Genomic DNA, 56,973 nt, shown 5'->3' on the forward strand with positions numbered 1-56,973 from the left:
GTCTCGACAGCTTTGACCTGCCACTGGGAGCAGGACAGTTCGACCTGTCAGTGGCATGGCATCCGCGCAGTAATAATGATCCTGGACACCGGTGGTTACTGGAGCAGTTGGGAGCGGAGATTGGTACTGGGGTGGATTAGGGATGATTGCTGAACACCCTGACAGAACAGATGAACAAAGAAAAATACAAGTTTGTTCAGTTATCTAGACCATCCGTAGATGCAAAGGTCAACGATATTGCGAGTTTTCAAGTCGCTGATTTTTACATGCTCTATTGCAGCCTTCCATGGTAAATTGGCATTTTTAGACTTATCACATTAATCTATTGCTACTGTATAGATATTATGCATAGCTTCTACTTTCCGTCTTGTAAAATTGAGGGAGACATCGAACCGCCAGTTCCATTTAATCATATGGGAAGAGTGGGTGCTGTTCCAAACAAGTGCGGCTCGTGCAATCATCTGTTTGAAGGCGGCTGTACGCGATACATTGATTTGGTAAATAAATATCTCCATTTAGACTATGGGCCTTGCAAAATTGATGGCCCAACTGATCCGGTTGTATATGAAGATGAATTTATTGAGGGTAAGGTCGAAGTCCCTAGAAAATGCAGCAAGTGCTACTTTTTAAAATTCGACAGAATTTACGGCTTCATTTGCACCCATGAGGAAGGAAAATGGGGCAAATATTACAGAGGGCTTGATTGGGGAGCCTGGGAGCCAGAATCAATCTATCTGCAATTACCTCTACCTAAAGTAACAACGAAAATCTTATCAAAGTATGTAATGCAAAATGACCTGATTGGCTTCATTAAAGAGTACAGAAAATGTAATCCTAGTCTATCCATCGCCGAGGCAAAAAAAGATTTTACATATTTAAAAAATATACTTCTTAAAAACTAAAACGACTTTAATGCGCCGGTTACGCTTCGCTACACGTATAGTTTCAGTTGTAGTTTTTCCTCACGTAGCACTTATTGTAATCACGCAGCAACAGTCGAGGTACCAATCAAAGAGTCCATTCTCTTGGCATAGCATATGCATTGCGTACGGACTCAAGGTCATTTGCATTTTTCTCAATGCCGAATTCATACTTCTTTCAGAACGATGAAAAAACCCACTCCTCATAGAGGCAGTGGGTTCTCGTTGAAGTTCTAAAAACCCAGTTCTTAAAACGGTTATACCTACCAAAAAATGTAAACAACAAAATTTCCTCTATGAAAAAAAATGGCTTTTGATATTTACACCTAATTTTTGTAAACAAAAATACTCAAGTAAGCATACTTGTTTACATTTTCAGAGTGGATTTACGAATTGAAAGAGCAAAGAATGAAAACTTCTTTTGCTTAGAACTATCCGAGAGACAACGTCAATTGTCAAATTGACTGCTTGCTTGACAGAACTGAAATTTTTGGGGGATGTGTTACTGGATACATCGTGCCGATGGTCGGCAATGAAATATTATCACAGGCCACAAGAAATTCAATCACATCTTTGTTACAACATGGAATTAGGTCCTCAAAAACAAAAAGCGAGCACACTTTCCTACACCGGACGCTCGCTCACAATCAACTCACCAAGCGGTGGAACAGTCAGAAAAAAAACGACCTCCGAAGAGGCCGTCGTGCAAAACGGGCTGCGACCCGTCAGTTTGGCGGCAGGAACGCGGGCTCGCCCTTGCCATAAGCGAGCAGATCAAGCACCTGCAGCCCGGCCAAGTCCTGCTCGATGTTGCCGACCGACGCCGCGCGGCTCGGCATCTCGTCCTTGAGCCAACGCTTCACCGCGGCCTTGACGTCTCCGATCGTGCATCCGAGTACGCCCGAACGGAATTGCCGGCGCACCGTCAGGTCGATGTCGCACAGGTGCAGCGCCCAGGCAGTGAGCACCGCGTCGAAAGGCGACGCCGGATGGTCGAGCTTCTTGAGCACCGTAATGATCGCCTCTTCCAGTTGCTCTTCCGTGAAAGCCATATCGGCCGTCAGGTCGAGCGCTGTCGCAAAGTCGGCATAGGTGCCGGCCAGGCGCGGATCGCTAAAGGAGCTCATCGTGAACGTGCCTGCTCCTTCCATGTAAGTGGCAAAGCCGCCGTAGGCACCGCCGCGTTCGCGCACGGCCGGGTGCAGCATTTGCGCAGTCAGCAGTTGGGCCGCCACCGCCAACGCCGGCGCGTCGAAATGGCGCTGGCCGGGTGCCGCCCACGCGATATAGCAGTGGTTGACCTGGTTCGGGGCGTACAGGGCCAGGCCGGCCGGCGCAGCCACGGGTGCCGGGAGCGCTCGCGTGGCAGTGCGATGCGCTGCGAACCCGTCAAACAGGCTGGAAAGCGCCCGCGCGTCGTCGCCGGAACCGGCGCACAGCAGCGTTTTTGGGCATTCCATCATTCGCGCATGCAGGTCGGCCAGGCTATCCCTGACCTGGCGCAGGCCATCCGGCGTAGCGACCAGCGCCTGTAGGCCGGTGAGGAACGGGACGAAGGGTGAGCCTTCCGTTGCGTATTCGAACGCACGCAGCGGCGATACGGGGGCGGTCGCGGCCAGGCGTGCGTAGCGGTCACCACCCTGGGCAAGTCCGTCGAAATGCTGGCGCGCCATCTGGTCAACGAGGAAGCGGATGCGTTCGTCTTCATCGAAGCGAGGTCGGTTGACGTAGGCGTCGAGCATCTCCGCGATCTGCGCGTGCTCCTCGCGCAGCGCGCTGGCGAAGAAGTTCATGGAAACGCGCAGCCCGGTAGCAGTATTCTGCACCGCGTTGACCCCAATGGCGTGGTGGGCAACGCGGGAGCGGCGCCACGCGGCAGCCTCTTCGAAGTCCATGTCCGCAACACCGAGGTCTTCGCGCAGACTCGCATATAACGGCAGCCAAGCCCAGTCGGCCTCTGGCAACGCGCTTACGTCGACCTGGACTCGGGCATAAGAAATGCCGTTTGAGGGGATCGAAAATACATACTTTCCATCTGCTGTAGCGCCGGTATCTGGTAGTGCGAGGGGCTCGACACTCACGTCACCCGGGCGGATGCGTGGTAGCACGGATGAATCGCTCGATTGGCGCTGAAGAGCATCGAGCGCGGCGTTGTCGGTGGCGATCCGTTCCAGGTCGACTGACGCCAGCGTGGCCTGGGCGGAATCGAGTCTCGCGCGTTCAGTTGCGGCGCGTTGCTTGAAATAGTCCGGGTCCGGCAGAACGTCTGCGTCCAGCCGCGCCGGGTTGTCCAGCAGGTTACGCACGAGGCCCCGGAAGAAGCCGGGGTCGGCGACGTCGCGGCGCAGCTGTTCCAGGATCGCCGTGCTGTCGAACGCATCGACGACGTCGCCACCGCGCATTGCGACGGGCAGGGCAGCGAGCATCCGCGACAGGATATTGGGCATCTGGCCGCCCGATGTATCGCGCTGACCGTACGTGATGTCTCGTAAGGCGGCCCGCAGCGTTTCCTCCGGCACACCGGTATCGGCGATACGTTCCAGCGCGGCCCAGAGCAGGGTACGGGCCTGAGCCATTTGCGACTTCTTGAGGCCTTCCATGCCGACGTGGAACAGCATCTGGCGCGCGTCCGGGCTCATGCCGTTGATGCGGGCCGGTCGGCCATAGCCGGCCGATTCCATGGCCTTACGCAGCGGTGCCGAGGCGTCGCCCATCAGCCCGGCCTGGAGCAGGTCCGCATGGTAGTACACGGTCGGATCGGCAGACTCGCCAAGGATCCACGCAATCTGTACCCCGTGGTCGTTCTCTCCGGCCTGCGACGGGATGGTGATGTGAGCCTTGCGCGGCGCGTCGACCGTGGCCAGTTGCGGCATTCGGCGCGGCGCGCTGCCGGTACGTTCCGCCAGCACGCGCTGGGCGATGCGGCGCTGCACGTCGGCCGCAGCGATCGGCCCGGACGACATGAAGACGGCCTGCGACGGGTGGTAGTGCGTCGAGTGGAAGTCCTTCAGCATGTCGTGCGTCAGCGCCGGGATGGCGAGCGGATCGCCGCCGTACTCGACTTCGTACGTCGTGCCCTCGAGCAAATGCCCGGTCAGGCCGCGGTACAGTGCACGCATCGGGTCAGCGAACGCTCCCTTCATTTCGTTGAAGACGACGCCCTGGTAAGCCAGCTTGCCGTCCTCCAGCGTGTAACGCCAGCCTTCCTGCAGGAAGTTAAGGTAATCGAGCTGGGGGAAGAAGGTGGCGTCCAGATACACATCGAGCAGGTTGAAGAAGTCGTTGCAGTCCGTGGTCGCGAACGGATACGCGGTGCGGTCCGCGTACGTCATCGCGTTCATGAAGCTGGCCGTCGAGCGACGCATCATCGAGAAGAACGGATCGCGCACAGGATAGTGGCGCGAGCCGCACAACGCGAGATGTTCGAGGATGTGCGCGCGGCCGTCGTTCGTCTGCGGGACAGTCGGAAAGCCGACGAGGAACGTCAGGTCCCCGCGCTCCGTGACCAGGTGGATGTGGCGCGCACCGGATGAGGGCTCGACGTATTCCTCAACCGTCGCGCGCAGTGCCGGAATCTCGTGGGTTCGGAGTTTTTCAAATGTGGTCATAGGATGGTGAAGTAGGTGCTCAGGTGCGTTTCAGTTGTGCGATCAGGACATCGGCGGCACGGCGGTTTGCGTAGGCGTAGGCGTCACGGTCAAGTTGCATTTTCCATTTGACCTTGGTCGCGACGTCCGGATGGTGCTCTTCGAGTAGCGAGAACACGGTAATACCCTGTTCCTGCAACTCGGGCGTGGCGGCCAGGTGCGTGTCCCACATCAGTTTGAGATGGGCGCGGATATCTTTGTCGTGCTCGGCCGTGAAGCCGGATTCCGCATCGGCCTTGTGTCCGGCGGCCTTGCTGTAGACGCGCAGGGTGTCGAACACGACCGCCTTTGACGTCGTCGGATCCCAAACCGCAGTCTCGACGCATGTCGCCAGGCTTTTCAGCAATTCCGACTCTAACGTATCGGTCAACGCCGTCGCGGCGCGGCGCAAGGGACGCCACTCGGCCGGCGCCGGGCGCTCGCCTTCAAGCACCCTACGTTGCAGGCCCTGTACCTGTTCGGACAGGTGTTTCAGTTCGGCCGGAATTTCCGTCAGCTTGCCGATGAATTCATGGGCATCGGCCAGGACACTCATGACCACGGCGCTGCCCACCCGCGACACGTCCGACCCGGGACGGACGGCGCTCAGGAGGTCGATACCGAACGCCAGCGCGGCGTCGACAGATTCCTGCGCGGCGGCGACGCCATCGGCGGTCGTTGCCAGCCATTGCGGCAGACCGAGCGTTTGCTCCCATTGAGTCAGGTCGTCGCTTTCAAGGATGCAGCCGACCAAGCTGCCCTTGTCGCCGTTCCACTTGAGTGGTCCCGGGTCCAAGCGCTGGTCCGCGGCATTGCGGCGCAGACGCTCGATGGCCGCGTCACGTAGGGCCGGGTTGGATTGATAGGCGTTCAGACTCATTCAGGCCTCCAGTTTGTCGTTGAGCAGGGCCGCAAGCCGTGTTTTGGATTGGGTGCCGAGCAGGCGGGCGCATTCGACGCCGTTCAAGAACAGCAGTAGGGACGGCAGACCGCGCACGGCGAGCCGTTCGCTGAGCTCGCGGTTCTCGTCCGCATTGACCTTGACGATGCGCACTTCGGGATATTCGTCGGCGAGGTCGGCGAGGATGGGGGCGAGCGCCTTGCATGGGCCGCACCAGTCGGCCCAGAAGTCGACCAGCACGAGTCCGGGGACCGCGAGAACGTCGGTGTCGAAAGACGCATCGGTGGTGTTGAGGATGGACGAAGTCATATTTGTTTCCTATTTAGATTGCGAGAAGCCAGCACACCCAGATTAACAGTCATGTCACGGAGTACACCCAGGAGCAACAGCAAATTTTTGTCAGACGGTACCGCAGGTAATTTCAGTACAGTTATGCGAGCCGTCAGGAGGTGGGTGCGGCATCGCTCACAGTGCCAACGTCGAGCACATGGTCGTGGAAACGAGCCAGATCCTGCCGGTGCGCGACGCTGACGATCGCCGCATGCGGCAGCGACTCGACGAGGGCCGTGTAGAGGCGGGTCTCCAACTCGGGATCGAGCGCGCTGGTCGCCTCGTCGAGGAAGACGAAGTCCGGCACATGCAGCAGGATACGCGCGAACGCAACCCGTTGCTGTTCGCCGCCCGACAACTGATGCTGCCAGTTGTCGTAGGCGGCAAGGTCCTTGATCCGTTGGTCGAGCCCACATTGCGCGAGCACCCGGCGGCAGCTATCGTCGTCGAAATCCTCGGCCGCGCACGGGTAGCACAGCGCCTGCTTGAACGGCCCCGTCGGCAGGTAGCTGCGCTGCGGAACGAACATCACCGCCGCGCCTTCGGGGAGCTTCACGTCGCCGGCGCCGTATGGCCACAGGCCTGCTAGCACGCGCAGCAGGGTACTCTTGCCGACGCCGGACGGGCCGCGCACGATCCAGCGCTCGCCCGGCGCGATGCGCAGTGGGCCAAGGCGCGTCAGCGTGCGCCGCATCGGATCGAGCAGCGTCAGCGGGCCGGTAGCCAGCACCGGCACCGGCTGGTGCGTCAAGGCAAAGCCGCTCTGGCGCAGGCGCGCCTTGTGAATAGCCCACTCCAGGTCGCGCAGGCGGTTGGCGAGGGCGATCCATTCGGCGGCCGCCTGGTACGACTGGCTGAAAAAGCTCAGCGTATTGCTGAGCATGCTGAACGCGCCGGCAATGCTGACCACGCCGCCCAGCGTGATCTGGCCGGTCAGGTACAGCGGCAGCGCGGCAATGGTTGGCAGGCCGGTGAACAGATGAATGTACACGGACGAGGTCAGCATAACCTTGGTGCGCCGGACGATCAGCGAGGCCGTATTGTGTTGGACCCGGGCGAACAGACCGGTCAGGCGGCGCCGCTCCGTCTCGGCGCCGCCGTAGAAGGCGATCTGTTCCGCGTTTTCCCGGATCTGCATGGCACCGTATCGGAAGTCCGCTTCCACGGTCTGCTTTTCCATGTTCAGGCCGACGAGCCGCTTGCCAACCCAATGCGTCAGCGTCAGGCTGCCGATGTTGTAGGCGTAGGCGATGAAGACCAGCATGCCAGGAATGGCGAACGTCGTGCCGGCGATCTCGAACCGCACCACGCGCGACATGCCCCACAGCAGTGCGGTATAGCTGACCATGCTGACGACCATGCTCAGGAAATTGAAGAACAGGGCGAGCGATTGCATCGTAAACAAGCGGACATCTTCCGCGATCCGCTGGTCGGCGTTTGACAGCATGCCTTCCCGTTCGATGTCGTAGAAGGCATGCGCCGCCAGCCATTCTCGCTGGAGCTTCTCTGTCATCCACGTGCGCCAGCGGAGCTCGAGGAAGTTCTGTACCGCCAAGCTGGCGACCGACACCGTGCCGATGCACAGTCCGGCGACGATAGAGGCCGCCAGCACCGGCCAGATATTGTCCCATTTCATGGTCAGCAGGGCATCCGTCACCTCGCCCAACAACTGGTTGGCCCAGATGGAGAGCGACGCGCCACCAAAGATACTGGCCAGCATGAAGGCGAGCATGGCGTAGACTTTCCAGCTTCCCGTCTGTCGCCAGTAGCTGAACGCCAGGGTGGAAAGACTGGGTCTGAGTGGTGTGTGCAGCGTTTTATGCATCGTTCGTGCCCTGTTATTACTGGAAGCTGCGCTTGACCGTCAGTGCGTACACGCGGCTGGTCACGACCGGGATGTACGAATTGCCGGTCGTTGTGCTGTACAGCAGGCGGTTGAACACGTTCTTCACACCCACCGTCGCGCTCCAGGGCCCCGTCGTATAGTAAACGCTGGCGTCTACTTGGGCGCCGCCTGGCACGGTGAACGGCTGGTACACCGATCCGAGGCTGCTGCTGTTCCCCGAGATGCCCGCGCCGACCCCGAGGCCCTTCAGTTCGGCCCGCTGGAATTTGTACACGACCCACAGGTTTGCCTTATGCTTCGGCTGCGCGGCGAACTGCACCGTGGCGTCGCCCACGTCCTTGACCTGCGTGTAGGTGTAGTTGAAGATCGCTTCCAGCCCGGGCAGTAGCCGGCCTTGCGCATCGATTTCCGCGCCCTGGGTACGCTGCCCCTTGCGCGGGTTGTAGCAATCATTGACGCGGTCGTAGAGCAGCGAGTTCGATTGCTGCAGTGAGAATGCACTCGTCGTGAGGGTGAATTTGCTGTCAAACAGGTCAAACTTTGCGCCGATTTCGCGGTTGCGGGTCTGCACGGGCGGCACGAAACCGCCGCCGCACGCCAGGGTCGTACCCGGCTGAAAGCCCTCTGCGTAACTGGCGTACAGCGACGTCTCGTCATTGAGCTGGTACACCAAGCCTGCACCCGGGGATGTGTGATAGGTCGTCCTAGCCGGATCCTCGGACGTGAAATTTTCCGGCGTGGCGTAGAAGGTGGTCGTGATCCCGGGCGTGCTGTAGCGGGTACGCCGCAAGTTGACCAGCAGGTTCCACTTCTCGTAAGTCATCAAGTCCTGCACGTAGATGCCGCGCTGGCGCTGGCTCAGGGGGCTAGTAAAGGTCAGCGTGGTTGCACGGTCGCGCAGATCCTGGAAGTTGTATGGCGTCGACGAATACACCGGGACACTCACGGCATCGCCGGAATACTGCGTTAGGCCCTGCTCGTCGTTCGTATGGTTGAAACCGACCGAGAGCTTGTGGCGCACCTCGCCCGTCGGGAAGGTGAGCCGCATGTAGTGGTCGCCGCTGAGCGTGTCCTCCGGCCGCAGCGTCCGCGACGCGTAGAACAGCATGTCGGGTTTCGGCGAGTCCGACAGAGCGCCCTTCTCGTACGCAAGGCCGTCCGCCGACGAGATGTGCAGGTCGAAATCCTGGTGGGTGCTTTGCAGGCGGCTGACCAGCACGAGTTCGTCGCTGAACTTGTGTTCCAACTGGTAGCCGAAGCGCCGCACTTTGACGTCGACGCCGTCGGCGGGATTGCCCAGCAGCCGGTTCGGCACGGGCAGGATCACGCCATCGCGGCGCGCAAACGTGTAGCGTTCCAGCGGGCTCTTGTCGTTCGAGTAATCGGCACTGACGATGAAGTCGGTCTTGCCATCCTTCCAGCGCAGCGCTTGCAAGATCGACCTGCTCTTCTTGCCGTCCATGCCAACCTGGGTGTGACTCACGTCCTGTATGCTGCCGACCGTCCGGTACGTGAACCGCTCGTCGTCGCCGATTTTGCCCGACAGGTCAGCCCCGACTGTCTTGTCGCCGAACGACCCGTATTGCACGGTCAGGTCGCGGATCATGTTCGCCTGTGGCTTTTTGACAACGATGCTCACCGCGCCGCCCAGCGAATCGCCGCCCGACAAGATCGCCTGCGGTCCCTTCAGCACCTCGACGCGCTCCACGGCGAACACACTTCGATAAACGGCGCTGTTGTCGGTAATGCCGTTCGAGTATGAGCTCGCGGTGAAACCGCGCACGCCAAACGTCGTGTTGCTCTGCGGCGACTTGGCGATGTTCATGCCGCTGACGTTGCGCAGTGCCTCGGTCAGGTCCGTCGCCTGCTGCGATTCCAGCACCTTGCTCGTGATGAGGGTGACCGAGCCCGGCACCATGTGCAGGCTCGTGCCGCTGCGCGTGGAGGTATCCGAGCGGTCCGCCTTGAACTCCGTCTCTGCCTGGTCACGCCGCGCCACCACCTCGACCGTCGCACCCGGCGTGACGCCGAGGGTGCCGACGCCGTCGTCTTGCAGAACGTAGCGCGTGCCGGCCAGTGCCTGGACGACGGCCGCAGCGGCGCTCAAGTTGCCGTTCACCGCTTTGGCGCGCCCCTTGGCCAGGTCGGCGCGATCGAAGTCGATGCGGCGGCCACTGATTTTTTCGATCGCTTCGAGCGTCTGCACGAGCGGGCCCGCTTTCAGGTCGTAATCATGCAACGAAGTTACGTTGTCGGCGGCCGGAGCCTGCTGGGCCTGGACGCCGGACGGCGCGCTCAAGGCGAAGATGCCGGCGAGCGCGCCGGGAAGAATCACCTGGCGTAGGGCTAAACGTGAATTCTTGCGATGCATGATGGACACCCTTTATAATGGAAGTTAGTATCATCAATATATTCCGTCATACTCCTGTAACAACAGTACAGTATTAGCGCATATCCTTCTTTTCGTACTGACGAATTCATCATGTAGGAATTCGCGCCGCTTGCCAGGAGACCTCATGTCCCGCGGACGTCCCGTTCATCGCCCCGCAGTCACGTTCAACAAGGAAGCGATCACCTCGGCGGCCGGAGGCTGCAAACGTACGTCGCTGGTGGACCGCATCTTCGACCGCATCGTTGCCGAGATACAGTCGGGCCGGTTGGCTCCGGCCAAGCGCATACACTCGGTACGCCAGCTGGCCGACGAGTGCGAAGTGAGCAGGGACACTGTCGCGCGCGCGTACGACAAGTTGGTCGCGCACGGGCACCTGGAGTCGCGCGCCGGGTCGGGATTCTTCGTTCGGGCGCAGCGCAGGCCAGTGCAGGCGCCCATCGAGACCGGAGCGCTGCCGACGCTGCCTGCCTGGTGGCGTTTCCAACTAGTGCAGCCTGCAGGAAATCTCTCCAGCATGCCGGGTCTCGGCTTGTTGCCCTCCGACTGGCTGGACGAGAACGGCCTTGCCAAGGCCATGCGCTCCGTGGCGCGGGGCAGCATGCGCAGCCTCACGGGCTACGGCGACACGTTGGGCTATCTGCCGTTGCGCCAGCAGTTGCAGGCTAAGCTGCGCGACCTGCACATCGATGCGCCAGTGGCGCGCATCATGGTCACGACCGGTGCCACGCATGCGCTGCACCTGATCGTCCTGGCTTGGCTGAGGACACCCGGTGAGCATGTGCTGGTCGAAGACCCTTGTTCCTTCCTGCTGCGCGACCGCCTGTTGGCCTCCGGCCTGGAAATGTTACGGGTCCCGCGCGAAGCCGACGGTCCGAACCTCGATGCCCTGCGTGACTACTGCACGCGGCATCGCCCGAGGTTCTTCTTCTGCAATTCGGTACTGCACAACCCGACGTCCAGCCACATCTCGCCGCATAAGGCGTTCCAGATCCTGCGCCTGGCGGAAGAATTCGACCTGATCATCGTCGAGGACGACACGTACTGCGACCTGATGCCGCCCGGCGCCACGGTCCCCGCGACCCGGCTCGCGAGCTTGGATCAGCTGCAGCGCGTCATCTACATCGGCAGTTTTTCGAAAACGATCGCACCCGGTCTGCGAGTCGGTTACATGTGCGCGAACGCGAAGATCCTGGATTGGCTGCAGGTGTACCGGACCGTCAGCGAGATCGCGGCGCAGTCGATCGGCGAGCGCGTGATCTACCAGTTGCTGTCGCAGGGCGGCTACCGCCATCATTGCGCGCAGCTGCGCAGCCGGCTCGACGAGTGCCGGCAGCCGGTCATCGATGCACTGGGTGCGCTCGGCTGCACCGTGGACCTCGATACCAGCGCGGGCATGTACGTGTGGGCGACGCTGCCGCACGATCTCGACGCCATGCCGTTGGCCGACGAGCTGTTGAAACAGGGCCACCTGCTGGCGCCTGGCGTCCTGTTTTCGCTTGAAAGACATGCCGCGTCGAAGATGCGCTTCAACGTCAGTCGTACGCTAGCCAGTCCGGCGTTACCGGCGCTGGAACGTCTGATCAAAGCAAGGGCCAGTGCAGCATAAGAATCGATAGATCCACCCGTTGGAGCATAGCCCAACGGATGAACGGAACTACCGACAACAACACACTAACGGATCAACACTCTGGACCGTTTTTACTACCTTTTTCTGGACATGATAAGTAGGGGTGTTGGTGCCTACGCCAAATTGATCCACGGCGTCGATTGTGCCTGGCAGAGAATTCGCCTGTAAAAGCCGCGTCGAGCCTACGGTTGCAGGAATCTTGCCAGGTCAACTAAATTCGACCGCTTGGTCCGATCTTAGGTCGGCGCCAACACCACCCTGCGCCAGCTAGATTATGTCGCCTGTCTCGGGGACACCAGGTTAGTTTTGCAGGTCAGCACCAGCCGGGTATATCTGCGGTCAAACTACTTTTGATATATCGAAGGCCGCCTGAGGCAAAAACTCCTCCTGCCAGGCGCGCAAGTGCAACTCCCAGGGCGTAGCGCCCCCCTCTCGCGCTGTCACCAACTTGTCCGGATCGATATCGATGCCCAGCGGCTTGCGTGCAAATGCGGAGGATGTCTGCATGTGATCCTGTGCAGCCCATCGATCAGTGTAGTTGTTGACGTTGATCTCGACGCTGTTGCGATCGGGGTCCTCATAGTAGAGCGCTGTCTGCGGCCCTTCATCCACAGAGAACACCGGCACTACGCCGATCAGCTTTAGGCGGAGATACGTGCCTAGCAGGTCGTCAAGCGAACCGAGTTCAAACGCCAGATTCTGAACTCGCTGGTGCCGAGAGCGCTCAGGATCTTCGATGAGGCCGGGAACTTCGATGACCGCAAGCCGATGGCTCACATCGTCATTGCTCATGAAGGCGGCCTTGATGGCTGCTGCCGGAGCATCGACAGCGGCGGCGGTTGGATTGCTGGACGCGCTGACTAGACGCATACCGAGGACGGGCGTGTACCAGTCCAGAAGCCGTTGCAGGTTACCCGTCAACAAGCCAACGTGCTGAAGTTTCGGATAGAGAATCGCTTCCGCGTTGAGAATCATGCTAGGTCGCTCCCTTTGCTTAAATGGCCTGTGGTGAGTGGAATCCTCCCTACTGAAGGCAGTGTTAGTCCATGACGATGGACGAGTTCGCCGTTTTTTTTCGAAGATGCTCATAGGGCCAAGAGAAACCATCAATAAGTCGCTCAAGTTCCCCTGCCTCAAGCAGCCTTCCTTTATAAATTCTCTCCTGAAGATCAACTCTCATTTGCGCCAGTAATTGAAGTACGAACATAATTGCTCTGCTGGCTACAGTGATTGTAGAGGTTGATAGATTTCGAGAACGGAGTTGCGTTAACACATAAAATGTAATTTCAAAATTAGGAACGCCTGTATCATTTGCAATAATAAGAGGAAATCTCTCACCGGAAGCAAATACGAGATTGCGGATACCAAGGTCTTCAAAATATTCCACTTGTTTACATTATTGATGGTTATTAGATAAGCATGCATCTTAACTAATTTTCATTTCAAGTATAAACAAACAAAAAATCCCATTTCTCATAGGAGAAATGGGATTTTATTTGCAATGCTTAAAACCTATTCGTTAAAACGGAATATCATCATCCATATCCGAGAAATTCGGTGCTGGGCGTGATGCTGGTGCCTGGCGTTGTTGTGGTGCTGCCTGTGGGCGTGGGGCTGGTGCTCCGCCGCCACCGCCGCCGTAGCCGCTGTCATCCATAGGTGCGCCGCCGCCCATGCCCTGGCGGCTGCCCAGCATTTGCATGCTGTCGGCTTTGATGTCGGTTGCGTATTTTTCTACGCCGTCTTTATCGGTGTATTTACGGGTGCGCAGGCTGCCTTCTACGTACACTTGTGAGCCTTTTTTCAGATACTGGCCAGCGATTTCTGCCAGCTTGCCGAAGAAGGTGATGCGGTGCCATTCGGTCTGTTCTTTCTTTTCACCGCTGGATTTGTCTTTCCAGCTATCGGTGGTTGCCACGGTGATGCTGGTCATTGCATCGCCTGATGGCATATAACGGGTTTCCGGGTCTCTCCCAAGGTTGCCGACGATAATGACCTTGTTCACTGATGCCATATGTTTCTCCTGAAGTTTCCTGATACAAATTAATTTAAGCCTCTGCCCCAACGGCAGCTTTGCTGCGTTTGGGTATATTTGGCATATTGACAGCGATAAGCAGCCATATCGCTGTCAGGACCGCGCTTACAACAAAAACGGATGAAGCTGCCATATGCTGCTTTATCCAGCCTCCCAGCGCACCACCACAGAACAGGCCTATGGCCTGCAAGGTGTTGTACACACCGAGAGCAGCCCCTTTGGCTGCGGGCGGGGCAATACGTGATACCAGCGAAGGCTGACATGCCTCCAGAATATTGAAGGCAATGAAAAAAACAAACAACAAAATCACCAGCATGACCGGGGACTGCAAGTATTGCCACAAACCCAGTTCAACTAATAATAATAAAGCAATTGCAACCACAAATACCTGTTTCATTTTGCCAAATTTTTCACCGATGAAGATTGCTGGCAACATGGCAATAAATGAAGCAAACATGACGGGCAAATACACTTTCCAGTGGGCTGCCACCGGCAAGTCGGCATATTGCACCAAGGCAGATGGCACGACGACAAACATGGCCATCTGTGTCATATGCAGGGCAAACACGCCGTAATTCAGGCGCATCAGCTCACGGTTTTTAAGAATGACGGAAAACGGTACCGGCGCATGGCGAACGGCAGGGGCATCTGGTGTCACAAACACTACGACGGCAATGCCGACCAGGGCCAGCACGCCGGTCATGGCAAAAATGCCACCCATGCCTATGCTTTGATACAACAGTGGTGCAGCCACCAACGAAAACGCAAACGTGAGGCCGATAGAGCCGCCGACCATGGCCATTGCCTTGGTACGGTGTTCTTCACGGGTAGAGTCGGCGATCAGAGCGGTAATGGCGGCAGAAATCGCCCCTGCACCCTGGATGGCCCGGCCAATGATGACGCCAACCACCGTGCTTGCCGATGCGGCAACAAAAGCACCAATGGCAAACAGCAGCAGGCCAATCACGATGATACGCTTGCGTCCGAACTTGTCTGAGGCGATGCCAAAAGGTATCTGCCCGAATGCCTGGCTCAGTCCATATATACCCATGGCCAGGCCGATCAGGCTGGCGTTATCGCCATCCGGCAAGGTTTTGGCATGGATGGCAAAAACCGGCAGGATCAGGAACAGGCCCAGCATACGCAGGGCAAAGATGGATGCCAGCGAGGTACTGGCGCTGATCTCTTGCCGGCTCATGCCGGCAGGTTCCATTTCATTCAGCGCAGAAGCATCTGAAGGTGTTGCAATAGTCATATTCAAAACCCGCCTGATCAATTTAACTTACATAAAGCAAAGACGAGCCCACGGTAATTTTCAAAACCCGTTATAGTATCAGGTTGCACGCCTACTTCCCCCAATTCGGCCCAAATTCAGCTCCAATACCATGACCACACGTACAAAAGCAGCAAAAGCGGCTAAACCCGCAGAAATCGATTTTGATGCCAACGACATCCAGTTGGCACAAAAGCGGGACTTGATACGCGTACGCGGCGCCCGCACGCACAATCTGAAAAACATCAGCCTGGACCTGCCGCGCAACAAGCTGGTGGTCATCACCGGTCTGTCGGGTTCGGGCAAGTCTTCACTGGCGTTTGATACGCTGTATGCCGAAGGCCAGCGCCGTTATGTGGAATCGCTGTCGGCCTATGCGCGTCAATTTTTGCAGTTGATGGAAAAACCGGATGTGGACTTGATTGAAGGTCTGTCACCAGCCATTTCCATCGAACAAAAAGCCACGTCGCATAATCCGCGTTCGACAGTCGGTACGGTCACCGAGATTCATGATTACCTGCGTCTGCTGTATGCACGCGTCGGTACGCCATATTGCCCTGACCACCCTGAAAACCCGCTGGCGGCACAATCAGTATCGCAAATGGTGGATGCCGTGCTGGCCATGCCGGAAGATACCAAGCTGATGATACTGGCCCCGGTGGTTGCCAACCGCAAGGGCGAGCACATGGATTTGTTTGAGCAGATGCAGGCACAGGGTTTTGTGCGCTTTCGCGTGCAGAGCGGCACGCATGACGCCAAAATATATGAAGTCGATAACCTGCCCAAGCTGAAGAAAACCGAGAAGCACACCATTGACGTCGTGGTAGACCGTGTCAAGGTCAAGGCAGACATCAAGCAGCGTCTGGCAGAGTCTTTCGAGACTTGCTTGCGACTGGCAAATGGCCGCGCCCTGATTGTGGATATGGACAGCAATCATGAGCAATTATTCTCGAACAAATTTGCCTGCCCTATCTGTGGTTATTCATTGCAAGAACTGGAACCACGCCTGTTCTCTTTCAATAACCCCATGGGTGCCTGCCCGGAATGTGATGGCCTGGGACATATAGAATTTTTTGATCCGAAACGGATTGTCGCCTTCCCTAATCTGTCGCTGGCCAGTGGTGCAGTCAAGGGCTGGGACAGGCGTAATCAGTTCTATTTCCAGATGCTGTCGAATCTGGCCGCCTACTATGAATTTGATATCGACACGCCTTTCGAGCAGTTGCCCGAATCAGCGCAACAAATCATTTTGTATGGCTCGGGCAAGCAACAGATACCGTTCACCTATATCAATGAAAAAGGCCGCACCGTCATCAAGGAGCATAGTTTTGAAGGCGTGGTCACCAACCTGCAACGCCGTTATCGCGAAACTGATTCGATGGCCGTCAAGGAAGAGCTGGCCAAGTTCATCAATGAAAAACAATGCCCGTCCTGTAATGGGGCACGCCTGCGCATCGAAGCACGTTTCGTCAAGGTCGGTACCGGCAAGCAAGAGAAAGCCATTTACGACATCAGCGCCATGCCGCTGCGCGAAACCCTGCATTTCTTTGAACACCTGAAACTGACCGGTGCCAAGCGCGACATCGCCGACCGCATCATCAAGGAAATCACGGCCCGCCTTACCTTCCTCAATAATGTCGGTCTGGATTACCTGTCACTGGAACGCAGTGCTGATACCCTGTCTGGTGGCGAAGCCCAGCGCATACGCCTGGCATCACAGATCGGCTCTGGCCTGACTGGCGTCATGTATGTGCTGGATGAACCGTCGATCGGCTTGCATCAGCGCGACAATGACAGGCTGATCGACACACTCAAGCATTTGCGCGATATCGGCAATAGCGTGCTAGTGGTGGAACATGATGAAGACGCCATACGCTGCGCCGACTTTGTGGTCGACATGGGCATTGGTGCAGGTGTACATGGTGGCGAAATTATCGCCCAGGGTACGCTGGAAGACATCATGAGCAACAAGCGTTCGCTGACAGCTCAATACCTGAGCGGCGCGCTGGAAATTGCTGTCCCTAAAAAGCGTACGAAAGCGGACCCGGCCAAGCAATTGCTGATTGCCGGTGCGCGTGGCAACAATCTGAAAAAAGTCTCGATGAAATTGCCGGTGGGCTTGCTGACTTGCGTCACCGGTGTATCCGGCTCTGGCAAATCGACGCTGGTGAATGACACGCTGTACCACGTCGCTGCACGTCACTTGTATGGTTCACAAACCGAACCAGCCGTGTTTGACCATGTCAGCGGTCTGGAACATTTTGATAAAGTTATTTCTGTCGATCAGGCACCTATCGGCCGCACCCCACGTTCCAACCCGGCGACCTACACCGGTTTGTTCACACCGATACGCGACCTGTTTGCCACCGTGCCGACAGCAAAAGAACGCGGCTACAGCGCTGGCCGTTTCTCATTCAATGTCAAGGGTGGCCGTTGTGAAGCCTGCCAGGGCGATGGTGTCATCAAGGTTGAGATGCACTTTTTGCCTGACGTCTATGTGCCTTGCGATGTCTGCCACGGCAAGCGCTATAACCGCGAAACCCTGGAAGTGCATTACAAGGGCAAGAACATCAATGAAGTGCTGGGCATGACAGTGGAAGATGCGTTTGAGTTCTTCAAGGTGGTCCCCATCATCGCACGCAAATTGCAAACCCTGCTGGATGTGGGTCTGGGTTATATACGCCTGGGGCAAAGTGCTACAACACTGTCGGGCGGTGAAGCGCAGCGCGTCAAGCTGTCGCTGGAATTGTCGAAACGTGACACTGGCCGCACCCTGTACATTCTGGATGAACCAACCACGGGCCTGCATTTCCACGACATTGCCCTGCTGCTGAAGGTAATACACAAGCTGCGTGACCAGGGCAATACACTGGTCATTATTGAACATAATCTGGATGTGATCAAAACAGCTGATTGGCTGATTGATCTGGGACCGGAAGGCGGCGCTGGTGGCGGAAAAATTATTGCTACTGGCACGCCGGAAGAAGTGGCAGCCAATCCGGATAGCGTCACTGGCAAATATCTGCTGCCATTGCTGAAAAAATCAAAATAATCGTTTTCCCTTTGTGGGTAAAAAGCCGTATTTCCTTTGCGGGAAATACGGCTTTTTACTGGCTGTGGCCGCTTGATAAGTGCGGTCTCATGGCCATATTTACAGGTGCGCCACAGCGCTTAGTTATAATAGGATTTAATCCGTCGCGGCGCGCCGCAGCAAAACATAATAAAGAATCTGCCGCAACCATGAGCATACGTCTGATAGTTGGCCTGGGAAACCCCGGCCCCGAATATGAACAAACCCGCCACAATGCGGGCTTTTGGCTGGTCGACCAGTTGCCGGCCAGCCTGCAAAGGGACAAGAATTTTAATGCCCTGGTTGGCAAGACCCGTATTGCCGGTCACGAAGTCTGGTTGCTGGAACCACAAACCTTCATGAACCGTTCTGGCCAATCGGTAGGTGCCATCTGCCGCTTTTACAAGATCACGCCTGACCAGGTACTGGTGGTGCATGATGAACTGGATATGCTGCCTGGTGTGGCCAAACTCAAACAGGGTGGTTCATCCGGCGGACACAATGGTCTCAAGGATATTACCGCTGCACTGGGCACACAGGATTATTGGCGCTTGCGCATAGGCATAGGCCATCCGCGCAGCCTGAACCTGCAACAGGGTGTGGCTGACTTTGTCTTGCACCGCCCGCGCAAGGAAGAACAAAGCCTGATCGATGAAGCGATAGCAAAAAGTCTGGATGTATTACCCATGCTGGTTGAAGGAAAGTTCCCGGAAGCGATGATGCAACTACACACCACCAAATGAAATCGGCGATCCAAATTCATGCCGGTCGTAAAGCCTTTGACCATCTGCGTCAGCATGGCTTGCGGGCGCAGGATGTGGCCATCATTCCCGCTGCGGCAGGTGGACCCAAGGGGCTGATACTGCAAGCGCTGGATCAATGGATTTTTGGTGAATGGTTGCCGACCGCCCCACGTGAACGTACGCTGATTGGTGCATCCATCGGTGCATGGCGCATGGCAGCGGCCAGTCAGGCTGACCCGGTGGCGGCATTTGCACGTCTGGGGGATCTGTATTGTGAACAGCGCTATCCGGAAAAACCGACAGCCCAATACGTCACACGCGAAATACAGCAACTACTGCATGCCTTTATCGGCGGCCATGAATCAGATATCGTGCATCAACCACTGCACAGGCTGCATTTGCTGGCCGGACGTGGGCGCGGTTTGCTGAATGCGCCCAAATCCCAGCACAAGGCCAAGGCAGGTTTTGTAGCGGCCAGCTTTGCCAATCTGGCGTCACGCTCGCGTCTTGCCAGGCATATGGACAGGGTGGTGGTTGGCGACGTGCGCGACCCGCTGTTCTGGCTGAAGGCGCGCTTTGACAGTTTTGACACACATTTCTGCCAACTGACAGAAGACAATCTGGCCCCGGCCCTGTTGGCCTCTGGCACGCTGCCACTGATCATGGAGCCGGTGGCAGATATACCGCACGCACCAACTGGTAGCTACTGGGATGGCGGCATTATCGATTACCACCTGGCGCTGCCATATTCACGCGTGGCCGGTGACAAGGATGGTGGCCTGGTACTGTATCCACATTTCACTGACCATATCGTACCCGGCTGGCTGGACAAACCCCTGCCATGGCGCCGCGCCGGTCTGGGCAGAAATCGCGAATGGCTGGACAATGTGCTGATGATCGCACCGTCGCCGGCTTTTTTGAGAACCCTGTCACGTAGCAAACTGCCAGACCGCAAAGACTTTTTTTACTATGGCACTGACCACGATTTCCGCATACTGAACTGGAAACTGGCGATCAGCGAAAGCGGACGTATGCGTGATGATTTTGCGGCATTTGTTGAGAAACCAAATCTTGACATGGTGCAGGCTTTGAATTTCTAATTTTTCATTGCTAAGCTGGAAAAGCTGTTTTTTGTTGGCGCTGCTCAGCCACGTACTGAATAAGTTCAGGAAAAAATTCCTGGAAACCTTCGCTCAATGCATCGTAATTGCTGAGCAAATCACCCAGACCCGCACGCAGTAAATCACCATTCTTTGACAACCTTTGCGAAGTACGCTCGACGGCAATTCTGACGCCATCAAATTCGTTATATGAACCCAGCCAATCCTGGTGGACCATACTCGGCAGCGCTGCCTGTAAACTATCAGGTAAAACTATTTTTGATTGCTCTTGCAGGGCGCGATAAAAACGCTGTATCAATTCCTCACGAGGAGCCGGGCTGCCTTGCGGCCAATGCTGGCTCAGCACATGGTCATAAAAGATATCCAGCAAGATACCGGCATAGCGGCGATGCTGATCCTGGAACATGCCTTTGGCCTGCAAGACGATAGGATGGCTGTCGGTATAACTATCGACTTGCCGGTGTATCTGGATATCGGTCTGGATTTCAGTATGATAAAGCGCGGTGTCTTTCAGTTTAACAAAGTCACCGAGCAAGGCCCCCAGCATGGCTTTATCGCTGTGCTGTGCAAGGTAGATGTGGGCAAGATAATTCATGTCGCTGCAAGTATAGCTGGCTTTGTATTTGCCCGCTTCTGCGTCCATATTACCTTATCCTTAATCCTCTATTTGCTCGCCATCTTTATTGACACCTTCAGACGCTGTCTTGGCGGTGGGCACATGCCGCCCCTGCTGTTTCAATGCCTGCCTGAGCAGATATTCTACCTGCGCATTGGCGCTGCGGAGCTCCTGAGCCGCCATACGTTCGATCTCGTTCCACAGCACGGGATCGATACGCAGGGGGAAGGATTTTTTTCCGGGGCTGGCCATTATCTGCCGTTCAGACGTGGGGTCAGATAGCTGAGCAGACGTTGCGGGTCTTGCGTACCGAGGAGTATGGTCTTGCCATTACGCATGATCAAACGTATCGCTTGCTTGCCATGTGCGTTATACAGCATACCTTGCCTGGTTCTGCGTATGCCCCAGCCATCCAGAAGACTGGTATTGGTAGGCCCTGCCGCCTGGATGTCAGCCAGTGCGACCTTCCACACCGGCCAACCCAGCCAGCCAAACCGCCAGGACAGATGAGTGGCATCTACCCGTATAGTCAGGCTACCCAATATCAGTAACACCAGCAGATTAACCAGCAGCACGATGAATGGTGCCCATACAGGACGAGAACCATCAGCGTGCATATGCATCCACATGTTAACCAGGCCCATTAAAGGCATGAATATCCATAAAAACTTGAATAACTGTCTTTCCACATAAATAGGGTGTTGCATATGCTTGGTCCATTAACTTTTAGTTGTACAAGGTGCCGGTATTGATGACAGGCTGGGTCTCCTTGTCGGAACACAGCACCACCAGCAAATTGCTGACCATGGCCGCTTTTCTTTCATCATCGAGTTCACATATCTTGCGTTCTGACAGACCCTGCAATGCAGCTTCCACCATACTGACTGCGCCATGTACAATTTTTTTGCGGGCGCTGATAATGGCTTCTGCCTGCTGACGGCGCAACATGACCTGGGCAATTTCTGCGGCATAGGCCAGATGGGTCAGCTTGGCATCTTCTACATCGACACCGGCAGCGGTAAAGCGCTTATGCAATTCGTCACGCATGGCACCGGCAACCACATCCATGCCTGCCCGCAGGGTCGTTTCGCCTTCGGCAAGATCTTCACCATCATCATAGGCATACTGCGTTGCCAGATGGCGTATTGCAGCTTCTGCCTGTATGTTGACGAAGCGTTCAAAATCATCGACATTGTAAATTGCCAGCGCCGTATCCTGCACACGCCAGATGATGGCAGCACCAATTTCAACCGGGTTACCGCGTTTGTCATTCACCTTCAAAGGCGCCGTGTTCAGGGTGCGGGCGCGCAAACTGAGCTTGCGCTTGGAATAAAAAGGATTCACCCAGCGTAAGCCTTCACTACGATCTGTCCCCTTGTACTGGCCAAACAGCGACAGTAAAGCCGCTTCATTCGGTTGCAGCATATACAAGCCAGTCAAGATGAAAATACCCACCACGACGACAGCCAGACGCAGCAATACCCCCGGCACACTGGGGTCGCCACCCACACCAACCAGACCGATAAAACTATAGGCACCGCCTGCCACAAGAAGCAGGCCAACAATAATCATGAAATAACCGTCTAGCGATGGGCGGGAGCGCTCTTGTATTAATTTTTTATCACTCGCAGACACTGAGGTAGTACTCATACTTTCTCCTGATAGATGGCACTTTGAAATCAAAGTGATATCACTTTAGGCCGCAAATACGAGCCTGTCAAGAAAATATGAAAACAATAGTAGAAAGGCCATGACTGGCACAGTCAGCATTTTCCGCGCCTTGTATTCCTGTAGCGAAGGCAAGTTGCAAGGCATTGTATGAGCAACACCCATTCAGCTAGGGCGTGTTGACCTAGTCAAATGCCGGAACTCAGGAAAAGGGGAACAACTTCCTGATACGGTTGGATGCCATCATGCTTGATGCCGCCTTCAAGCATGACACACAGGGCGTTTCTTTCTCAGCGGCTTCAGCAAGCCCAGCAGCGACCGCGGGCAGAGATGCCCTGGCACGGGTGCCGGCGTAATACAGCACGACACCCATCAGGGCAGCCGTAATCAGGGTCCAGAACATGACGGCACTCCTGAAATGCGCCAGCAAGAAACCGCACACCACGGGGCTGAAAGCTGCCCCAAAAGTCGCCAGGCTTTGCGCTCCATAATAACTGCCACGCTTGTCGGCGGGTGCGATCATGTCGATAAACAGGTATTCGCAGGGAATCACGATCACTTCACCCAAAGTGAAAGCCAGTGTCGCCATCACCCAGGATATGACACTGTCGGCCTGCATAAAGCCCAGCAAACCCAGCGCATACAGCGAAACCCCCAACGTCACCCAGCGAAACAGGTATTTTTGCTGCATGAGCTTGCCAACCGGATATTGCAAGACCACGACCGTGACCGCATTGGTGATCAGGATGTAAGGAATCAGTTTTGCCGTGGCTTGCGTGCCCCTGCTCAGTATCAGGTATTGTGACAAGTAGCCGGATACAAAACGACCAAACACAAACGATGTCAGGACACTGCCCAGTGTTAAGAAAATCAGACGTCTGTCATTCTTCAGACTGGCCAGGGTGCTGCCAAAGCCGGGCTTCAGCCTGGTATCGGCAACTGCCGGTACCGTAGCGGGTGTCTGGGTGATGTTATCCCTAGCCTGATACCCCACTATTTGCGATGCCATCAATGAAAATATGGCAGATATCATCAAGGGCGCGGCCACCTGATACGCAAACAGCCAGGCGCCCAATACCGGACCGATGGCAAACGCCATGTTGATCAACATGTAATTCATGGAAAAGGCACGTGGCCTTTGATCTGGCGGCAGCAAATCTGCCAGCATGGCCTTCAGCGCGATACTGCGCAAGGTCAGCGCCGATTCAATACAGGCCAGTGCCAGCAAGGCCGCCAGCGCAAAGGCTGATACCGTCACCAGCAGCGAACACAGGGCCACGGCGATGCACGCAAACATCATCAGGCGGCGCTTATCGAGACGATCTGTCAGATAGCCCGCATACAGACCAAACAGCGTGGAAAAGAAAATGCTGCCGCCCATTATCCAGCCTACGGCCTGCTGATCCAGTCCCAGGCTGTCAGACAGATACAGGGCCATGAAAGGCAGCGCCACCGCTCGCCCCATGACAAAGACAAAAGAACTCAACAAGAGCCGGATCACTGTCGATGGGAAGCGCTTCATCATTATCCTTGTTCATCAATCTTTGCATAAATGGGCAGACCTGGCATTGAAAATCCTTGCGCATGGCAGGGATGATTCTCGCTCTTTGCAAGTATCCAGAAAAAAGCAGAAAGGAAAAATGGATATAATTGAGAAAAAAATTTCCCCTTTTATGAAACTCCTCGACCAGTACCGGCGTCTCTACACTTTATTGCAAGGCCAGCCTCAACAACCAGGTTTGCCCAGTCTGGCGCAGGCCATGCATTGTAGCGAACGCAATATGCGCAACCTGCTGGCAAAAATGCAGCAACAGGGCCGGCTGCAATGGCAGGCGGGGCGAGGGCGCGGTAATCATTCACAACTGGATTTTCTACAGACACCCGATACGCTGGCACTTGATCATCTGTCCCACCTGCTGGCACGCGGAGATCTGGAACAGGCCTTTGCCAGCCTGGAAGATGGACTGCGCCAGCAACTGGCAGCGCGCCTGCCGGAATACCTGGGCGTACCCGATGCCGCTTGCCGCAGCCTGCGTATGCCGCTGTTTCGCAAGGTGGAAAGCCTGGACCCGCTGAAAGTATACGGGCGTCTGGAAGCGCATCTGGTACGCCAGATTTTTTCACGCCTGACCACATTCGATCATCAACAAAATGCATTGATGCCTGCGATTGCCCATCACTGGGAAAGTGAGAAAAATGCCACTGTCTGGCATTTCTGGCTACGCCCTGGCCTGAGCTTTCATGACGGCATGGAGCTGGGTGTAGATGATGTGAAAGCCAGCTTTTTACGGCTGCGGGATGAGTCGGCAATTTATCAGCGTCTGTACCGTCATTTGCAGCATGTCGAGACTGGCCCCAGCCGGCGCGTGAGTTTTTATCTGGAACACTCCGATCAGCTCTGGCCACATTGTCTGGCCACTGCCAACTCCTCCATCGTGCCACGTCATCGCAACGCCGACTTTGAACGCTTTCCGGTGGGCAGCGGCGCGTTTCGCGTGATACGCAACAATACCTATCAACTGACCTTGCAGGCGTTCAAGGATTATTATCGCGAGCGCCCCTTGCTGGATGAAATTGATTTATGGATGCTGCCGCCGCCATCCGGTCCATCCGGATTTGATTTGCAGTTTGGTTATGCCAATGAAGACTGCACAAAAAAGCAAACCGTCGCCGGTGCCGAATCAGGCTGCACCTATATTATTTGCAACCCCTGTCGCAATGCTTTTAAAACGGTAGAACAAAGACTGGCTTTGGCAGACTGGCTGGCACCTGAGATGCTGATTGACCCAAATGAACGCAGCAGAAAAGCAGCATCAGGCTTGCTGGCAATCTGGAAACACCGTGTCGCGAAAAAGACCAAATGCAGCAGCTTTAAAGCTGGCTGCAAATTGCGCATGGTCAGTGGCCAGACCCAGGAAATGTTGAGCCTTGCAGCGACCATCAAGCAAAGGCTGGAAGCAGGCGGGGTCAACGTCATCTGGACCAGCCTGCCGTTTGATCAACTGCTGGCCCGCGACTGGATGAAAGACGCCGACCTGGTGGTCACCCGTGAAGTCATGCATGATGATCAGGATTTTGGTTGCTATGAATGGTTTGCCGCCGACAGTGTGTTCCGTCGCTGGATGCCGGACGCCGCCCTGAAACACATCGATCTTGATCTGATGAAAATCAAGACACTACCAGACAGCAAGCGCCGCATGCTGGCTTACGCGCGCATAGGAAAACGCCTGGTACAAGAAGGCTGGCTGATCCCTATTTCACATGAAAACCAGCAAGTCAGCATCGCGCCACATGTGGCCGGGGTCAGGATGACGCCATTTGGTTTTGTGTCATTCGATGAAATGTGGCTAAGACAATAAAAACACCACGACCTCATGATAGAGATCGTGGTGTAGTGTTGAAAAGTCAGTACAGGCACCTTCAGAAAAAGCTTACATGTTTACTGACTTACAAACGTATTGACGCTACCCGGATCAATATAAGCAGTAGCCAGGCCGCTGGTGACCGTATATTGACCAGCGTATTCATTATTGAAGCTGGACGATGTTCTGTATTTCACGAAAGCAGTTGCGCTTCCTGAGCTTGCTGCACTCAATTGCAGTTTGACCTGTCTTTGTGACGTACCGTTATTGATTGCCACCACCACTATTTTTTCACTGCTGTTTTTGTAGGCAGTGACGAACACATCTGCGTAAGGTTTTTCAGTCGCGGCAATACGTGTGTAGCCAGGACGCACATATTTTGCGTATTGCGACATGATGTAACCACGCTTGCTGACATTACCATCTTCAGTGATCAGACCATAAGACCGGCGGATATACCACCACACATAAGCACTGTAGTTGGCGACCATGCTGTTATGTAATTCCAGCGCGGCGGGCATGGCCTTGGCCCAGTCATTGGCGTCAGAATTGTCGGTGAAATGCTCGGTCATCCACAGCTCTTTTCCCTTGCTGCGTGCGAGCGGATAATCACTGGGGCTGACACCGTACAGATGGCCGGCAACAATATCAAACTGCGCTGCTGCGTTGGCATCGTTGAGTATCGGGTCTGCCAGGGTTTTACTGAAATTGAGGGACTCTGGTGTCATCACTTTCAGCGAGCCAAAGCGTGAACCCTGCGCTTTCAGGAAGTTAATGAACTCCGTCGAATTCCATTGACAGCCTTCATACGTGGGATCCCAGTCCGGTTCATTCTGAACAGAAATTCCGTACAGGGCTGCACTGCTGCCTTCCATATAGGCGGCAAAGTTCAGCAGGTGCGTCGCATAATCAGGATAGTAGGCTGGCGACAGCCTGCCCGATACAAGATTATTGTTGGTCTTCATAGAGGCAGGCGGTGACCAGGGTGTCGCAAACAGGGTCACACCTTTGGCCTTGGCCAACTGGGCTGTGGGCACCTGCCTTTGCCAGTTACTGTTGGAAGGGTCGATCCGCATACGCATGATCGATAAACCGATCTGCCCACTGCCGGTACCGAAAGCACTGTCCACCTGGGCACTGGTTAAATCGTCTATCCACCCCGCCCCATTAAAGCCGCCAAATCCACGCATGGTTTGATAGCTGGTACTGGGATTGATATCTACGGCTTGCGCGAGGGCATTGGCGCTGAACAGGATCAGGAACAGGTTCGCCAGAAGGCTGAAACAGTTTTTTTTGATTGATAAAAGTGTATTCATAAGAAGTCTCCATATTAAGTTTATATTGATATAAGCTTTTAATACGGTAGCTTTCCCCATAACATCGGGGGAAACTACGGCTTCCCATTCCAGTGATGGTCGGATTATTTTTCCAACTCAAAATACCGAATTTATCTAACCGCGGATATTATCTGAATAACAGTCATAGTACAACTTGGTGCCTATTATCATCGCATGTCGGGTGATAAGCAGGCATACAAGGAGCTGCAACGCAGTTGGGGCGGTTTTGCGTAAGTCATACCGTTATACGGTAAGATGCTGGTCCGCATTCTTATTCGATTTGGCAGTCCCGCATGAAAACCCGTATCCGCACCGAAGCCGCCGCTCTCTGGAATATTGCCTGGCCTGTCCTGATAGGCCAGCTTGCGACCGTGGGTATGGGTGTGGCTGACGTGGCCATGACTGGCCACCTGAGTGCGGATGACCTGGCATCGGTTTCGCTGGGGGCGAATGTCTGGGCCATCATACTTGTCACGGTCATGGGTATCATGATGGCTGTCAACACGGTGATTGCACATGAGGTCGGTGCCGAAAATCATGAGCGCGTACCACATATGGTGCGTCAGTCTTTATGGCTGGGCCTGGGTGTAGGCCTGATCGCCTGCCTGCTGCTGAATATTTCCACCCTGATTTTTAATTACCTGCAACTGGATGACGCCATCAATGCCAAGGCATCGCAATTCGTGCATGTCATCAGTATCGGCATGCCAGCCTTTGCCATGTACCGCGCGCTGTATGGTTACACCACCAGCCTGAACCAGACCAAGCCGGTAATGATGATTGCACTGGGCGGCCTGTCTTTTAACATCGTGGTTAACTGGCTGTTCATTTATGGTCACCTGGGTTTCCCGAAACTGGGTTCTACCGGCTGCGCACTGGCGACTGGCGTCGGACTGTGGCTGATGCTGGGCGCGATGGTGTTCTGGATGCGTCGCTCTGCGGTGTATCACAGCACCTTCCCCTTCACCCATTTTGAAGCTCCCAACTGGACAGAGATACGTTCCACCCTGCGACTGGGGCTGCCGATAGGCATCACCTATTTTGCCGAGGTATCGGCCTTTGGCGCAGTCGGCCTGCTGATCGCCCGTTTTGGTGTGGTGCCGGTTTCTGCCAACCAGATTGCACTGAATTTTTCTTCGCTGGTGTTCATGGTGCCGATGAGCCTGGGTATCGCCCTGACCACCCGTGTCGGTCAGGCCCTGGGTGAAGGTGATGCCGTGCGGGCACGCTTTGTGTCCTGGGTAGGTTTTGCCCTGTCCATGGGCTTTGCTGTGCTGTCTGCGCTGGGCATCATGTTGACGCGCGATCAGATCGCCGCCGCTTATACATCGGATCTGGCGGTGCAGGCACTGGCATCAGAGCTGTTGTTGTATGCAGCAATTTTCCAGTTGTCGGATGCTGCACAGGTAACGGCTTCGTGCGCCATACGCGGCTACAAGGTGACACGCACTCCCATGCTGATACACCTCATGGCGTTTTACGGCTTTGCATTGCCGCTGGGCTGCCTGCTGGGCCTGGCACCAGAATGGATGCCGTGGCATCCACAACAGGCGATGGAAGCACGCGGCTTCTGGATAGGTCTGGTACTGGGCCTGACCGTTGCCGGCGTCCTGCTGACCCTGTTCCTGCAACGCCTTAGCACCAGACGTATCCGGCAAACTGCCTGAGCCATAGTCCAGGACTTAAGGCATATCAGCTCAGTTGCTGATACAGACTGGTAATGCCATCCATGGTACTGAGGATTCTTTCGCTGGTCGTGGCCACATTGATGGCATATTGACGTGCATTTTTTGGTTCTGCGATCTGACGCAAGGCATCGTCAAAAAACAGCCATTGCTGTTGTGCCAAAGCCAGTTCATCGCGGATGCGCGAGGTATTCGACGATGAAGCCTGCAAGGTCGCCATGCCAGCCACAAAATCCTTGCGTGCAGCATCCAGCTTGGCCATGACATCAGGCGGTGCCACACCCCATTGCTGCGCCTGGTAAAACTTGGCCATTCTTTGCGACAGCATGCGCTGTCGGCCAGACACATTCACCAACTGCCCCATGACCGTGCCAGAAAAGGCTTCCAGCTGCACGGTCGCCTTGTTCGCCAGGCTAAGCACATCTTCATTGAGCACCATGACGAGTCTGGCATCTTGCTGATTGGGAGCTTTTTCCAGCAATACCTTTTTATACAGCAGCCAGTTTTTTTCCACTTCTGCCAGCATTTGCCGGTTATCAGGGGTGGGCGCAAAAGTTTTCAGTTCCCCCAGTTGTTTCTCGAAACTGGCCAGGGATGTATCGAGTATCTTTTTTGACTGTTCGACCTCGATGCCCTGCCCCAGTTGCAGATAGGCTTTGGCCAGACGCTGCGACAGCATGCGTTGCTTGCCCGACTTGTTGATGGCTTCGTTCAGGTTGATGACCTGGGCAATGGCATAGGTAATGACTGCCAGATTGCCCACCGCAAATGCGCTTTTGCCTATAAATCCACGTCTGTCCATATTGTTGCTCCTGTACATTTGTTGGTTTCATATGGCTTATAGCAAATTTCATACCTGTTATTTTGATAAAAATCGCCTCAAAATATGGCAGGCGTACTTGTTTCCTGTCTAAAACAGGGCAGTGATGCGGTGATGGCGATGCAGCACTTCCTTCTATTTCGGGGTATTCGCTGCGGAATCAGTCAGCAAGACCGCCAGTTCCGGTAAAATAGCGGGTTAATCAAATCCAACTGGCAAAACATCATGAGTCTCAAATGCGGCATCGTCGGCCTGCCTAACGTCGGCAAATCCACACTGTTCAATGCGCTGACCAAAGCGGGCATACCGGCAGAAAATTATCCTTTCTGCACGATAGAACCGAATGTGGGCGTCGTTGAAGTGCCTGATCCACGTCTGAAGCAATTGTCTGACATCGTCAAGCCTGAACGCATCCAGAACGCCATCGTTGAATTTGTTGATATCGCTGGCCTGGTTGCCGGTGCCTCCAAAGGCGAAGGCCTGGGCAATCAGTTCCTGGCACACATCCGCGAAACCGACGCCATCGTCAACGTGGTGCGCTGCTTTGAAGATGACAATGTGATCCACGTAGCCGGTAAAGTCAGCCCGCTGGACGATATTGAAGTCATCCAGACCGAACTGGCACTGGCCGACATGGGTACGGTAGAAAAAGCCATCCATCGCGAAAACAAAAAAGCCCGTTCCGGCGACAAGGACGCTACCAAACTGGTGGCCGTGCTGGAACGCATCATGCCTGCCCTGAACGATGCCAAGCCTGTGCGTGCACTGGGCCTGGATGCAGAAGAAATGCTGCTGATCAAGCCACTGTGCCTGATCACTGCCAAGCCAGCCATGTATGTGGCCAACGTCTCTGACAGCGGCTTTACCAATAACCCGCTGCTGGACCAGCTGACGGCCTATGCAGCATCACAAAACGCCCCTATCGTGGCAATATGTGCTTCCATAGAATCTGAAATCGCTGATCTGGATGACGCTGACAAAGCCGACTTCCTGGCCGACATGGGCATGCAGGAACCTGGCCTCGACCGTCTGATACGCGCGGCCTTCAAACTGCTGGGCCTGCAAACTTACTTCACCGCCGGTGTCAAGGAAGTACGCGCCTGGACTATCCATGTAGGTGACACGGCACCGCAAGCTGCGGGCGTGATCCACACCGATTTTGAACGCGGCTTCATCCGCGCCCAGACCATCGCATTCGACGATTACATCACCTTCAAAGGTGAAGCCGGTGCCAAGGAAGCAGGCAAGATGCGCGCCGAGGGCAAGGAATACATCGTCAAGGATGGTGATGTGCTGAACTTCCTGTTTAACGTCTGAACGAAGTTAAATACCTTAAGAAATCCTTTTCAAAAGCCGCGATACTCGCGGCTTTTTTATTTCTGCGACACCTAAGCTATAATAATTTTTACGTCACGACACACCCACTGCGGAGCAAATTTGCCTGACAAGAATCCCCACCACATCATCGATGCGAGTTTGGCATGAACCTTGATGTCAGAACCATCATGCTAATGCTGAGCGGGATCAACCTCCTGGGTGCGGGAATGATGGCGCTCATCAGTTTTCATGCCGATAATATCAGAGGCGTGCGTCAGTGGGCACTGGGGCATTGCTGCATGTGTATAGGTATTTTTACCAGCACGCAAATGTCGCCGGAATGGCCCTTGCTGATTATTGCAGCCGTTCCTCTGATCACAGGATGCGGTTTCGGTTTTATCTTCAACGGCATTCAGGCCTTCAAGGGAAAGCGCTGCAATTACTGGATCACTGCATGGCTGGGCTTGCAGATGATGACGCAAAGCCTGTGGTTTGGTGTAGTACAAAATGATATCCGCAGCGTACTGATCGCCAATTCCCTGTTGTTCGGTGGCATATTTGTAGCATGCGCATTCAACCTGATGGTAAGAACCACACAACCACTGAAGACAGCCTATTGGTTATCTGCCGGTTCCTTTGGATTTATTGCGCTGATGGGCCTGCTCAGGGCATTGAATCTTTTCCTGACACCTGCTCATGGAGTCGGCTTGTTTGCGCAAGGCGATGTGAATCCTATCTTCCTTATACTCGGCGGTTTGTCGCAACTGTCTATCTCCTTGTCGCTGGTGCTGTTGATTACCTTCCGCCTGGTCAGCGATTTGCGCGAACAGGCATCGTATGACAGTCTGACGGGTGCTATGAACCGACGTCGGTTTGAGGATGAGTCACGGCGTTTGCTGGCACGCGCCGTCCGGACCGGTGAGCCTCTGTCCATCATCATGATCGATGTGGATTTTTTCAAACGGATCAATGACCTCCATGGTCACCCGGCTGGAGATGAAGTGCTGCGTCGTCTTTCCAAATTATTACAGGCAATCATCCGCAGTGAAGACTGCCTGGCCCGTTACGGCGGTGAAGAGTTTTGTATCTTGCTGGTAGGTACCCGTGAGCAGGGTGCCGCCCAGTTGGCAGAACGTGTGCGTCTGTTATATGCCGATCTGCGCATAGAGTGGAAAAACGAAATCCTGCAAAGCACCTTGAGTGCAGGTGTTGCCGATTCTTCGGCGGTCGGCACTGATCTGTCGACCCTGGTTGGTGCCGCAGACCAGGCACTGTACAGGGCAAAAAATGCAGGACGTAACTGCATCGCCCTGCATTCCATGAACAACCAGCCGCTACCTTCCTGATATCAGGAAAAGTAAACTCGCTGTGACATTAGCGCTTTACTGCAGACAGACTTGCCAATCAAATTCCGTTCTGGCTTGCTGAACGCTGACGACCAGCCAGATGTGATTCCAGTACATTGCTTTTGGCAAGCGGAGTAGCAGACTGCGCGGCGCTTATCCATTCGTCAGTGCTGGTCACTGCAGCAAAATTCGAATGGAAGACTACGCTGTAAATGCGATGAATTTCTTCTGCGCTGGCAAATCCGGCTGCATTGGCATAAGGCAGACTGCCGCTGGCATCGGTCAGCACTTCCACTGTATAGCCATTATGTGCCGCTTCATAGATGGTACTGGCATTGCAGTTGTGGGTCATGTAACCAACAACGCTGATGGTTGTGATTTCATTTTTCTGCAACCATGCCGCTGCATCGGTACCGGTAAATACGCTGGCCATATTTTTTTCTATACGGTGGTCCGCATGACGGCTGGCGACAACTTCATGCAGTTGCCAGCTTTGCGAGCCACGCGCAAAAATAGGGGCACTTTCTGGCGCAGAATGCTGGACAACCAGTACTGGAATACCCGCCTCTTTGGCGGCGTCCATCGCCCTGCCTATATTGCGTAAAGACACCTGAGGATCAGGATATTCAATCAACATATTGCCGGTGAAATATTCATTTTGCACATCGATGACGATCAGGGCACGTTTTATGTTTTGGTTTGTTGTAAAGGTAGTCATGGCTGGTTCCTGTTGTTTGGATTGATCAAAAATAATCAGCACTTATGCTGTCCATGTACATCATTCTCGGTGAAAACCGGATATGGAATAAGTGACCCGATAGCCAATATTCGATACAATTGGGCCATGCGTACAAATAAACCCGTCAATCGTGTGAATGTGGCTGTGCTGGCCTTTGAAGGCATCAGCCCGTTTCACCTGTCTGTACCCTGCATGGTGTTTGGCGAACACCATGCGAGTATCGACCTGCCACGATTTCATCTGCGTGTATGCAGTTCCTCTTCCGCATCAGACGGCAGCGGCAGGGCTGACAAGTGGCGTACCATACCTACCATACGTACCATAAGCACCAATGCCGGTTTCAGCATACAGACACAGCATGGGCTGAACGTACTGGCCCGCGCCGACATGGTGGTGATACCGTCCTGGCATGATGATTTGCGTCCGGCCTCGCCGGAACTGTTGAAAGCCATACGACGCGCCCACCAGGCCGGGGCACGCATCATTGGCTTGTGTCTGGGTGCCTTTGTGCTGGCAGAGGCTGGCTTGCTGGACCAGCGCAGTGCCAGCACGCACTGGGCACTGGCAAAAGATTTCTCTGAGCGCTATCCGCAGATCACGCTGGACCCGAATGTGCTGTATGTCGATCATGGTGACGTCATCACTTCCGCTGGCACAGCAGCGGGTATTGATTGCTGCCTGCATGTATTGCGGACCAGTTATGGGGCCGAAGCAGCCGCCCATGTGGCGCGCCGCATGGTGGTTGCGCCACACCGCCAGGGCGGTCAGGCGCAATACATAGAACAGCCGCTGCCGGTGCTGGCCACAGATGAGCGTCTGGCCAACGTGCTGGAATGGATGCTGGCCCATCTGGCTGACACCCAGCATCTGGATGAACTGGCCACCAGGGCCTTGATGAGCCGGCGCAGTTTTACCCGCCATTTCCAGCAACAGACCGGCACCACCGTTGGAAAATGGTTGCTGAACCAGCGTCTGGCGTTGGCCCAACGGCAACTTGAAGCCGGCAAACGCTCTATTGACGATATCGCCATGGATACCGGCTTTGGTTCAGCCTTGTTGCTGCGACGTTATTTTGCCCGCGAATTCGGAATTTCGCCCTCGGCTTACCGGCGTGCCTTTCGCGGCGAGGACTGAGCGTCTGCCAGCATCCTGCGAGCGGGCATAAAATATGCCTGTAAATTGCCAGCATGAACGGCATGATCCCCTTTAAAATAGCTGCTACCGTATCTCTGGCCCTTAATTTACCCAATTACCATGCCAAGCATCGCCGAACTGAACATTTACCCCATCAAATCCTGCGCTGGCATAAGGCTGAACACTGCCGTCCTGACGGATACCGGCCTGAGCGCGGGTGGTGTGTATGACAGGGAATGGATGCTGGTGGATCAACAGGGCCTGTTCCTGACGCAAAGAGAATATCCACTGATGGCAACGATACGCCCGGAACTGGGCAACGGGCATTTGCTGGTACATGCAGCCAACATGACTGCTTTACAACTCCCCCTGCAACTGCCGACAGAACAATCTGGTGACGCACCGGTACAGGTAACGATCTGGGAAGAAAGTTTTTTGGCCCTGGATGCCGGTGATGAAGCCGCCGCTTGGTTCAGCCAGGTACTTGGCATAGCTTGCAGGCTGGTACGCTCCAGCGTACACACCCAACGTTTTGCCAACCAGAAGTGGACCGGGAATAAACACGTACCCACGCGGTTTTCTGATGGTTACCCGATCTTGCTGACAGGTACAGCTTCGCTCGATGACTTGAATGAACGCCTGCAACAACAGGGCCGTGACGCCTTGCCGATGAACCGCTTTCGTCCCAATGTGGTGCTGGATGAGATGGAAGCTTATGAAGAAGATTATGCGGAATGCTTTGAAATCGGTGCAGATATACAGTTGCGCCCGGTCAAGCCCTGTCCGCGCTGCCCTATGCCTTCAATTGATCAACTGACTGGAAAAATCGGTCCTGATCCACTGGACATCTTGCAGACTTACCGTGCGAACCCGCTGGTGGATGGTGGCATTACTTTTGGTATGAACATCATTCTGGACAGTGGCACCGGGCACACCCTGCGACTTGGCGATGAAGTGAATATGCAAATTGCCTTTTAACAGCAGAACCACTCACTATGGATAGTGCCATCCCCGCCCCTGACGACGATACCCTTGAGCTTGATGCTCAGGATGCACTGCAAGAATTGCAGCGCGAAAATCAGGCTTTGCGCACGCGGCTGGAAAACCTGCTGGAACTGGCACACCGCAATCAAAGCATCATGGCCCGCCATCAAAGTTTTGATTTGAAGATCATCGGTGCCAACAGCTTCCGTGAATTGATCACGAATATTTTCAGTGCCCTGGCGATCACTTCGGAACTGGATGTGGTGTCGCTGGTGCTGTTCGATAAATATGGCGACCTGCAACAAATGCTGGCCGACCTGAAAATTGATCTCAATGAATTCCCTCATCTGCTGTTTCTGCGACATGAGGTTGAATTAAGCCAGCCCGAATCAGCCTTGCGCAAACCGCAGTTGGGCCTGTACCAGAGCCTGGCCTATGCATCCTATTTCACCAGCTTCAACAAGAAGCCGGCCAGCATCGCCATCATCCCCATGCGGCGTCAGGGCAGGCTGATCGGTTGCCTGAATGTAGGTAGCTTCCGGGCCGACCGCTTCCAGCCGAATATGGCCACCGATTTTATCGAGCGCCTTGGCTCCATCATCGCCATCTGCCTGGAAAATGTTATCAATAATGAGCGTCTGACCTACATAGGCATGACCGATCCGCTGACTAATGTCAGCAACCGCCGCTATGTGGAACAAAGGGCGCTGGAAGAAATAGCACGTGCCCGCCGTCAGCGTTACAGCATTGCCTGCATGTATCTGGATATTGATTTTTTCAAACAGATCAATGACCGCTATGGACATGAAGGTGGCGATGATGTACTGAAAGAAGTGGCAAGACGTATCAAGGCCGAACTGCGCCTGAGCGATACGCTGGGACGTTTTGGCGGAGAAGAATTTGTGGTGGTGCTGGTCAACACCAATCTGCATGATGCCATCCAGGTGGCAGAACGCATACGCAAGAGTATCGCCGGCCAGGAATTCGCCTTAACGGCAGCAGGCACTTGCCAGGCGACGATTTCCATCGGTTTGACAACCATCGATGAAAAGTCCAATCAGGACAACGCCAGCGTCGTGGCACGGGATATGTTGCAACGCGCAGACCGGGCTTTATATCAGGCAAAAAACAGCGGACGCAATCAGGTGCGCTGCTATTGAAATGACCCCGGATGCTAAAACCGGTGCCCCCAGATGCATCCCGGTTGACTAAGCCTGCTTTTTATCGGACTGCAGACTTTCGTATTTGGCCTGTAACTGCGCCGGTGTCTCACGCCATTCCGGATTGAAGGGAATGCAGCTCACCGGGCACACTTGCTGGCATTGCGGCTCTTTGTAATGACCCACGCATTCCGTGCATTTATGAGGATCGATCTCATAAATTTCCGGGCCCATGTATATCGCATCATTCGGGCATTCAGGTTCGCAGACATCGCAATTGATGCAATCATCTGTAATCATCAGGGCCATACCAACTCACTTCTCATTCAGGCGGTTTGTGTCAAACCGCTATTACTGCCGCTACCGGCAAACAGCTATCAAGTCCTGTCGCCCAGCGCGGCCACTTTTTGTTTGAGCCAGCGATCGACGGAAGGAAATACAAATTTTGATACATCGCCACCAAACATGGCGATCTCGCGCACGATGGTGCCAGAAATGAACTGGTACTGGTCCGACGGTGTCAGGAACAGGGTTTCGACATCCGGCAGCAGGTAACGATTCATGCCGGCCATCTGGAATTCATATTCAAAATCGGATACCGCACGCAAGCCGCGCACAATCACGCGTGCGTCATTCTTGCGCACAAAATCTTTCAGCAAACCGGAAAAACTCTCGACCCTGACATTCGGATAATGCCCCAATACTTCATTGGCAATTGTCAGGCGTTCTTCCAGAGAGAAAAAAGGTTTTTTACTCTTGCTATCTGCCACGCCCACGACCAAAGTATCAAAAAGACCAGAGGCGCGACGCACCAGGTCTTCGTGACCACGCGTCAACGGATCAAATGTTCCCGGATAAACGGCTGTGACCATCTTCACTCCCTTTTTCGCAATATGCATAATGATATGCACCAAGTTGAGCAGGCATTATGCCTGATTTTCGTGCGTCTCATGCGGCAAGATGTTGCGTTGCAGTATATGAAAGAACACACTACCTGCCTTGTCTGCTCTTATAACTTGCCATTCGGAAAGTATTTTTGCCAGATTTTCATCCTCTACCGGTTCTGCCAATGAGAACTCGGCCTCTACGTATAAAACTGACTTTGCCTGCATTACACGGCTGCATAAAGGCAGAATACGGGCCAGCCAGTCTTGTCCAAAAGGTGGGTCCAGAAAAACAACATCCAGCATCTGTTGTTTGTCCGCAAATACCTGTAACGCCTTGGCAGCATCACCACGTATCAGATTGCATTGGCTGGCCTGCAACTTTTCCTTGATCTGTTCCAACTGACGGAAGGCCGGTGTATGCGATTCCACCATATACACCTGCAAGGCACCGCGACTGGCTGCCTCAAAACCCAGGGCACCGCTACCGGCAAACAGATCCAGGCAAGTCTTGTTCCCCCAGGTGTTATCCAGCAAATGATTTAGCCAGTTAAATACGGTTTCACGCACACGGTCGGGCGTGGGCCGCAAGCCCTCTGCTTCTATGACGCTGAGGACAGTACGCTTCCACTGACCGCCGATGATCCTGACCTGATGACTGGAACGTTTGATAGGTGTAGTTTTTTTACTATTTGTTTTCATTGCATGCTTGACACTGGGGCATAAGTTTACCGGGCGCTGTCTGTTAGAATGGCAGCATTCTCATATCAGGATGGGCATTCTGGCCATCCGCATTCCGGTAAATCACTCCCGATGTTTAGTTTTTTTAAAAAGAAGCCCAAAGAAGAAGCGCCTGCTGTCATACCTGGTATTGCGCCTGCCGCTACCACTATTGAGGCACCTGTCGCCACAACGGCAGACGCCCTTGCTGCACCGGCCACATCTGCCACATCTGCTGCCACAGTGCAAACAACAAGCACACCAGCCATTGCCGAAGTCGCCCAGGCGGAGCCCAAACGCTCATGGCTGAGCCGCCTGAAGGCGGGTCTGGCCAAGACATCCACGAATCTTACCACCCTCTTCATCGGCGCTCGCATTGATGATGATTTGTATGAAGAGCTGGAAGCCGCCTTACTGACCGCCGATGCCGGGATTGAAGCCACACAATTCCTACTGGATGGGCTGAAGAAAAAGGTCAAGGAAGAAAAACTGACCGAAGCCGAACAAGTCAAATCCGCCTTGAAAGTGTTGCTGCTGGATTTGTTGACGCCTTTGCAAAAACCACTGGAGCTGGGACGCCATCAGCCAATGGTGATGATGATTACCGGCGTCAACGGTGCCGGCAAGACTACCACCATAGGCAAGCTGGCCAAGCATATGCAAAGCCATCAGCAATCGGTGTTGCTGGCAGCGGGCGACACCTTCCGTGCGGCAGCGCGTGAACAACTGACGATCTGGGGTGAGCGCAATAATGTCACCGTCATCTCGCAAGAGTCAGGTGACCCGGCAGCGGTAGCATTTGATGCTGTTGCTTCGGCCCGTGCACGCGGTACGGATGTGGTGATGGTCGATACCGCCGGACGCCTGCCTACCCAGTTGCACCTGATGGAAGAGTTAAAGAAGATCAAGCGCGTGATAGGCAAGGGCATGGACGGTGCACCGCAAGAAGTCTTGCTGATCATCGATGGCAATACTGGCCAAAATGCCCTGGCACAGGTCAAGGCTTTTGACGATGCATTGCAACTCACTGGCCTTGTCATCACTAAACTGGATGGTACGGCCAAAGGCGGCGTATTAGCTGCGATTGCCAAAAACCGCCCGGTACCTGTGTATTTCATCGGTGTTGGTGAACAGATTGAAGATTTGCAACCCTTTAATGCACAGGAATTTGTGGATGCCCTGCTGAATTGATGTCGGTCAGGTTCAATCGCTTGGGACGACATTAACATATCAGTAAGTGCAAATCGCTTCAGTGCTGCTGCATTAAATTACTAACCCAAAATTTGAATGCTCACTTCCACTTCTTTCGTTCACTCTGAATTGGCCGACCATGATAGTCTTTGAACACGTCAGCAAACAATATTCGCAAGATGCCTATGCACTGAAAGATGTATCGCTGTCGATTGCCGATGGTGAACTGATTTTTCTGGCAGGCCCTTCCGGTGCTGGCAAATCCACTCTGTTGAAAATGATCGCGGGCATAGAAAAGCCCAGTAGCGGCCGGGTCAGCGTCAACGGCCAGGACATCAGCAAGCTGAAAACCAGCAGCCTGCCCTATCTGCGCCGCAAGCTGGGCCTGATACTGCAAGACCAGAAATTATTGAATGACCGCAGCGTGCTGTCGAATGTGATGCTGCCCCTGGTTGTCACTGGTGCTTCATCCACTGAAGCAGAGCAGCGTGCCCGCATCGCCCTGGAAAAAGTCGGATTGCCGGACAAGGCAGCCAGCTTGCCCATGGCATTGTCTGGCGGTGAACAGCAAAGGGTGGCGATAGCCCGCGCCATCGTGAATCGTCCACAGATCATACTGGCAGACGAACCGAGCGCCTTTCTGGACCGCGAAAATGCCAACAAGGTACTGGGTGCGCTCAAGGCTTTCCAGAGTGCAGGCGTGACCTGCATTATTTCCAGCCATGACGAACAGTTTCTTGACCAGGCCAGCCGCGTCATTTACCTGAGCCAGGGCCAGGTCGTTAATACCTGGAAATCATCACTCGCTGCCTGATCCACTTACCCTACATTAGCTGCCCGCAGAGGAAGAATTCATGACCATCTGGTTTCGCCAGCATTTGTTTGCCTTAAAAAGTGCCCTGACCCATTTACGCGGCAGCCCCGGTAATTTCCTGTTCAATGTGCTGGTAGTTGCCATTGCGCTGGCATTGCCCATCGCCGGTCTGACGCTGATAGAAAATATCCGCCCCATCTCATCACAATTGTCGATAGAACCGGAAATCAGCATCTTTGTCAGCCCGGATACGCCACGGCCAACCGCAACTGCCTTGTCGATACCGATCAAAAAGTTGCTCAAAGAAAAAAATATTACGGCCAGCCTGAACTTCATCCCCAAGGACAAGGCCTTGGCCAGTCTGGAACAGTCATCCAATCTGGCCGAAGTGCTGTCCACGCTGGGTGGCAACCCTTTGCCGGATGCCTATATCCTGTCACTATCGAACAATGATGCTGGCAAGCTGGATATGCTGGTGGAAGAAATCAGGCAGATGCCTGATGTCGATATCGTGCAACTGGATTCGGCCTGGGTCAAACGGCTGGCGGCACTGGTACAAATCATGCAGCTGGGCTTGTTGTTCCTGGCGATAACGCTTTCTGTCGTGGTCGTGGTGGTGGTGTTCAATGCCACCCGGCTGCAAGTGATTTCTCATCAATCAGAAATTGCCGTTACCCGCCTGCTGGGGGCGACCAATAGTTTTATCCATAAACCGTATTACTATACTGGTGCCCTGCTTGGTTTGCTCGCTGGTGGCGTCGCTTTGGGCTTGATCGCTGCATCTTTGCAGCCCTTGAACCGGGCAATAGCAGAATTTGCCAAGCTGTATGCGTCTGAGTTCCATCTGCAACCACTGGGTCTGCTGCCCAGCCTGTTATTACTGGCCGTCAGCATGTTGCTGGGCCTGGTCGGGGTATGGCTGTCCGTCAGACGGCAACTGGCAAGGGCCAGTTAAATCATGGGTAAAGCGCCAAGAGAATTACATTCAGATCGTCTTGTAAAGCTAAAATTTACCTCGTTGAATGCAACTTTTGGGACTGGCAGCCATCCAAGCCTTATAAGTACTTCATATTAATACAAGTTTTTCGATAGATTTTTTTGATGGAATTCATAGAATCACAGTATTAGCACTCTTCTCAAGAGAGTGCTAATATAGGAACTTGAACGTGCCAGATCGGGTAATTCATACTCAAGATGGCAGCAATGAGGAGGAAAAATGGCAACAACTACGACACAATTAATCCCCGCTTCTGACAGCACCGCACTGGCCCTTGGCTTTAGCGGCACGCTGGGAAATATTGATGCCTATATCTCGGCAGTCAATCGCCTGCCCATGCTCACGCATGAGGAAGAGATTGATTATGCAAAAAAATTGCGTAACGACAATGATCTCGCAGCAGCGCAACAACTGGTTATGTCGCATCTGCGCCTGGTTGTCTCGATTGCACGCGGCTACCTGGGTTATGGCCTGCCACACGCAGACCTGATCCAGGAAGGCAATATCGGCCTGATGAAGGCCGTCAAGCGTTTCGATCCTGACCAGGGCGTACGTCTGGTGTCCTATGCCATGCACTGGATCAAGGCAGAGATGCATGAGTACATCCTGAAAAACTGGCGCCTGGTCAAAGTAGCAACAACCAAAGCACAGCGCAAGTTGTTCTTTAACCTGCGCAGCCATAAAGAAGGCCTGGACGCGATGACACCGAAGCAGATTGATGCCCTGGCATCAACGCTGGATGTGAAACGCGAAGAAGTCATCGAGATGGAAATGCGTTTGTCCGGCCATGATATTGCGCTGGATGCACCGACAGATGATGACGATGAGAAATTCGCTCCCATCGCTTATCTGAAGACAGAATCCGATGAGCCTACCCGTGTGCTGGAAACACGCCAGTACGATCGCCTGCAAAGCGAAGGTCTGGAATCAGCGCTGTCCAAGCTGGATGCACGTTCACGTCACATCATCGAAGCACGCTGGTTGAAAAATGATGATGGTACCGGTGCTACCCTGCATGAACTGGCCGATGAATACGGTGTATCTGCCGAACGCATACGCCAGATCGAAAGTGCAGCATTGAAAAAAATGAAAGGCAGCCTCGCCAGTTTCACATCCTGATCCTGATTCTGATCCTGACAACGGCGCGACATGAAAAAGGCACTCATCATTGAGTGCCTTTTTTACTTTGAACTCCAGCACCGAAGTTTGCTGGACTACGCCACAGCCAGATACAGCAGGTTTATCAATAATTTAGGCGAGTTCAACATATGCCTGTGTTCCGAAACCTGGCCTTGCGTCCGACCACCTGACTCCTATCCGGCCCTTGGAATCCGGGCCCTTCCAAGGAATCATCATGGCTATGATCAAACTCACTACCACGTTGTCTCCATCTTCACTTACTCAACGACGGGGAATATTGCGATCCAGAAATTGATGGATTACAGACCCGATTTCGCTCACATGCGTTTCCAATGCAAAGTGCCCAGTGTCATAGAAACGTACTTCAGCATTTGGAATATCGCGCTTGAATGCTTCCGCGCCTGGCGGCAGGAAGAACGGATCGTTTTTGCCCCACACGGCGAGAAGCGGTGGATGGTATTTTCGGAAGTAAGCTTGGAATTCCGGATAGCGCGCGACGTTCGTTGCGTAATCAAGGAATAGATCCAGTTGAATGTCTGCATTGCCAGGGCGGGCGACCAACGCGGCATCCAAGGTATACGTTTCTGGTGCAATAATGTTCGCGTCAGTTACACCGGTCGTGTATTGCCATTTGATCGCATCGAGCTTAAAGAAATCACTCAACGCATTGCGATTGGCTTCCGATGGGTCTTTCCAATATTTCTGGATCGGACTCCAGCCTTCACTCAGGCCTTCATCGTACGCATTGCCGTTTTGGGAAATGATTGCGGTGATGCGTTCAGGATGTGCGACTGCCAGTCGCCAGCCAACCGGTGCGCCATAATCGAATACTTCAATCGCGTACTTCTGCAATTTCAGCACTTCGGTAAAGCGATCGATGGTCTTCGCGAGATTGTCGAACGTGTAAGCGTATTGTGACCGATCAGGGCTTTGGGTGAAACCGAAACCTGGCAAGTCAGGTGCGATCACATGGTAGCGATCAGCAAGCATCGGAATCAGCTTGCGATACATGAACGACGAAGTCGGAAAACCATGCAACAACAAGATGGTCGGGTTCGACGGGCTACCGGCTTCACGGTAAAACACGTTCACGTTGTCCACTTGGACATAGTGAAGACTGACATCCGTCGCACCAACTTTATCTGTAACCGGCGACGAATGCGGTTTTGCTGCGTGGCCTGGGGTACTGGCAACGATGCCTGCCATACCGATGGCAGCAAATGCTCCCACCAACGTGTGATTGAACTTCATGGGTGATACCTCCATTGCAAATTTAAAAAATGTACACATTTCGGCGTAACCGGTAAATGCTTAAATATAGGTTACATTTGCTTTTGTAACCTGTCAAAGTATTTTTATAGGTTACAATGATTCATTGCGATTTGGAGGTTGTTATTATGGATACGGAAACTGGAACAAATAGCCCGGCGCTTTTTGTGGGAGACAATCTGGCTCTGGATTTCATCAACACCAAGTACGGTATTGATGAAGGCAAACGCGACTGTTTCGTAAGCGATGGCAGCGTGTTGGCGTGGCTGACGCAGGCAGGCGTGCTTGTCGATCGCAGCAGCGATGCATCGAGCAAGGGCTTACTTGAAATCGCAGTGGAGTTGCGCAAGGTTGCGCGGCAACTAGTCGAGAAACGAAAAGCGGACCAATGGGCTGATCCTTCGTTACTGAATCGTGTGCTGGCGTTGGGTAGCCGCCATCTTGAAATTCAATGGGAAAAAGGTGGGCAGCCGACTCTCACGCAAAAGCAGAGTGAGGAGCATGTGGCTGCGGTGTTGGTGCCCGTTGCGGAAGCTTTGGCGCTGTTATTGGCCGAGGCAGATTTTGAACACGTCCGCAAATGTGGATGCGAGGATTGCACGCTGCTATTTCACGATCGCACCAAGTCGCGTCGACGTCGCTGGTGTAGCATGGCCGCGTGTGGCAATCGGATGAAGGTCGGGGCCTATCGAACCAGGCTCAAAGGCGGAACCTAGATTCTTGGCGCTTGATGTTTGCGTTGTTACGACACAAACAAACTCCGCTCGTTGGAAAAAATCTGAATCAAATAATCAACGACTGTTCTCATCGACAAATCCTTGCGATCCTGGTCACCAAGAGTATTGGCGACAGTATCATTAGTTAATTTCAGCATCTACGCTGCCACGCTATTTGCTCTTTATTTTACATCTGCCTGATTTTTTGTCCGGATTTCTCTTTCTCGCTTTCTGTGAGATTACTGCGAGATTACTGCAGCAGCATCTTCAAATCATGGACTATCGGTTCCGGCCCCTGTCCATGTCGCAGGAACAAACGTATGCGCCCTTCGGGATCAAATACATAGCTGCCTGCCGTATGGTCCATGGTGTAGCTGCCAGGCGTTTTGCCAGCAGCTTTTTGATAAAACACCTTGAACTCCTTGGCGACTTTGGCGGTAGCAGCAGCATCGCCATACAAACCGAGGAAGCTGGGATCAAAATTTGGTACATAGTTGGCCAGCAGGACCTGAGTATCCCGTTCAGGATCTATTGTTACGAACAGGACCTGCACCTTTTGTGCCAGCGGCCCCAGCCCCTTCATGACATTCGCCATTTCCACCATGGTGGTCGGGCAGACATCCGGACACTGGGTATAACCAAAGAAAATCACCACTGCCTTGCCACGAAAATCAGCCAGGGTACGCGGCTTGCCATTGTGGTCGGTCAGGGCAAAGTCCTTGGCGTAATCGAGGCCGGTCAGATCGGTATTCATGAACTTTTCTGCCGGTTTCTGGCAGGCCAACAGCGACACCGCAAGCAGGGCGGCCGTCAAAGCTTTGAACAGATTGGATATCATCATAGCTTGATATAGTGGTCAATCAACAGGGCCGCAAACAGCAGGGACAGGTAAATGATGGAAAAGGCAAAGGTCTTGCGTGCCAGCACATCATCATAGTGTTTATAGATGCGCCATGCGTACCAAAGGAATATGGCTCCCAGTATCACTGCGCTGATCAGGTAAATCAGGCCACTCATATGTACCGCATAGGGCAGCATGGTGGTTGCGAACAGGGCGATGGTGTACAGCCAGATATGGAAACGGGTAAATTCCAGGCCATGCGTGATAGGTAGCATAGGCAAACCGGAGCGGGCATAATCGTCACGGCGATACATGGCCAGCGCCCAGAAATGCGGTGGTGTCCAGACAAAAATGATCAGTACCAATAACCAGGCCTGCATGGGTACGTCATTGGCCACCGCAGCCCAGCCCAGCGCCGGTGGCATGGCACCAGATAAGCCGCCGATGACAATATTCTGTGGTGTCGCCGGTTTCAGGATAATGGTATAGACCACGGCATAGCCGACAAAGGTGACAAAGGTCAGCCACATCGTGAGCGGGTTCACCATGGTGTAGAGTATCCACATACCCATGCCGCCTATGACGCCGGAAAATACCAGCGTCTGAAGAACACTGATTTCACCCTGAGCCGTGGCTCTACGCGCAGTTCTTGCCATGCGCGAATCAATTTCTTTTTCTACCAGGCAATTAACCGCAAAGGCGGCACCAGCCAGCAGCCAGATACCGATAGTGGCAGCAACGACTATGCGCCAGTCGGGCAAATCCGGCGTCGCCAGGAACATGCCTATCACGGCACAGAACACGGCTAACTGGGTGACACGGGGCTTGGTTAAAGCCCAGTACTGTGCAAAACGGTTGGAGGGCAAACTTAAAGTGGTCATGATCTATCTTTGGCAGCGGCAAGGCTCACATGCCTTATGCGGTAGTTTAACATGGTCAGCAACAGCACAAGAGTCGCTGCGCCACCATTGTGCAAAACCGCCAGTAACAGGGGCCAGGAAAAAAAGACGGTGGATACACCAATCACAAACTGGGCGACAATCGCAAACAGGATATTTCTGCCCAGGCTTTCCAGGCCAGGAGTCTGGCGGGTTTTCCAGCCTGCCCACAGGCAGACGGCCACCACCAGCAGGGCAAAATTACGATGTACCCATTGTATCGCCACCAGGGCGCTGAAAGGCAGGAAATCGCCATTCACGGTCTGCCCCAGTTGTCGCCACAGGCTGAAGCCATGTTCGAAATCCATCGCAGGCATGACCTGGCCATTACATAAAGGATAGTCATGGCAGGCCAAAGCAGCATAGTTGGTGCTCACCCATCCACCAAGAGCGATTTGCATGAAGACCAGCAGCAAGGCCAGGCTGGCTGGCCACAGCAGGCGACGGGCGTCTGCCTGGCGCAGCGCATCACCCTGATGGCTTTGCTGTTCCAGGCTGGCACTGAGCAGGGCCAACAAACCCATGCCAAGGATTAAGTGAGTAGTCACTATGACAGGTTGTAGCTTCAGTGTGACCGTCCAGGCACCAAATGCGCCTTGCAGGCATACGAAGAAAAGCAGGAAAGTGGACAGCAAGGGTGCCGTGTTCAATTGCCTTCTGCGCGCCCAGGCAATTGCCATTTGCACCACGATCAGCACGCCCACGCTCATGGCCAGATAGCGATGAACCATTTCTATCCAGGCTTTTTGCAAAGTCACCGGCCCTGTGGGCATGGCAATTTCCGCAGCCTTGATGGCTGCATGCGATTGCAGGGGATTAGCCTGACCATAGCAACCCGGCCAGTCCGGACAACCAAGACCAGAATCGGTGAGGCGCGTAAAGGCCCCAAACATGATCAACTCAAAGGTCAGCGCCACGGTGACGGCGATCAGTTTGCGGTATTTACTTTTTTCTTTCGAAAAAACAACCAAGGTCAGCGGTATCACCGCCACCATCAAAGCTGTCAGTGCAAGTTGCAACCACATACATCACCCTATCGCTGAAGCACGCAATAATTTGCTGAGGTCTTTTTTAATCTTGTTTGGATCGGCATCTTTGGGGAAGCGCATCATCAGATTGCCGATAGGGTCTATCATGTAAATGTGATCGCTGATCTGGGTACCATTTTCTGTTGGCAACCAGGCTTTGAGAATTGCCGGATCCACCTTCAGCATGCGTGCACCATCAAACTGACGTATCAATGCGGTGTCGATAGCGACATCATCGGTGATCAGCCAGACTCTTTCTATCCTGTCCATTTCCTTACCTTGGGCAACGCGCAACTGGCGGATGTCATACATTTTCTTTTGACATGCAGCGGCACAGGCACCACTGTCAACCTGCAACATGATCCACTTACCTTTGTAGGCATCCAGCCCCACTACGGGATCGGTCGCGGATGCACCCAGCGGGTGACCGGCTATTTTTGGCATGGGATAGTTGCGCGGGTCCAGTATGCTGCCGTAATTGGTACGGCCACTGGGTTTTATGACGTAGTAAGCCAGGTAAGAAAAAATCATGGGGGCAGCGCAGACTGCCAGCACCATCAGTAATTTCCAGCGACCACTCGAAGTTTGTTTATCTATTTTTTCCACGACGAAATCCAGTAACAACAAAAAATACAAAGGCCATCAGAGCCAGGGCATACCATTGAAAAGCATAGCCCCTGTGCTTGTCGGCACCAGCAGATGGCAATGGCCAGTCACGGGACAGCTTATCTTCAGTAACCGAGGTTTGTTCCAATATGAAGGGATAAAAATTCCACCCAGTCTGTTTCGCAAGTACATCCAGTTCCAGATTTTGCACGATACTGCCAGGTTTGACGGTTTCCGGCGCACCTAGTTGCATGACACGATCCAGCTGATCCCGGACTATGCCTTCCAGCACCAGCTCACCTGTTGGTGCTGGTTCAGCCGACACATGCATGCGGTCACGCGCATCGCGTTGCTGCCAGCCGCGCGCCACCAGCACGTAGCGGTTGCTGTCCGCCAGTTTGAAGGGCATTAACACATACAAACCAGCCTTGCCCTGCAAGGGGCGGTTATCCAGGTAAACCGGCCATTCATTCATGAACTGGCCACGTAACTGCAGTTTGCGAAATGCCTGTATCTCTGATGCCGGCGTCGTCGCGGTCAATGCCAGGGCGGGTAAATGCTGGCGATCTGCCATCTGCGTGGCGATCAGTTCTTTTTCCTGCGCGCGTCGCGTTTGCCATTGTGCCAATGCGATGCCCAGGCTGACCAGCAGCAGGCAGGCAATGAAAGGAATGGGGCGAAAACGGAAGGAAATAGGCATTCAGGTATTAAGGTACTACAATGAGAACATCAATCAAACCAGCATCAACAATAGCTCAGTATGAAAATTCTTGTCGCCGTCGCATTTTTTCTCATCATCTTCAGTATGGGGTCTGCCCTGGTATATCTGATGAAGGACAAAGGAAAGAGTAACCGCACTGTCAAAGCGCTGGCATTTCGCGTGGGATTTTCCATCACCCTGTTTTTGCTGATATTGCTGGCCAATCATTATGGCCTGATACAACCTACCGGCATCAGGTAAATCTGCCTGCCCTGCTGTGCCGTGATTTGGATTTAATAATGGCAACAAAGCGTTTAATCTAGATAAATACAGATAAATATAAATAAAAAAGCCATGTAAAAAAGCCGCACTATCTGTGCGGCTTTTTTTATGCCACTCTGGGTAGCTGGTGCCTGCTTACAGCCAGTAGACAACAACGTACAGACCGAGCCAGACCACGTCAACAAAGTGCCAGTACCAGGCGGCACCTTCGAATGCGAAGTGATGCTCAGGTGTGAAATGGCCCTTCATCACGCGGTACAGTACCACAGACAACATGATCGCACCCATGGTCACGTGGAAACCATGGAAACCTGTCAGCATAAAGAATGTGGAACCATAGATACCGGATGTCAGTTTCAGGTTCAGTTCATGGTAAGCGTGGATGTATTCGTAAGCCTGGAAGCCCATGAACACTGCACCCAGCAATACGGTAGCAAACAACCAGAATGCTGTTTTCGCACGGTGACCTTCACGCAATGCATGGTGGGAAATCGTCAGCGTTACACCCGATGTCAACAACAATGCTGTATTGATGGTAGGGATAGGGAAAGGACCCATGGTCTTGAAGGCTTCGATCGTGCCAGCCGGACCAGTGTTACCCCAGTTGGCGGCGAAGTCAGGCCACAATACCTTGTGATCCAGATCAGCCAGCCAGGGCATACTGATGCTGCGCGCATAGAACAGGGCACCGAAGAAAGCGGCAAAGAACATGACTTCAGAGAAGATGAACCAGCTCATGCTCCAGCGGAAGGACACGTCAATACGGGCGCTGTATTTGCCGCCCTCAGATTCAGCAATCGCATCACCAAACCAGTTATACAACACAACCAGCGTCAGGGCGATTCCGGCCAGGTTCAGGTAAGAACCCCATGCCTGACCATTAACCCAGGCCGAAGCACCTATCATGGTCAGCAATAAGGTGGTGCCAGCGAACACAGGCCATTTGGATGGGCCTGGCACAAAATAATATGGCGCTTTAGCGTGTTGAGAACTCATTTCCATCTCCCGATGCAATTTAATGTACTACTTGAATTGTTATTTGGCGACAACGTGCTTCACGATCACGATCAGCGTTGCGATAAAAATCAACGCACCGATAATGCCGGCAATTATCACGTGAACAGGATTCAACTGCGCTGCATCCTGTTCATAATCATTTTTCTTGCGTATTCCCAAAAACGACCAGAATACGGCTTTCATTGTTGCTAAAAACGAAGCTTTACGCTTGCTGGCTTCTTTCAGATCACTCATGACTTGCCCTGCCCTTCAGCCACTGCCGCTTGCGATTTACCACCGACTTCAAAGAAGGTGTAAGACAGGGTGATGGTCTTGACATCCTTGGGCAAGGCCGGGTCTATATAAAACACCACCGGCATCTGCCGCGCTTCATTCGGGCCCAGCGTTTGCTGCTTGAAGCAAAAACATTCCATTTTCTTGAAGTAGCTGCTGGCCTGCTGCGGTGCGTAGCTTGGTATTGCCTGCGCATCCATCTTGTAAGCCTGCTTATTGACTACTTCATAGACAACTTGCGTCATCTCGCCGGGATGCACTTTCATGCTTGCCACGGTAGGGCGAAAACGCCATGGACCTTGCGTATTCGCATCAAACTCTATGGTGACTTCACGACTTCTGTCGATCTGGGAATTTGATATTTCTTTTACTGAAATATCTTTGGGGGTCAGAATATTTACCCCTGTTAATTCACAAATCTGCTTATAAATAGGCACCAGCGCATAACCGAAACCGAACATCAAGACTGCAATCACCAGCAACTTGCCCAGCATTTTCGCATTCAGCTTGCGCCTGCCACCTGCGCCGGGTTCATCTTGAAACATGCACTATCCTATCAGCGTAACCAGGTTTGTTTAATGATGACACCGGCAAAAAACACCAGCGCAACAGAAAACAGAATGATCGCGGTTCTGAGGTTATTCGGTTTCTTTTGATTACTCATTATTTGTCTTGTCCCGGCATGGCCGGGACAAGCCTAAGTCAAGCCGATTATTTAAATTCTGGTGGTTCTTCAAATGTATGGAAAGGCGCAGGGCTAGGCACTGTCCATTCCAGACCTTCAGCGCCATCCCATGGTTTCGCCGGTGCTGGTTTGCCACCTTTGATGGAAGGAATAACCACTGCCAGGATGAAGTACACCTGCATCAAACCAAAGCCAAACGCACCGATAGTGGCAACCTGATTGAAATCAGTGAACTGCGCAGGGTAGTCGGCATAACGACGTGGCATACCGGCCAGACCCAGGAAGTGCATAGGGAAGAAAGTCACGTTGAACAAAATCAGCGAACCCCAGAAATGGATCTTGCCACGGGTTTCGTTGTACATGAAACCTGTCCATTTTGGACCCCAATAGTAGTAACCGGCAAACAGGGCAAACAGGGAACCTGCCACCAATACGTAGTGGAAGTGGGCAACCACGTAGTAGGTATCCTGCAACTGGATATCAATCGGTGTCACCGCCAGGATCAGGCCTGTAAAACCACCCATGGTGAACACGAAGATAAAACCGACAGCAAACAGCATAGGCGTCTCGAAAGTCATCGAGCCTTTCCACATTGTTGCTACCCAGTTAAATACTTTCACGCCAGTTGGTACCGAGATCAGCATGGTGGCATACATGAAGAACAACTGTGCCGTCACTGGCATACCGGTTGTAAACATGTGATGCGCCCAGACGATGAAAGACAGAATCGCGATGGATGCTGTTGCATACACCATCGATGCATAACCAAACAAAGGCTTGCGGGCAAATGCTGGCACGATCTGGGAAACAATACCAAACGCCGGCAAAATCATGATGTACACCTCTGGATGTCCGAAGAACCAGAAAATGTGTTGGTACATGACAGGGTCACCACCGCCTGCAGCATTGAAGAAGGATGTACCGAAATGACGGTCAGTCAGCGTCATGGTGATCGCACCAGCCAGAACCGGCATCACAGCGATCAGCAGGTAAGCAGTAATCAGCCAGGTCCAGCAGAACATCGGCATCTTCATCAGTGTCATGCCAGGAGCGCGCATGTTCAGGATGGTAGTGATGATGTTGATGGAACCCATGATAGAAGACGCACCCATGATGTGGACTGCGAAAATCGCCATGTCCATGCCAGGGCCCATCTGTGTGGACAACGGTGCATACAGTGTCCAGCCAGCAGCTGTTGCGCCACCAGGTACCCAGAAGGAACCCAGCAACAACAGGGCTGCCGGAGGCATCAGCCAGAACGAGAAGTTGTTCATGCGGGCAAAGGCCATATCGGACGCGCCGATTTGCAGCGGGATCATCCAGTTGGCAAAGCCAACGAATGCCGGCATGATCGCGCCGAACACCATGACCAGACCATGCATGGTGGTCAACTGGTTAAAGAACTCCGGTTGCATGAGCTGCAAGCCAGGCTGGAACAATTCACTACGGATGCCCAGGGCCATGACGCCACCGGCCAGCAACATTGTGAAAGCGAACCACAGATACAGGCTACCGATATCTTTATGGTTGGTTGCAAACAACCAGCGCTGGAAACCATGTGGATGGTCATGCGCGTGGTCGTGAGAGTGATCGTGAGCGTGATCAGCTGTAGTAGTGCTCATCTTTTCTCCTGTTCTTCCTGATTATTACTTACGCGCAGCCAGAACTTCAGCCGGTTGGACAATGTTTTGTTCCGCTTTGTTGGACCAGCTGTTGCGTGTGTAAGTAATTACCGCTGCAATTTCAGTATCCGACAAAGTTGCCTTCCAGGCTGGCATGCCTGCCTTACCATTGAGCACAATACCAATCTGTGCTTCTTTTGGTCCGGCGACAACAGCAGAGCCGTCCAGTGCAGGGAATGCACCTGGCACACCTTTACCCGTTGCCTGGTGGCAGGCCACGCAGTTCGCTGCGTAGACTTTCTCGCCGCGCTGTTTCAACTCGTCGATAGTCCAGACTTTGCTTGGATCATCTGCCTTGGCGGCCATTTCTTTTTTCTTGACGTCCACCCATTTTTTGTAGTCGTCATCAGAAACCACTTTGACCACGATAGGCATGAACGCATGTTCTTTACCGCACAATTCCACGCATTGACCACGGTATGTACCGATTTTCTCTGCTTTGAACCAGGTATCACGCACAAAACCAGGAATGGCATCCTGCTTGACGCCGAAAGCCGGAATCGTCCAGGAATGGATGACGTCATTCGCTGTAGTGATGATACGGACTTTTTTATTGACTGGGACGATGACTTCGTTATCCACTTCCAGCAGATAATTGTCACCGCGTTTTTCAGTCGGTTCAACACCTGGGGAACCGACTTGCGTACGTGGAGTAGACAGGGTGGACAGGAAGGAAATGCCTTCGCCTTCGCCCTTCAGGTAGTCATAGCCCCATTTCCATTGCATGCCGGTGGCTTTAATGGTGATGTCAGCATTTGACGTGTCTTTCATTGCAACAACCGTTTTGGTTGCTGGCAAGGCCATGACAATAACGATAATGAATGGAACGATGGTCCATGCAATTTCAACTGCCGTGCTCTCATGGAAAGTAGCAGCCTTGTGACCAACAGATTTGCGATGTTTCAAAATGGAGTAAAACATCACCCCGAAAACTGCAACAAAGATCACCAGACAGATAACCAGCATCAGGTTATGAATGGAATAAATCTGCTCTGCAATTTGTGTGACTGGCGGTTGCAGATTTAACTGCTTGATCGCCGGACCGCCCTGACTGTCAACAGCCGGACCATTCACCACCGCCCAGGACGACAGACTAGCCGCCAACAGCGAAGCACCCAGCATGAACGACTTTAATCGCTTAGCATGTTTCATGAATTTCCCCAAACCCCGATTAGAATTCTTTTAACAGAGCGCCAGGGACACAGATTCAAAAATTACAAATGCGTACCGGCAACTTCCACAACTGCGAGAGTATAAGGCGTAAAGCAGGGTGATATCAAGCAGAATACATAGCGGCGAGCCATGATCTGGCGCAAATGTCACAAAGGTTTATTCTGGGAAATTCAGCTTTCTACCTATTCTTTGACATCAGTTAAAGCCCTTTTTTGTGCGGATCGAAGCGAATGATGGCTTCGCCTGCTGCGGTTTTTCTGGATACCGGGCGGAAAGCATGTCCGTACACAATTTCAAAACTCAGTTCCAGTTGCCCCTGCGCATTGCGTTGTTTTTCCAGGCCCGCCAGCAGCTTGCTGTAGGCCGCGCGGCCAAACAAACCCTGACGACGTGTCATCAAGGGGTTGCCGCCAATTGCACGCACGTCCTGCAAGAGTTTATTGACATCTGTATACGTCAGCGTAATTTTTTCCATGTCCATGACCGGCGTGGAAAAACCGGCATTCACCAGCATGTCACCAAAATCATGCATGTCGACGAAGGGGATGGTATGCGGCAATTCATCAACACCGGCAAAGGCCTGGCGCAACTCGATCAGGGTATCCGGGCCGAAACAGGAAAACATCAGCAAGCCTTCGGTACGCAAGACCCGGCGCCATTCAGCAAATACCAGATCAGGTTGCGGATGCCAGTGCAGGGCCAGATTGGACCAGATCAGGTCCATGGAGCCATTGGCCAGCGGCAGGCGGGCAAAATCGGCGCACAATAATTGCTGGGCGGCGTCTTGCCGCAATACACCCGGCGTCCACTTCGCCAGCAAACGGCCGACAGCAGACATCGCTGCTTGCTGCTTTTGCAAGCCCGCCTTCAACATCGCGAAAGAAGCATCAACGCCGAAGGCAAGCGCGCCGGGATAATTTTTTTGCAACTCGGCCACATCATCGGTTTCGCCACAGCCAGCATCAAGCAGGTGCTGCGGCAGGATTTTCACCAGTTCCAGCTTTTCCCGCATGCGGTTGGCGATTTCACGCCTGAGGAAGGCAGATGGACGAATTTTTTCTGGCCTTGCAAACAGACGGCGAACCAGTTGCAGGTCTATGGGTGCACTCAACATAAGCAAATAATGATTTTAACAACACAGGAGATGCGATAAGCTGGCAGTCTACACGCTTGCCTGGTGGATTGCTTACCCGCTCATCACAGATAAACTCATGCAAGGCTTACCCGGTGCCCTGTTGCACCACCTGAAAAATAGTCTCAGTGCGCTGCTGCCTGGCAGTTGCGCTTTATGCCGGCAAGCGGCCAGCATAGCCGACATGGCTGTATGTGCAGCCTGTCGCCATGCCTATTTTGAACGCCAGCAGGAACGCTGCCTGCAATGTGCCCTGCCCTTGCCCGCCAACGCCGCCAGCCCGCGCTGCGGCGATTGCCTGCGCAATCCACCAGCGTTTGACATGACGGTTGCCGTCTGCGACTATGCGGCCCCACAGGATCAACTGGTACTGGCACTCAAATTTGGCCATGAGTTAGCACTTGCTCCGTGGTTTGCTTTGATGCTGCGTGATAGCATTCTACGTAGACCGGCTTTTGAACTGCCTCATTATCTGTGTGCGGTACCGCTGGGCACGCAAAGACTGGCTGAACGCGGTTTCAACCAGGCGCTGGAAATTGCACGTCCCTTATCCAGGCAACTGGGTGTGCCCTTGCATACCGGACTTTTGCACCGCAGCCGCGAAACCGCCAGACAAAGCAGTCTGCCAATTGATGCCCGTGCCCGCAATATAAGGCAAGCCTTCAGTCTGGATGAACATGAACTGCATGCCGTGAAGGACTTGCACATCGGCATCATCGATGATGTCATGACCACTGGCATGACCATGCATGAAATCGCTACAATGCTGAAACGTTACGGTGCAGCCAAAGTCAGCACCTATGTGTTTGCCCGCACCCCGCCCCATCTTTAATGAAGGAAATGCCTTGTTTCATGTCGTCCTGGTTGAACCGGAAATCCCGCCAAATACTGGCAACATCATACGTTTGTGTGCCAACACCGGGGTGCAACTGCATCTGATCGAGCCGCTGGGCTTTCCGCTGGACGATAGCAAGATGAAGCGTGCCGGACTCGATTACCACGACTATGCCACCATGAAAGTGCATAAGAACTGGGATGCCTTCCTGGCGGCGGAACAACCCGATGCGCAACGCATGTTCGCCATGACCACGCATGGTTCGTCAACCTTTGCCAGTCTGGCTTTCCAGCCGGGCGACTATTTTGTGTTTGGCGCAGAAACCCGCGGCCTGGCACCAGAACTGCGGGAATCCTTTCCCCCAGCACAACGCATACGCCTGCCCATGCGGCCAGATAACCGCAGCCTGAACCTGTCCAACACCGTGGCTGTGGTGGTGTATGAGGCATGGCGACAAAACGGTTTTGCCGGCGGTAGCTAAAACAGCAACAAGATAAATGCCGGATGATCAAAATTACCACATCAACAATGGAAATTTGCTTGACTGACCAGAAAATCCTTTAGCATTCATGGATTACATCCTGTATTGCATCCGACATTGCATCCGACATTACATACTATTTCTGGGCGACGCAAAAAGCATTTCTCTATTCCCCGATAACAACATAACGTGGAAAACCAAGACCAGAACCCGCCCAATTCTCCCAGCGAAGCATTTGGAGATAATCTGCAACAGCTACGGCATTTGATCGATGCCCTGCCGGTGTGCATTTCTTTTCTGGACAGGGAATTCCGCTATCAGTTCGTCAATGCCGTGTACATGGAATGGTTCGGCCTGCCCAAATCTGAAGTTCTTGGCAGGCACATCGCCGATGTCATCGGCAAGGAAGCCTTCGAGCATGTACGCTCCTATATAGAACAGGCATTCAGCGGCCACAGCATTTCCTATGAAGCGAGCCTACCCTACCAGCATGGTGGCAGCCGGAATATTGCAGCCCAGATATTTCCCGTTTTCAACACCGGGGGTGGTGTGCGTGGCTGCTATGCGATGATCGTCGATATCAGTCAGCACAAGCGCGATGAAGAACAATTACACGTCCATGAAGAGCGCTGGCAACTCGCGCTGGAAGGATCGGGCGACGGCGTCTGGGACTGGTATCCACAAACCGGTGTCGAAATCCTGTCGGATCGCCTGAGGGAAATCTACGGCTATGGCAAGGATGACATTGCCGATCTGTCGGAAGAGCTCGATCGCCGTACCCACCCCGACGACCTGTTGCAAATGCAGCGTGACCGGCAAGCCCATTTCGATGGACTTGTCCCCATCTACATCAATGAACATAGAGTGCAATGCAAGGATGGGCGCTGGAAATGGATATTGACACGCGGCACCGTGATTGAAAGAAACGCAGAAGGTAGGCCCACTCGGGTAGTCGGTACTCACACCGATATCTCTGAAAGAAAACAGGCCGAAGTTGCCTTGCGCGAGAGTGAAGAGCGCCTGCGCATGGCGCTGTCGGCTACCCATCAGGGTCTGTACGATCTGAATATAAAAACCGGTGACGCCATCGTCAGCGCCGAATACGCCAGAATGCTGGGCTATGACCACGCAAGGTTTCAGGAAAGCAGCAGTCTCTGGCTAGCCCGTTTGCATCCGGACGATCTGGCTGTGGCCGAACGCGCCTTCCGTAATCTGCTGGAAGGCAAGACAAAAGAATACCGCGTCGAGTTCAGGCAAAAAACGGCGAGCGGCGACTGGGGCTGGATACTATCGGTCGGTGCCATCGTTGAATGGGACAAGGAAAACCAACCCTTGCGCATGCTTGGTACGGTACTCGACATCACCGAAAAGAAAAAGACCGAAGCCCTGATCTGGCAACAGGCAAATATCGATACCCTGACCGGCCTGTCCAACCGCCGCATGTTTTATGACAGACTGGACCACGATATCAAACTCAGCAAGCGTCACAAATTGTCGCTGGCAGTATTGTTCATCGA

General features: G+C 53.8%; 55 protein-coding genes (2 of these 55 running past the window's edge). 22 read left to right on the plus strand and 33 right to left on the minus strand.

Translation table 11 applies throughout. From position 1 onward, the window contains the following. Positions 1–140, plus strand: the 3' portion of a protein-coding gene (locus tag ACO0LK_RS02935) for a LysR substrate-binding domain-containing protein (RefSeq protein WP_422972009.1). The gene continues 439 nt to the left of window position 1, outside the view; only the last 140 of its 579 coding nucleotides appear in the window; its start codon lies beyond the left edge, outside the window; its stop codon occupies positions 138–140. 204 nt (positions 141–344) lie between these two features. Then, entirely contained in the window at positions 345–902 is a 558-nt protein-coding gene (locus ACO0LK_RS02940; protein ID WP_422972011.1) for a hypothetical protein, read from the plus strand. 743 nt (positions 903–1,645) lie between these two features. Here the strand turns inward: ACO0LK_RS02940 and ACO0LK_RS02945 are convergent. The 5 genes from ACO0LK_RS02945 to ACO0LK_RS02965 all read right to left on the minus strand — a co-directional run bounded on the left by ACO0LK_RS02945 (position 1,646) and on the right by ACO0LK_RS02965 (position 9,994). After that, positions 1,646–4,528, minus strand: coding sequence for an insulinase family protein (locus ACO0LK_RS02945; RefSeq protein ID WP_422972013.1), 2,883 nt, complete (start codon positions 4,526–4,528; stop codon positions 1,646–1,648). A gap of 19 nt (positions 4,529–4,547) precedes the next feature. Further along, positions 4,548–5,426 (minus strand): hypothetical protein, encoded by an 879-nt coding sequence (locus ACO0LK_RS02950; RefSeq protein ID WP_422972015.1) that lies wholly within the window; start codon positions 5,424–5,426, stop codon positions 4,548–4,550. Beyond that, positions 5,427–5,756 (minus strand): thioredoxin, encoded by a 330-nt coding sequence (trxA, locus tag ACO0LK_RS02955; protein WP_422972017.1) that lies wholly within the window; start codon positions 5,754–5,756, stop codon positions 5,427–5,429. A 133-nt stretch (positions 5,757–5,889) separates the two neighbouring features. Further along, entirely contained in the window at positions 5,890–7,602 is a 1,713-nt protein-coding gene (locus ACO0LK_RS02960; protein ID WP_422972019.1) for an ABC transporter ATP-binding protein/permease, read from the minus strand. Positions 7,603–7,618: 16 nt separating this feature from the next. After that, on the minus strand, positions 7,619–9,994 hold the full coding sequence (locus ACO0LK_RS02965) for a TonB-dependent siderophore receptor (RefSeq protein WP_422972021.1): 2,376 nt from the start codon (positions 9,992–9,994) through the stop codon (positions 7,619–7,621). 145 nt (positions 9,995–10,139) lie between these two features. On the opposite strand from ACO0LK_RS02965, the gene ACO0LK_RS02970 reads away from it, so the two are divergent. Continuing rightward, positions 10,140–11,621 (plus strand): PLP-dependent aminotransferase family protein, encoded by a 1,482-nt coding sequence (locus ACO0LK_RS02970; protein WP_422972023.1) that lies wholly within the window; start codon positions 10,140–10,142, stop codon positions 11,619–11,621. A 360-nt stretch (positions 11,622–11,981) separates the two neighbouring features. On the opposite strand, the gene ACO0LK_RS02975 is transcribed toward ACO0LK_RS02970, so the two are convergent. The 4 genes from ACO0LK_RS02975 to ACO0LK_RS02990 all read right to left on the minus strand — a co-directional run bounded on the left by ACO0LK_RS02975 (position 11,982) and on the right by ACO0LK_RS02990 (position 14,875). Beyond that, positions 11,982–12,617 (minus strand): VOC family protein, encoded by a 636-nt coding sequence (locus ACO0LK_RS02975; protein WP_422972025.1) that lies wholly within the window; start codon positions 12,615–12,617, stop codon positions 11,982–11,984. Positions 12,618–12,681: 64 nt separating this feature from the next. Continuing rightward, a complete protein-coding gene (locus ACO0LK_RS02980; RefSeq protein WP_422972027.1) occupies positions 12,682–13,029 on the minus strand; it encodes a hypothetical protein in 348 nt (115 codons plus the stop codon). Between the two features lie 132 nt (positions 13,030–13,161). Continuing rightward, positions 13,162–13,656, minus strand: coding sequence for a single-stranded DNA-binding protein (gene ssb / locus ACO0LK_RS02985; protein WP_422972029.1), 495 nt, complete (start codon positions 13,654–13,656; stop codon positions 13,162–13,164). Between the two features lie 34 nt (positions 13,657–13,690). Continuing rightward, a complete protein-coding gene (locus ACO0LK_RS02990) occupies positions 13,691–14,875 on the minus strand; it encodes an MFS transporter (protein ID WP_422972455.1) in 1,185 nt (394 codons plus the stop codon). A gap of 187 nt (positions 14,876–15,062) precedes the next feature. Here ACO0LK_RS02990 and uvrA point away from each other — a divergent pair, with 187 nt between their 5' ends. From uvrA to ACO0LK_RS03005, 3 genes are all read left to right on the plus strand, one after another. Continuing rightward, positions 15,063–18,002: an excinuclease ABC subunit UvrA gene (gene uvrA / locus ACO0LK_RS02995; protein ID WP_186947745.1), complete on the plus strand. Its 2,940-nt coding sequence runs from the start codon at positions 15,063–15,065 to the stop codon at positions 18,000–18,002. A 188-nt stretch (positions 18,003–18,190) separates the two neighbouring features. Next, positions 18,191–18,763, plus strand: coding sequence for an aminoacyl-tRNA hydrolase (gene pth / locus ACO0LK_RS03000; protein WP_422972031.1), 573 nt, complete (start codon positions 18,191–18,193; stop codon positions 18,761–18,763). After that, positions 18,760–19,863 carry a patatin-like phospholipase family protein gene (locus ACO0LK_RS03005; RefSeq protein WP_422972033.1) on the plus strand — a complete coding sequence of 368 codons (1,104 nt, stop codon included), beginning with the start codon at positions 18,760–18,762 and terminating at the stop codon, positions 19,861–19,863. Before pth ends, ACO0LK_RS03005 begins: the two co-directional genes overlap by 4 nt. 10 nt (positions 19,864–19,873) lie before the next feature. On the opposite strand, the gene ACO0LK_RS03010 is transcribed toward ACO0LK_RS03005, so the two are convergent. From ACO0LK_RS03010 to ACO0LK_RS03030, 5 genes are all read right to left on the minus strand, one after another. Further along, positions 19,874–20,527, minus strand: coding sequence for an ACP phosphodiesterase (locus ACO0LK_RS03010; protein ID WP_422972035.1), 654 nt, complete (start codon positions 20,525–20,527; stop codon positions 19,874–19,876). 12 nt (positions 20,528–20,539) lie between these two features. Next, positions 20,540–20,752 carry a hypothetical protein gene (locus ACO0LK_RS03015; RefSeq protein ID WP_422972037.1) on the minus strand — a complete coding sequence of 71 codons (213 nt, stop codon included), beginning with the start codon at positions 20,750–20,752 and terminating at the stop codon, positions 20,540–20,542. Further along, on the minus strand, positions 20,752–21,207 hold the full coding sequence (locus tag ACO0LK_RS03020; protein WP_422972039.1) for a hypothetical protein: 456 nt from the start codon (positions 21,205–21,207) through the stop codon (positions 20,752–20,754). Before ACO0LK_RS03020 ends, ACO0LK_RS03015 begins: the two co-directional genes overlap by 1 nt. A gap of 19 nt (positions 21,208–21,226) precedes the next feature. After that, positions 21,227–22,150 carry an SPFH domain-containing protein gene (locus ACO0LK_RS03025; RefSeq protein ID WP_422972041.1) on the minus strand — a complete coding sequence of 308 codons (924 nt, stop codon included), beginning with the start codon at positions 22,148–22,150 and terminating at the stop codon, positions 21,227–21,229. Between the two features lie 220 nt (positions 22,151–22,370). Further along, a complete protein-coding gene (locus tag ACO0LK_RS03030) occupies positions 22,371–23,690 on the minus strand; it encodes an MFS transporter (RefSeq protein ID WP_422972043.1) in 1,320 nt (439 codons plus the stop codon). A 151-nt stretch (positions 23,691–23,841) separates the two neighbouring features. Here ACO0LK_RS03030 and ACO0LK_RS03035 point away from each other — a divergent pair, with 151 nt between their 5' ends. Further along, positions 23,842–25,527, plus strand: a complete 1,686-nt coding sequence (locus ACO0LK_RS03035) for an SgrR family transcriptional regulator (protein WP_422972045.1) — start codon at positions 23,842–23,844, stop codon at positions 25,525–25,527. An 80-nt stretch (positions 25,528–25,607) separates the two neighbouring features. On the opposite strand, the gene ACO0LK_RS03040 is transcribed toward ACO0LK_RS03035, so the two are convergent. After that, the gene (locus ACO0LK_RS03040) at positions 25,608–26,846 is read right to left on the minus strand and encodes a glycoside hydrolase family 30 beta sandwich domain-containing protein (protein ID WP_422972047.1); all 1,239 of its coding nucleotides are present in this window, start codon (positions 26,844–26,846) and stop codon (positions 25,608–25,610) included. A gap of 314 nt (positions 26,847–27,160) precedes the next feature. Here ACO0LK_RS03040 and ACO0LK_RS03045 point away from each other — a divergent pair, with 314 nt between their 5' ends. Further along, positions 27,161–28,534: an MATE family efflux transporter gene (locus ACO0LK_RS03045; protein ID WP_422972049.1), complete on the plus strand. Its 1,374-nt coding sequence runs from the start codon at positions 27,161–27,163 to the stop codon at positions 28,532–28,534. A 25-nt stretch (positions 28,535–28,559) separates the two neighbouring features. On the opposite strand, the gene ACO0LK_RS03050 is transcribed toward ACO0LK_RS03045, so the two are convergent. Beyond that, complete coding sequence (locus tag ACO0LK_RS03050; RefSeq protein ID WP_422972051.1) at positions 28,560–29,354, minus strand: type IV pili methyl-accepting chemotaxis transducer N-terminal domain-containing protein; 795 nt, start codon at positions 29,352–29,354, stop codon at positions 28,560–28,562. Between the two features lie 243 nt (positions 29,355–29,597). On the opposite strand from ACO0LK_RS03050, the gene ychF reads away from it, so the two are divergent. Together ychF and ACO0LK_RS03060 are read left to right on the plus strand one after the other, a co-directional pair. After that, positions 29,598–30,689: a redox-regulated ATPase YchF gene (gene ychF / locus ACO0LK_RS03055; protein WP_422972053.1), complete on the plus strand. Its 1,092-nt coding sequence runs from the start codon at positions 29,598–29,600 to the stop codon at positions 30,687–30,689. A gap of 164 nt (positions 30,690–30,853) precedes the next feature. After that, positions 30,854–32,035: a GGDEF domain-containing protein gene (locus tag ACO0LK_RS03060; RefSeq protein WP_422972055.1), complete on the plus strand. Its 1,182-nt coding sequence runs from the start codon at positions 30,854–30,856 to the stop codon at positions 32,033–32,035. A 58-nt stretch (positions 32,036–32,093) separates the two neighbouring features. Here the strand turns inward: ACO0LK_RS03060 and ACO0LK_RS03065 are convergent, their stop codons facing one another. Next, positions 32,094–32,753, minus strand: a complete 660-nt coding sequence (locus tag ACO0LK_RS03065; protein WP_422972057.1) for a cysteine hydrolase family protein — start codon at positions 32,751–32,753, stop codon at positions 32,094–32,096. A gap of 126 nt (positions 32,754–32,879) precedes the next feature. Here ACO0LK_RS03065 and ACO0LK_RS03070 point away from each other — a divergent pair, with 126 nt between their 5' ends. The 3 genes from ACO0LK_RS03070 (at position 32,880) to ACO0LK_RS03080 (ending at position 36,052) form a co-directional block, all read left to right on the plus strand. After that, positions 32,880–33,908 (plus strand): GlxA family transcriptional regulator, encoded by a 1,029-nt coding sequence (locus ACO0LK_RS03070; protein WP_422972059.1) that lies wholly within the window; start codon positions 32,880–32,882, stop codon positions 33,906–33,908. Between the two features lie 120 nt (positions 33,909–34,028). Continuing rightward, positions 34,029–34,886: an MOSC domain-containing protein gene (locus tag ACO0LK_RS03075; protein WP_422972061.1), complete on the plus strand. Its 858-nt coding sequence runs from the start codon at positions 34,029–34,031 to the stop codon at positions 34,884–34,886. A 17-nt stretch (positions 34,887–34,903) separates the two neighbouring features. Further along, positions 34,904–36,052: a DUF484 family protein gene (locus ACO0LK_RS03080; protein WP_422972063.1), complete on the plus strand. Its 1,149-nt coding sequence runs from the start codon at positions 34,904–34,906 to the stop codon at positions 36,050–36,052. Positions 36,053–36,100: 48 nt separating this feature from the next. Here the strand turns inward: ACO0LK_RS03080 and ACO0LK_RS03085 are convergent, their stop codons facing one another. From ACO0LK_RS03085 to rsmD, 3 genes are all read right to left on the minus strand, one after another. Continuing rightward, complete coding sequence (locus ACO0LK_RS03085) at positions 36,101–36,361, minus strand: YfhL family 4Fe-4S dicluster ferredoxin (RefSeq protein WP_422972065.1); 261 nt, start codon at positions 36,359–36,361, stop codon at positions 36,101–36,103. A gap of 68 nt (positions 36,362–36,429) precedes the next feature. Then, positions 36,430–36,924, minus strand: a complete 495-nt coding sequence (gene coaD / locus ACO0LK_RS03090; RefSeq protein WP_186947762.1) for a pantetheine-phosphate adenylyltransferase — start codon at positions 36,922–36,924, stop codon at positions 36,430–36,432. A 54-nt stretch (positions 36,925–36,978) separates the two neighbouring features. After that, positions 36,979–37,638, minus strand: coding sequence for a 16S rRNA (guanine(966)-N(2))-methyltransferase RsmD (rsmD, locus tag ACO0LK_RS03095; protein WP_422972067.1), 660 nt, complete (start codon positions 37,636–37,638; stop codon positions 36,979–36,981). A gap of 111 nt (positions 37,639–37,749) precedes the next feature. Between rsmD and ftsY the strand changes: the two genes are divergently transcribed. The 4 genes from ftsY to rpoH all read left to right on the plus strand — a co-directional run bounded on the left by ftsY (position 37,750) and on the right by rpoH (position 41,777). After that, positions 37,750–38,847 carry a signal recognition particle-docking protein FtsY gene (ftsY, locus tag ACO0LK_RS03100; RefSeq protein WP_422972069.1) on the plus strand — a complete coding sequence of 366 codons (1,098 nt, stop codon included), beginning with the start codon at positions 37,750–37,752 and terminating at the stop codon, positions 38,845–38,847. A gap of 139 nt (positions 38,848–38,986) precedes the next feature. After that, entirely contained in the window at positions 38,987–39,661 is a 675-nt protein-coding gene (locus ACO0LK_RS03105) for a cell division ATP-binding protein FtsE (RefSeq protein ID WP_186947765.1), read from the plus strand. Between the two features lie 40 nt (positions 39,662–39,701). Continuing rightward, on the plus strand, positions 39,702–40,616 hold the full coding sequence (locus ACO0LK_RS03110) for a cell division protein FtsX (RefSeq protein ID WP_422972071.1): 915 nt from the start codon (positions 39,702–39,704) through the stop codon (positions 40,614–40,616). Between the two features lie 261 nt (positions 40,617–40,877). Further along, entirely contained in the window at positions 40,878–41,777 is a 900-nt protein-coding gene (gene rpoH, locus ACO0LK_RS03115; protein WP_422972073.1) for an RNA polymerase sigma factor RpoH, read from the plus strand. A 282-nt stretch (positions 41,778–42,059) separates the two neighbouring features. Here rpoH and ACO0LK_RS03120 read toward each other — a convergent pair whose 3' ends face one another. Then, entirely contained in the window at positions 42,060–43,004 is a 945-nt protein-coding gene (locus ACO0LK_RS03120) for an alpha/beta fold hydrolase (RefSeq protein WP_422972457.1), read from the minus strand. 191 nt (positions 43,005–43,195) lie between these two features. Here ACO0LK_RS03120 and ACO0LK_RS03125 point away from each other — a divergent pair, with 191 nt between their 5' ends. Next, positions 43,196–43,783 carry a CGNR zinc finger domain-containing protein gene (locus ACO0LK_RS03125; RefSeq protein WP_422972075.1) on the plus strand — a complete coding sequence of 196 codons (588 nt, stop codon included), beginning with the start codon at positions 43,196–43,198 and terminating at the stop codon, positions 43,781–43,783. Positions 43,784–44,033: 250 nt separating this feature from the next. On the opposite strand, the gene ACO0LK_RS03130 is transcribed toward ACO0LK_RS03125, so the two are convergent. Genes ACO0LK_RS03130 through ACO0LK_RS03150 form a run of 5 tightly spaced genes read right to left on the minus strand, consistent with a single transcriptional unit; the run spans position 44,034 to position 47,896 of the window. Further along, positions 44,034–44,621 carry an SCO family protein gene (locus tag ACO0LK_RS03130; protein ID WP_422972077.1) on the minus strand — a complete coding sequence of 196 codons (588 nt, stop codon included), beginning with the start codon at positions 44,619–44,621 and terminating at the stop codon, positions 44,034–44,036. Continuing rightward, positions 44,621–45,505: a heme o synthase gene (gene cyoE, locus ACO0LK_RS03135; protein WP_422972079.1), complete on the minus strand. Its 885-nt coding sequence runs from the start codon at positions 45,503–45,505 to the stop codon at positions 44,621–44,623. The genes ACO0LK_RS03130 and cyoE overlap by 1 nt, the downstream gene beginning before the upstream one ends. Continuing rightward, the gene (locus ACO0LK_RS03140; protein ID WP_422972081.1) at positions 45,502–46,587 is read right to left on the minus strand and encodes a COX15/CtaA family protein; all 1,086 of its coding nucleotides are present in this window, start codon (positions 46,585–46,587) and stop codon (positions 45,502–45,504) included. The genes cyoE and ACO0LK_RS03140 overlap by 4 nt, the downstream gene beginning before the upstream one ends. 3 nt (positions 46,588–46,590) lie before the next feature. Next, positions 46,591–47,148: an SCO family protein gene (locus tag ACO0LK_RS03145; protein ID WP_422972459.1), complete on the minus strand. Its 558-nt coding sequence runs from the start codon at positions 47,146–47,148 to the stop codon at positions 46,591–46,593. Between the two features lie 31 nt (positions 47,149–47,179). Then, on the minus strand, positions 47,180–47,896 hold the full coding sequence (locus ACO0LK_RS03150; protein WP_422972083.1) for an SURF1 family protein: 717 nt from the start codon (positions 47,894–47,896) through the stop codon (positions 47,180–47,182). A gap of 60 nt (positions 47,897–47,956) precedes the next feature. On the opposite strand from ACO0LK_RS03150, the gene ACO0LK_RS03155 reads away from it, so the two are divergent. After that, the gene (locus tag ACO0LK_RS03155; RefSeq protein ID WP_422972085.1) at positions 47,957–48,157 is read left to right on the plus strand and encodes a twin transmembrane helix small protein; all 201 of its coding nucleotides are present in this window, start codon (positions 47,957–47,959) and stop codon (positions 48,155–48,157) included. Positions 48,158–48,313: 156 nt separating this feature from the next. Here the strand turns inward: ACO0LK_RS03155 and ACO0LK_RS03160 are convergent, their stop codons facing one another. The 7 genes from ACO0LK_RS03160 to ACO0LK_RS03190 form a co-directional block, all read right to left on the minus strand. After that, on the minus strand, positions 48,314–49,174 hold the full coding sequence (locus tag ACO0LK_RS03160) for a cytochrome c oxidase subunit 3 (protein ID WP_422972087.1): 861 nt from the start codon (positions 49,172–49,174) through the stop codon (positions 48,314–48,316). 39 nt (positions 49,175–49,213) lie between these two features. Further along, a complete protein-coding gene (locus ACO0LK_RS03165) occupies positions 49,214–49,429 on the minus strand; it encodes a DUF2970 domain-containing protein (RefSeq protein ID WP_422972089.1) in 216 nt (71 codons plus the stop codon). Continuing rightward, the gene (locus ACO0LK_RS03170) at positions 49,426–50,013 is read right to left on the minus strand and encodes a cytochrome c oxidase assembly protein (RefSeq protein WP_186947775.1); all 588 of its coding nucleotides are present in this window, start codon (positions 50,011–50,013) and stop codon (positions 49,426–49,428) included. The genes ACO0LK_RS03165 and ACO0LK_RS03170 overlap by 4 nt, the downstream gene beginning before the upstream one ends. 11 nt (positions 50,014–50,024) lie before the next feature. After that, positions 50,025–50,132 carry a cytochrome oxidase small assembly protein gene (locus ACO0LK_RS03175; protein WP_222619350.1) on the minus strand — a complete coding sequence of 36 codons (108 nt, stop codon included), beginning with the start codon at positions 50,130–50,132 and terminating at the stop codon, positions 50,025–50,027. Positions 50,133–50,179: 47 nt separating this feature from the next. After that, the gene (gene ctaD / locus ACO0LK_RS03180) at positions 50,180–51,775 is read right to left on the minus strand and encodes a cytochrome c oxidase subunit I (protein ID WP_422972091.1); all 1,596 of its coding nucleotides are present in this window, start codon (positions 51,773–51,775) and stop codon (positions 50,180–50,182) included. Between the two features lie 24 nt (positions 51,776–51,799). Then, the gene (gene coxB / locus ACO0LK_RS03185) at positions 51,800–52,987 is read right to left on the minus strand and encodes a cytochrome c oxidase subunit II (RefSeq protein ID WP_422972093.1); all 1,188 of its coding nucleotides are present in this window, start codon (positions 52,985–52,987) and stop codon (positions 51,800–51,802) included. A 220-nt stretch (positions 52,988–53,207) separates the two neighbouring features. Next, the gene (locus tag ACO0LK_RS03190) at positions 53,208–54,122 is read right to left on the minus strand and encodes a methyltransferase domain-containing protein (RefSeq protein ID WP_422972095.1); all 915 of its coding nucleotides are present in this window, start codon (positions 54,120–54,122) and stop codon (positions 53,208–53,210) included. Between the two features lie 97 nt (positions 54,123–54,219). Here ACO0LK_RS03190 and ACO0LK_RS03195 point away from each other — a divergent pair, with 97 nt between their 5' ends. The 3 genes from ACO0LK_RS03195 to ACO0LK_RS03205 all read left to right on the plus strand — a co-directional run. Next, entirely contained in the window at positions 54,220–54,972 is a 753-nt protein-coding gene (locus tag ACO0LK_RS03195; protein ID WP_422972097.1) for a ComF family protein, read from the plus strand. Between the two features lie 13 nt (positions 54,973–54,985). After that, positions 54,986–55,456, plus strand: coding sequence for a tRNA (uridine(34)/cytosine(34)/5-carboxymethylaminomethyluridine(34)-2'-O)-methyltransferase TrmL (trmL, locus tag ACO0LK_RS03200; protein ID WP_422972099.1), 471 nt, complete (start codon positions 54,986–54,988; stop codon positions 55,454–55,456). A gap of 189 nt (positions 55,457–55,645) precedes the next feature. Beyond that, positions 55,646–56,973: the 5' portion of a sensor domain-containing protein gene (locus tag ACO0LK_RS03205; protein WP_422972101.1), read on the plus strand. It continues 1,183 nt past the right edge of the window; only the first 1,328 of its 2,511 coding nucleotides appear in the window; the start codon lies at positions 55,646–55,648; its stop codon lies beyond the right edge, outside the window.

Source organism: Undibacterium sp. Ji49W (assembly GCF_049340205.1).
In the GTDB taxonomy this organism is placed as follows: Bacteria; Pseudomonadota; Gammaproteobacteria; order Burkholderiales; family Burkholderiaceae_D; genus Undibacterium.

Excerpts from the sequence above, each read along its gene's own strand:
- ACO0LK_RS03120 (WP_422972457.1), bottom strand. The coding sequence starts at position 43,004 with ATGGCAGGCATCGTTGCCAGTACCCCAGGCCACGCAGCAAAACCGCAT.
- ctaD (WP_422972091.1), bottom strand. The coding sequence starts at position 51,775 with ATGAGCACTACTACAGCTGATCACGCTCACGATCACTCTCACGACCAC.
- ACO0LK_RS03025 (WP_422972041.1), bottom strand. The coding sequence starts at position 22,150 with ATGAGTACTACCTCAGTGTCTGCGAGTGATAAAAAATTAATACAAGAG.
- ACO0LK_RS02990 (WP_422972455.1), bottom strand. The coding sequence starts at position 14,875 with ATGAGCCGGCAAGAGATCAGCGCCAGTACCTCGCTGGCATCCATCTTT.
- ACO0LK_RS02975 (WP_422972025.1), bottom strand. The coding sequence starts at position 12,617 with ATGATTCTCAACGCGGAAGCGATTCTCTATCCGAAACTTCAGCACGTT.
- ACO0LK_RS03070 (WP_422972059.1), top strand. The coding sequence starts at position 32,880 with ATGCGTACAAATAAACCCGTCAATCGTGTGAATGTGGCTGTGCTGGCC.
- ACO0LK_RS02960 (WP_422972019.1), bottom strand. The coding sequence starts at position 7,602 with ATGCATAAAACGCTGCACACACCACTCAGACCCAGTCTTTCCACCCTG.
- ACO0LK_RS03110 (WP_422972071.1), top strand. The coding sequence starts at position 39,702 with ATGACCATCTGGTTTCGCCAGCATTTGTTTGCCTTAAAAAGTGCCCTG.
- ACO0LK_RS03190 (WP_422972095.1), bottom strand. The coding sequence starts at position 54,122 with ATGTTGAGTGCACCCATAGACCTGCAACTGGTTCGCCGTCTGTTTGCA.
- ACO0LK_RS03085 (WP_422972065.1), bottom strand. The coding sequence starts at position 36,361 with ATGGCCCTGATGATTACAGATGATTGCATCAATTGCGATGTCTGCGAA.
- ACO0LK_RS03030 (WP_422972043.1), bottom strand. The coding sequence starts at position 23,690 with ATGAAGCGCTTCCCATCGACAGTGATCCGGCTCTTGTTGAGTTCTTTT.
- ACO0LK_RS03045 (WP_422972049.1), top strand. The coding sequence starts at position 27,161 with ATGAAAACCCGTATCCGCACCGAAGCCGCCGCTCTCTGGAATATTGCC.
- ssb (WP_422972029.1), bottom strand. The coding sequence starts at position 13,656 with ATGGCATCAGTGAACAAGGTCATTATCGTCGGCAACCTTGGGAGAGAC.
- ACO0LK_RS03125 (WP_422972075.1), top strand. The coding sequence starts at position 43,196 with ATGGATACGGAAACTGGAACAAATAGCCCGGCGCTTTTTGTGGGAGAC.
- pth (WP_422972031.1), top strand. The coding sequence starts at position 18,191 with ATGAGCATACGTCTGATAGTTGGCCTGGGAAACCCCGGCCCCGAATAT.
- ACO0LK_RS02970 (WP_422972023.1), top strand. The coding sequence starts at position 10,140 with ATGTCCCGCGGACGTCCCGTTCATCGCCCCGCAGTCACGTTCAACAAG.
- rsmD (WP_422972067.1), bottom strand. The coding sequence starts at position 37,638 with ATGAAAACAAATAGTAAAAAAACTACACCTATCAAACGTTCCAGTCAT.
- ACO0LK_RS03050 (WP_422972051.1), bottom strand. The coding sequence starts at position 29,354 with ATGGACAGACGTGGATTTATAGGCAAAAGCGCATTTGCGGTGGGCAAT.
- ACO0LK_RS03150 (WP_422972083.1), bottom strand. The coding sequence starts at position 47,896 with ATGCCTATTTCCTTCCGTTTTCGCCCCATTCCTTTCATTGCCTGCCTG.
- ACO0LK_RS03015 (WP_422972037.1), bottom strand. The coding sequence starts at position 20,752 with ATGGCCAGCCCCGGAAAAAAATCCTTCCCCCTGCGTATCGATCCCGTG.
- ACO0LK_RS03060 (WP_422972055.1), top strand. The coding sequence starts at position 30,854 with ATGAACCTTGATGTCAGAACCATCATGCTAATGCTGAGCGGGATCAAC.
- rpoH (WP_422972073.1), top strand. The coding sequence starts at position 40,878 with ATGGCAACAACTACGACACAATTAATCCCCGCTTCTGACAGCACCGCA.
- ACO0LK_RS03160 (WP_422972087.1), bottom strand. The coding sequence starts at position 49,174 with ATGAGTTCTCAACACGCTAAAGCGCCATATTATTTTGTGCCAGGCCCA.
- ACO0LK_RS03195 (WP_422972097.1), top strand. The coding sequence starts at position 54,220 with ATGCAAGGCTTACCCGGTGCCCTGTTGCACCACCTGAAAAATAGTCTC.
- ACO0LK_RS03155 (WP_422972085.1), top strand. The coding sequence starts at position 47,957 with ATGAAAATTCTTGTCGCCGTCGCATTTTTTCTCATCATCTTCAGTATG.
- ACO0LK_RS02950 (WP_422972015.1), bottom strand. The coding sequence starts at position 5,426 with ATGAGTCTGAACGCCTATCAATCCAACCCGGCCCTACGTGACGCGGCC.
- ACO0LK_RS03035 (WP_422972045.1), top strand. The coding sequence starts at position 23,842 with ATGAAACTCCTCGACCAGTACCGGCGTCTCTACACTTTATTGCAAGGC.
- ACO0LK_RS03165 (WP_422972089.1), bottom strand. The coding sequence starts at position 49,429 with ATGAGTGATCTGAAAGAAGCCAGCAAGCGTAAAGCTTCGTTTTTAGCA.
- ACO0LK_RS02945 (WP_422972013.1), bottom strand. The coding sequence starts at position 4,528 with ATGACCACATTTGAAAAACTCCGAACCCACGAGATTCCGGCACTGCGC.
- ACO0LK_RS03130 (WP_422972077.1), bottom strand. The coding sequence starts at position 44,621 with ATGATATCCAATCTGTTCAAAGCTTTGACGGCCGCCCTGCTTGCGGTG.
- ACO0LK_RS03145 (WP_422972459.1), bottom strand. The coding sequence starts at position 47,148 with ATGGTGCTGGCAGTCTGCGCTGCCCCCATGATTTTTTCTTACCTGGCT.
- ACO0LK_RS02940 (WP_422972011.1), top strand. The coding sequence starts at position 345 with ATGCATAGCTTCTACTTTCCGTCTTGTAAAATTGAGGGAGACATCGAA.
- uvrA (WP_186947745.1), top strand. The coding sequence starts at position 15,063 with ATGACCACACGTACAAAAGCAGCAAAAGCGGCTAAACCCGCAGAAATC.
- ychF (WP_422972053.1), top strand. The coding sequence starts at position 29,598 with ATGAGTCTCAAATGCGGCATCGTCGGCCTGCCTAACGTCGGCAAATCC.
- ACO0LK_RS03080 (WP_422972063.1), top strand. The coding sequence starts at position 34,904 with ATGGATAGTGCCATCCCCGCCCCTGACGACGATACCCTTGAGCTTGAT.
- ACO0LK_RS03010 (WP_422972035.1), bottom strand. The coding sequence starts at position 20,527 with ATGGACGCAGAAGCGGGCAAATACAAAGCCAGCTATACTTGCAGCGAC.
- ACO0LK_RS03040 (WP_422972047.1), bottom strand. The coding sequence starts at position 26,846 with ATGAATACACTTTTATCAATCAAAAAAAACTGTTTCAGCCTTCTGGCG.
- ACO0LK_RS03005 (WP_422972033.1), top strand. The coding sequence starts at position 18,760 with ATGAAATCGGCGATCCAAATTCATGCCGGTCGTAAAGCCTTTGACCAT.
- ACO0LK_RS03175 (WP_222619350.1), bottom strand. The coding sequence starts at position 50,132 with ATGAGTAATCAAAAGAAACCGAATAACCTCAGAACCGCGATCATTCTG.
- ACO0LK_RS03170 (WP_186947775.1), bottom strand. The coding sequence starts at position 50,013 with ATGTTTCAAGATGAACCCGGCGCAGGTGGCAGGCGCAAGCTGAATGCG.
- ACO0LK_RS03140 (WP_422972081.1), bottom strand. The coding sequence starts at position 46,587 with ATGTGGTTGCAACTTGCACTGACAGCTTTGATGGTGGCGGTGATACCG.
- coaD (WP_186947762.1), bottom strand. The coding sequence starts at position 36,924 with ATGGTCACAGCCGTTTATCCGGGAACATTTGATCCGTTGACGCGTGGT.
- ACO0LK_RS03020 (WP_422972039.1), bottom strand. The coding sequence starts at position 21,207 with ATGCAACACCCTATTTATGTGGAAAGACAGTTATTCAAGTTTTTATGG.
- ACO0LK_RS03105 (WP_186947765.1), top strand. The coding sequence starts at position 38,987 with ATGATAGTCTTTGAACACGTCAGCAAACAATATTCGCAAGATGCCTAT.
- trxA (WP_422972017.1), bottom strand. The coding sequence starts at position 5,756 with ATGACTTCGTCCATCCTCAACACCACCGATGCGTCTTTCGACACCGAC.
- ACO0LK_RS02965 (WP_422972021.1), bottom strand. The coding sequence starts at position 9,994 with ATGCATCGCAAGAATTCACGTTTAGCCCTACGCCAGGTGATTCTTCCC.
- cyoE (WP_422972079.1), bottom strand. The coding sequence starts at position 45,505 with ATGACCACTTTAAGTTTGCCCTCCAACCGTTTTGCACAGTACTGGGCT.
- ftsY (WP_422972069.1), top strand. The coding sequence starts at position 37,750 with ATGTTTAGTTTTTTTAAAAAGAAGCCCAAAGAAGAAGCGCCTGCTGTC.
- ACO0LK_RS03065 (WP_422972057.1), bottom strand. The coding sequence starts at position 32,753 with ATGACTACCTTTACAACAAACCAAAACATAAAACGTGCCCTGATCGTC.
- ACO0LK_RS03075 (WP_422972061.1), top strand. The coding sequence starts at position 34,029 with ATGCCAAGCATCGCCGAACTGAACATTTACCCCATCAAATCCTGCGCT.
- coxB (WP_422972093.1), bottom strand. The coding sequence starts at position 52,987 with ATGAAACATGCTAAGCGATTAAAGTCGTTCATGCTGGGTGCTTCGCTG.